Raw genomic sequence first — 55,362 nt, forward strand, 5'->3', positions numbered from 1 at the left:
CCCCTCCGGTCTGCTCCGGAGGGGCGCCGCCGTCTGTGCGCCACGTGTTCTCATCTCGCCCCGCCGTTGCTACGGTGCCCGACCTGACGATGTATCAGTTCCCGTTCCCCGCAACGGATTCGGGTGGCCCGTCGGCCGGGAGGCTCCGCTATGCGTGCCCTGATCGCCGCCGCGACCGGTCTGGCCGTCGCGCTCGCCCTGGTCCTCACGGTCACGGCCCTGGGCCCGCCGTCCGGTACGACCTCGCCGAAACCGCTCCTCACCACCGTCCCCGAGCACCCGTAGACGTCCCCGACGCACAGGGAGGGCCGCCGAGATGCGACGCAAGGCCAGCCTCGTCCTGCTCGCCCTCGCCGTGTTCTGCACGGCGCTGTCCCCGCTGGTGCGCTGGTACGCCTTCCCGCGGCTCGCGAAGATCCCCGCCGGCCAGTACCAGGACATGGTCCTGGAGGCCAAGGACGCGACCCTGCTCGACTACGGGACCATGAAAGCCGAGAAGGTCTCCCGGGTGACCGTCGTGCAGACCCTCAAGGGGAACGTGGAGGCGTCCGAGGCGATCGAGCGGACGGCGGGCCGCGACGTCGTCGTCTGGGACTCCCTGTCCTACGTGGAGGGCCCCGACGGCGCGATGGTCTCCAAGCTGCCCGAGCGGTACATCTTCGACGCGCACACCCAGGAACCCGTCCACGCCACCGGTGAGATGGTCGACGGCACCCCCGTGCGCAGGGAGGGCATCGAGTTCAAGTGGCCCTTCCGGACGGAGCGGCGGGACTACGAGTACTTCGACGCGCAGACCCGCACCTCGGCCCCCATCCACTACAAGGGCACCGAGGACTTCCGGGGCGTCGAGGTGTACCGCTTCGAGCAGACCGTCCCCTGGACAGAGGTCCCGTTCCCCCAGGTCATGCCGGTCGAGGGCATCACCGCCGAGTCCGTCGCGAAGAGCGGCACCACCCGCTGGTACACCACCGTGCGCAAGTTCTGGGTCGAGCCCGTCACCGGCGCCCCCGTCTACGGCGAGGAGATCCACCGCGAGGAACTGCGCGGCGGCGGCCTCCTCGGAGGCCGCGACAAGGTCACCGCCTTCGCCGGGCACGTCAAGATGCGCGAGGACTACATCGAGTCGACGGTGTCCCTGGTCGAGTCCCAACGCACGGTGATCCTGCTCATGACCACGTACCTGCCCTGGGGCCTCCTCGTCCTCGGCGTGGGCCTGCTGGCGCTGTCCCTGTACCTGGAGGCCCGCGGACGGCGGGGACCGGACGGGCCGGCCCCCGCCGACCGGCCGGAACCGGCTCCGGTCAGCGCCTGAGCCGCGCGTTCGTGTGGCGGGTCGGCTCGGCGGCGGCCGGATCCTCCGGCCACGGGTGCTTCGGGTACCGCCCGCGCAGCTCCGCCCGCACGGACCGGTACCCGTCCCGCCAGAACGACGCGAGGTCGGCCGTGACCGCGGCCGGACGCCCGGCGGGCGAGAGCAGGTGCACCAGCACCGGCACCCCCGCCACGGCCGGTGACTCCTGGAGCCCGAACATCTCCTGGAGCTTCACCGCCAGGACCGGCCGCTCCGGATCGCCGTAGTCGACGCGGACCCTGGACCCGCTGGGCACCTCGATCCGCTCGGGCGCCAGCTCGTCCAGGCGCGCCGCCTGCCCCGAGGCCCACGGCAGCAGGCGCGCCAGGGACTGCCCCGCGTCGATCCGCGCCAGATCGGCGCGGCGCCTCGCCCGGCCCAGCTCGGGCTCCAGCCACTCGTCCACGCGCGCGTGGAGCGCGTCGTCGGCGACATCGGGCCAGGGCTCGCCGAGATGCAGCCGCAGGAACGCCAGCCGCTGCCGCAGCGCCTCGGCGTCCCGCGTCCACCGCAGCAGCCCGAACCCCTCCTCGCGCAGCCCGGTCACCAGCGCCTCCCGTACGAGCCCGGGGCCGGCGTCCCGGATCGGCCGTACCGTCAGCTCCACCGCCCCGAGCCGCTCGACCCGCCGCGCGACCACGTCCCCGTCGGTCCAGCCGACCTCGTCGCCCTCGGCGTGCAGGGTGCCCGCCGCCCGCCGCGCCGTCCCCTCGTCGACGGACGCCGCGAGCCGTACGCGCGCGTGCCCGGCGCCCACCGGCCGGTCGGCCACGGCGACGGCCAGCCAGGGCGCGCCGCGCAGCCCCGAACCGTCCCCGACCTCGGCCCGCGTCCCGGACACCATGAGATACGAACCGCCCTGGGCCCGCGCGACCCGCTCGGGAAACGCGAGAGCGGCCACGAGACCGGCGACCCGGTCGTCCCCGAGCTTCTCGGGCTCCTCGGGTCCGCCGTGCCCGTCCCGGGCGGGTGTCCCCGCGTCGCCGCCCGCGGAACCCCGCCCCGGCGTGCCGGAACCCTCCGCCGCCCGGGGACCGGACGTGCCGGAGCCGCCGACCGCCGTCCGCAGCCGTCGGGCCTCCGTGCGCCAGCGCGCCGCGTACGCGTCACCCCCGCGCCGGGCCGTCCGCCAGGCCGCGGCGAGATCGTCGCCGTACTCCCGCGGCGGCTCCTCGCTCAGCAGGGCGACCACCTCGGCGGCCCGCTCCACGCCGACCTCGGGTGCCGCGTCCAGCAGGGCACGGGCCAGCCGCGGATGCAGGCCGAGCCGGGACATCCGCACCCCCCGCTGCGTCGCCCGCCCCGCCGGGTCCACCGCGCCGACGGCCGCCAGGACGGTCCGCGCCGCCGCCATCGCCCCGGTCGGCGGCGGGTCGAGCAGGGCCAGTCCCGACGCGTCCGGGTCGCCCCAGCAGGCCGCCTGGAGGGCGAACGCCGTCAGGTCGGCCACCTTGATCTCGGGGGCGGGGAAACGGGGCAGCCGCACGTCCTCGGCCTCCGTCCAGCACCGGTACACGACACCCGGCGCCTCACGCCCGGCACGCCCCGCCCGCTGTCGCCCCGCCGCCTGCGAGGCCCGTACGGTCGCCAGCGCGCTCAGCCCGCGCGCGTGGTCCACCCGCGGCTCCCGCGCGAGCCCCGAGTCGACGACCACGCGCACCCCGGGGACCGTCAGCGACGACTCGGCCACCGAGGTGGCGAGCACCACCCGGCGCCCCGCCCCCGGCGACAGCACCGCGTCCTGCACGGCCGCCGGAGCCCGCCCGTGCACCTGGAGCACCTCGGCGCCGGCCGCGTTCCCGAGCTGCCCGGCGACCCGCGCGATCTCGCCGACCCCGGGCAGGAAGCACAGGACGTCCCCCTCGTGCTCCGCCAGCGCCCGCCGCACCACCGACGCGACATGCGTCAGCTGGGCCGGGTCCACGCGCATCCCGTGCGGCGGCCGCACCGGCCGGGCGGGCGGCGCCCACACCACGTCCACCGGGTACGAGACACCCCGCGCCTCGACCACCGGCGCGTCGCCGAGCAGCCGGGCCCAGCCCGCCGCGTCGGTGGTGGCGGACGCGGCGACCAGCCGCAGCTCCGGGCGGAGCGCGGCCCGCACGTCCAGGAGGAAGGCGGCGACGGTGTCGGCGTCCAGATGCCGCTCGTGGCACTCGTCCAGCACCACCACGTCCACGCCGGCGAGTTCCTGGTCGCGCTGGAGCCGTTGCAGCAGCACGCCGGTCGTCACGACCTCCACGCGCGTGTGCCGCCCGACGACCCGCTCGCCGCGCACGGTGTGGCCGACGCTCTCGCCGGTCCTCTCCCCGAGCAGCCACGCCATCCGGCGTGCGGCGGCCCGGGCGGCGATCCGCCGGGGCTCGGCGACGACGACCCGGCGCGCGGGCCCGTCGCCGGTGAGACCGGCCAGGACCAGCGGCACGAGCGTGGTCTTGCCGGTCCCCGGCGGCGCGCACAGCACCGCGGTCCCGTGCTCGTCCAGGGCGGCGCGCAGCGCGGGCACGGCGGAACGGACGGGCAGCCGGTCGAGGGCGTCGGTACGGATCACGCCCCCAGTCTCGTACGGCCGCGGACTTCTCCTCACGCGGCCTTGCCTCTCACACGCGCGCGTGTGAGAGGCAGGGGGAGGATGGGGGACGTCAGCCGCGTTCGCACACGAAGATCGCGGTCCCCGGGATCAGGTTGCCGCGCAGCGGGGACCAGCCGCCCCACTCCTGGGTGTTCCAGGCGGGCCACTGCGGCTCCACGAGGTCGACCAGCCGGAAACCGCCCGCCACGACGTCGCGCACCCGGTCGCCGACCGTCCTGTGGTGCTCGACGTACACCGCGCGGCCCTCCTCGTCCTGCTCGACGTACGGAGTGCGGTCGAAGTAGGAGGCGGCGACGGTCAGGCCCTCGGGACCCGGCTCGTCGGGGAAGGCCCAGCGGATCGGGTGCGTCACCGAGAAGACGAAGCGGCCGCCGGGACGCAGCACCCGGTGCACCTCGCGCAGCACGCGGACCGGGTCGGCGACGAAGGGCAGCGCGCCGTACGCCGAGCACGCCAGGTCGAAGGAGCCGTCCGCGAACGGCAGGGCGCCCGCGTCGGCCTCGACGAGCGGCACGCCGCCCCCGATGCGCAGCGCGTGCTGGAGCTGGCGGTGGGAGAGGTCCAGGGCGACCGGACGGGCTCCCTGGGAGACCAGCCAGCGGGAGCACTGGGCGGCGCCGGCGCCGATCTCCAGGACGTCCTTGCCCTTCAGGTCCTCCGGCGGGCCGAGCAGCTCGGCCTCCACCTCGTCGAGCCCCTCGGGACCCCAGACGAAACGGTCGTCGCCCAGGAAGGTGCCGTGCTCGACCTGGTAGTCGTCCGCGTTCCGGTCCCACCAGCCCCGGTTGGCCCGGGTGCTCTCCGTGCCGTCCGCGTCACGCCGGGTCGCCTCCGGCTCCGCCGGTCCGTCGACCGCGTCGGTGGGCTGTTCGTGCTCTTGGATGATCGGCTCCCTCGTATTAGTCTGCGGGCTCGTCCGTCCAGGCGTCCCCGGTGTGTCACCGGAGAGGTCTTGGGGGCCGATACGGCCTCCAGGGACGGGACTTGTGCCGGGTATGCGGCGATCCGCCCCGGGTGTGCGCCTTCGCGCATTGACCCTGCCCGGCTGCCCCCGTATGCTACAAGTTGCGCTGCGGGCCTGCGCTCCTCAGACGTAGCAGGCTGCGCTCGCATCTGTTGTATGTCCCCTCGGTTTTCGAGGCGCCGACGGCAGTGCCCCTCACCGGGCACCACCGGATCTGGCGCTTCCTTGGCTGTCCGGCTTCTTCAGAGCGAAACGGGCTCCCGGCGTAAGCAGTACCTACGACTCACTGTCCGTACCGGAGCCCTTTCCCACATGACGAGCAGCACCGAGACCACCGCCACCACCCCGCAGGTTGCGGTCAACGACATCGGTAACGAGGAAGCCTTCCTCGCCGCGATCGACGAGACGATCAAGTACTTCAACGACGGCGACATCGTCGACGGCGTCATCGTGAAGGTCGACCGGGACGAGGTCCTGCTCGACATCGGTTACAAGACCGAAGGTGTCATCCCGAGCCGCGAGCTCTCGATCAAGCACGACGTCGACCCCAACGAGGTCGTCGCCGTCGGTGACGAGATCGAAGCCCTTGTTCTCCAGAAGGAGGACAAGGAAGGCCGCCTGATCCTCTCGAAGAAGCGCGCCCAGTACGAGCGTGCCTGGGGCACCATCGAGAAGATCAAGGAAGAGGACGGCATCGTCACCGGTACCGTCATCGAGGTCGTCAAGGGTGGTCTCATCCTCGACATCGGCCTCCGTGGCTTCCTGCCGGCCTCCCTCGTCGAGATGCGCCGTGTCCGCGACCTCCAGCCCTACGTGGGCAAGGAGCTCGAGGCGAAGATCATCGAGCTGGACAAGAACCGCAACAACGTGGTCCTGTCCCGCCGCGCCTGGCTCGAGCAGACCCAGTCCGAGGTGCGCCAGACGTTCCTCACGACCCTGCAGAAGGGTCAGGTCCGCTCCGGCGTCGTCTCCTCGATCGTCAACTTCGGTGCGTTCGTCGACCTCGGCGGCGTCGACGGTCTGGTTCACGTCTCCGAGCTGTCCTGGAAGCACATCGACCACCCCTCCGAGGTTGTCGAGGTCGGCCAGGAAGTCACCGTCGAGGTCCTCGACGTCGACATGGACCGCGAGCGTGTCTCCCTGTCGCTGAAGGCGACGCAGGAAGACCCGTGGCAGCAGTTCGCCCGCACGCACCAGATCGGGCAGGTCGTCCCCGGCAAGGTCACGAAGCTCGTTCCGTTCGGCGCGTTCGTGCGCGTCGACGAGGGCATCGAGGGCCTGGTCCACATCTCCGAGCTGGCCGAGCGCCACGTGGAGATCCCGGAGCAGGTCGTCCAGGTCAACGACGAGATCTTCGTCAAGGTCATCGACATCGACCTCGAGCGCCGTCGCATCAGCCTCTCGCTGAAGCAGGCCAACGAGTCCTTCGGTGCCGACCCGGCCTCGGTGGAGTTCGACCCGACGCTGTACGGCATGGCCGCGTCGTACGACGACCAGGGCAACTACATCTACCCCGAGGGCTTCGACCCCGAGACCAACGACTGGCTCGAGGGCTACGAGACCCAGCGCGAGGCGTGGGAGGGCCAGTACGCCGAGGCGCAGCAGCGCTTCGAGCAGCACCAGGCCCAGGTCATCAAGTCCCGCGAGGCGGACGCCCAGGCCGAGGCCGAGGGTGTCGCCACCCCGGGCGCGGCTCCGGCCGCCTCCGGTGGCGGCGGCGGTTCGTACTCCTCGGAGTCGGACGACAACTCCGGCGCCCTGGCGTCGGACGAGGCGCTGGCCGCGCTGCGCGAGAAGCTGGCCGGCGGCCAGAGCTGACCGCTCACCGCTAGCACGGGCTGACACTGCGGGCCCGCACCCTTCGGGGTGCGGGCCCGCGGTGCGTTCCCCCGGGCGCCGCCGGCCGGGGCGAAAACCGGCGCACCGTGCCCCGCTTCGGGAATGCGCGTCCTCCTGACCACGTTGTCGAGGAGGAACACGAGGAGGAGCGGTCACTGTGCTTGATCCGCAGGGTTTGTACGCATGGGAGCCGAAGGGCCTGGCCGTCGTCGACATGGCGCTCGCCCAGGAGTCGGCCGGCCTTGTCATGCTCTACCACTTCGACGGATACATCGACGCGGGCGAGACCGGCGACCAGATCGTCGACCGGCTGCTCGACTCGCTGCCCCACCAGGTCGTGGCCCGTTTCGACCACGACCGGCTCGTGGACTACCGGGCGCGCCGCCCGCTGCTCACGTTCAAGCGCGACCGCTGGAGCGACTACGAGGAGCCCACGCTGGAGGTGCGGCTCGTCCAGGACGCCACCGGAGCCCCCTTCCTGCTGCTGTCCGGCCCCGAGCCGGACGTCGAGTGGGAGCGCTTCGCCGCCGCCGTCCAGCAGATCGTGGAGCGGCTCGGGGTCCGGCTGTCCGTGAACTTCCACGGCATCCCCATGGGCGTCCCGCACACGCGCCCCGTCGGCCTCACCCCGCACGGCAACCGCACCGACCTGGTGCCCGGGCACCGCAGCCCCTTCGAGGAGGCGCAGGTCCCCGGCAGCGCGGAGTCCCTGATCGAGTACCGCCTCATGGAGGCCGGACACGACGTGCTCGGCGTCGCCGCGCACGTGCCCCACTACATCGCCCGCTCGCCCTACCCGGACGCCGCGCTGACGGTCCTGGAGGCCATCACCGCGGGCACCGGCCTGGTGCTCCCGGGCATCGCGCACGGCCTGCGCACCGAGGCGCACCGCACGCAGACGGAGATCGACCGGCAGATCCAGGAGGGCGACGAGGAGCTCGTCGCCCTCGTCCAGGGGCTGGAGCACCAGTACGACGCCGCCGCGGGCGCCGAGACCCGGGGCAACATGCTGGCGGAACCCGTCGAGATCCCGTCCGCCGACGAGATCGGCCAGGAGTTCGAGAAGTTCCTCGCCGAACGCGAGGGCGACGGCTGACCGGGGTCCCGCCCGGCGCCTCCCGGACCAGGCCCTAAGCTTCCGGTCATGCTGAAGGTGGGCCTGACCGGCGGTATCGGAGCCGGCAAGAGCGAGGTGTCGCGGCTGCTCGTGGAGCACGGCGCCGTCCTGATCGACGCGGACAGGATCGCGCGCGAGGTCGTCGCGCCCGGCACCCCCGGGCTCGCGGCGGTCGTCGAGGCCTTCGGCGAGGAGGTGCTCGCCCCCGACGGCGGCCTGGACCGCCCCCGGCTCGGCTCGATCGTCTTCGCCGACCCGGAAAGGCTCGCCGTCCTCAACTCGATCGTGCACCCCCTGGTCGGGGCCCGCTCCCGCGACCTGGAGGCCGCCGCGGCGCCGGACGCCGTCGTCGTCCACGACGTGCCGCTGCTCACGGAGAACGGACTGGCGCCGCTGTACGACCTCGTGGTCGTCGTGGACGCCGCTCCCGAGACCCAGCTCGACCGGCTCGTCCGGCTGCGCGGCATGACCGAGCAGGACGCCCGCGCCCGGATGGCAGCCCAGGCCCGGCGCGAGCAGCGCCTGGAGATCGCGGACGTGGTCATCGACAACGACGTGCCGCTCGACCGGCTGCGGGAACGGGTCGGGGAGGTGTGGGCCGATCTCGTCCGCAGGGCCCGCACGCCCCAGGAATAGCGGCCGCCGCCGGGGGCGTTGAACCGTTGCAGTGAGGGAAGGACTCAGCCGTGCCCGACACCAGCGGTTCCACCGGACGTACCCCGGAGACGCACGTCATCGACTTCCGTGCCGCCGAGCAACTGCTCGACGCCCGCGACCCGCGGGGCGCGGTCAAGCTGCTCGACTCGGTCATCGCCGCGCACCCGGAGAACACGGCCGCCCGGCTGCTGCGCGCCCGTGCCTTCTTCGCCGCCGCGCAACTGCGCCCCGCGGAGCTGGAGTTCACCATCGTCCTGGAGCGCGAGCCGGACAACGCGTTCGCGCACTTCGCGCTGGCCCGCACCTATGAGCGCCAACGGCGCCCGGACCAGGCCAAGCGGCACTTCAGGCTCGCCGCCGCGCTCGACCCGAAGCCGCAGTACCTGGAAGCCGCCCGCTTCGACTCCTGACCACTCCGGGGCCCGGGGCCCGTCCGGCGGTTCCGCCGCCGGACGGGAACGCGCGTACCCGGGTGCGTCCTACGGGTGCCGGTGCTCCGGTGGACTGTAGGGCGGGACGTCGGGGCCCGGCTGGTAGTGCGGCCCCTGCCGGATGTGCCTGAGGACCATGACCAGGTCCACGGTGATGATCAGCCACAGCACGCCGCAGGCCGCGGCCCACCCGGGCCGCCCGGCGAGCGCGAACACGGCTGTCCCGCCGGTCGCCCAGACCAGCCCCCAGACGCTCAGCCAGAGGCGCAGCCGCAGCGCACTGCGTGCTGTCGTCGGCTCACTGCCCGTACGCATCGCCATCACCGCTCTCTGAGGAAAAACGTACTCTCCGTCCCGCACGTCCACCAGGGACGGCGGCCGGGGCGACGGGGCCACGGGGCCCGCGGGTGGAGTGCGGTGCCCAGGGCGTCTCCGGGCAGGGTCTTCGGTCGGGAGCGCGGGGCCCCGAGAGCGTCTCCGGGCGCGGCCTCCGGGAGGGAGCGCGGAGCGCCGACGGAGTCTCCGCGCGCAGCCGGGGGCAGCCCCCGCGGGGAACCGGTCCGCACATCGGCGGACGTCGTGAGGCCGTGACGGAGCGGCTCCGGGCCGGCGACCGCTCCCGCGGGTCCAGCGCGGTCACCGCCACACATAGCGGGCCGCAGCGATGAGTTCCGGGCGGACCGGGTGTCTACCTCTCGACAGCAACCACCCGCTTCGCACAGGAGACCACGATGTCCGAGACCGCCGCCCCCGTCGCCAACGCCGCCTCCGTCGGCCCCGCCGCCGGCCGTACCGTCCGCAGCCGCCGCGCCCAGATCTCCCTGACCGTGCTGCAGACCGTGCTCGGTCTCTTCTTCGTCCTGGCGAGCGCCCTGCCCAAGCTGATCGCGCACCCGTCGGCCGCCGAGGGCTTCGACAAGCTGGGCTGGGGCAGCCCGGGGATGTACACCATCGGCGTCCTCGAACTCGCCGGAGGCGTCGCCCTGTTGGTCCCGCTGCTGTCCTCGGTGGCGGCGGTGTCCCTCAGCGCCCTGATGGTCGGCGCCTTCATCGTGAACGTCACCGCGATCCACGGGCCCTACCCGGCGACCCCGCTCATCCTGATGCTGCCGCTCGCGCTGATCGCCTGGGCGCGCAGGAGCCACAACGCCGAGCTGGTGAGGGTGGTGCGGCGGCGCGTGTGATCCCGCGGGCACCGAGGCCCTTCGGCCCGGCCGCACGACGTCGAGGGCTCCCCGGACCACCGGGGAGCCCTCGACGCCGTGCGGCGGTGAGGGGCGGGGCCGGGCCCGCCCCGGTGCGAGAGCGACGATCCGGCCGGTCGCGTACCGGCCGGATCGGTACGCGCGCGGCCGGGCCGTGTGCGCGTACCGGGCGGGTCGGGTGCCGGGTGCCGGTCGGGACGCGTGCCGGGTCGGGCCCTCGTACCGGGGTCGGGCGGGCCCCGTCGCTCAGGGCTTCTCCGGGTCGCCGTCCGGCCGGACGAGACCGCGCAGACGCTCCAGCTCGCGGCGGTCCCGCTTGGTCGGGCGGCCCGCACCGCGGTCCCGGATGCCCGCCGGGGCGACGGCCTCGCGCGGCGGGGGCGGCGGGCTGTTGTCCACGTAGCACTCGGCGGCGACGGGCGGTCCGACCCGCTTGCGGATCACGCGCTTCACCACGACGACGCGTTCCCGGCCCGCGTGGCGCAGGCGGACCTCGTCGCCGACCCGGACCGCGTAGGCGGGCTTGACGCGTTCACCGTTGACCCGGACATGGCCGCCACGGCAGGCGGTGGCGCCCATGGAGCGGGTCTTCACGAGCCGTACGGACCAGATCCAGCTGTCGACCCGCACGCTCTCGCCGGTCCGCGGGCCGGCCGCCCGGGCGGCAGCCGCCGGGTCGTCGGAGCCGTGTGCGCCCTCCGTACCCGCCTCGTCCTCGTCAGCACCCTCAGAAGCCATGCCTCGACCTTAGCCCCGGTGGCGGCCGGGCCTCACGCCTTTTCCGCCCGCCGGGCACCGCCCACGATCAGCCGGGCCCGGAGCGGTCGTACGGTGGTGGGATGGACAGCAGCCTGGCCGAACTCGACGCCCGCATCACCGGATGCCGGGCCTGTCCGCGCCTGGTCGACTGGCGGGAGGAGGTGGCCCGCACCAAACGCGCCGCCTTCGCCGACTGGACGTACTGGGGACGCCCCGTCCCCGGCTTCGGGCCCCCCGACGCCTCACTGCTGGTCGTCGGACTCGCCCCGGCCGCGCACGGCGGCAACCGGACGGGCCGGATGTTCACCGGCGACCGGTCGGGCGACGTCCTGTACGCGGCGCTGCACGACGTCGGCCTGGCGTCGCGGGGGACCGCGGAGAGCGCCGACGACGGGCTCACGCTGTACGGCGTACGGATCACGTCGCCGGTGCACTGCGCTCCGCCGGCCAACAAGCCGACGCCCGAGGAGCGGGACACCTGCCGGCCCTGGCTGCTGAGCGAGTTGCGGCTGCTGAGGCCCTCGCTGCGGGCGGTGGTGGTGCTCGGAGCGTTCGGCTGGCAGGCCGCGCTCCCCGCGTTCGCCGAGGCGGGGTGGCAGGTGCCCAGGCCCCGGCCCGCCTTCGGGCACGGCGCCCGGGTGACCCTGGAGGGCGAGGGAAGCTCCCTGGACCTGTTCGGCTGCTTCCACGTCAGCCAGCGGAACACCTTCACGGGACGGCTGACCCCGCTGATGCTGCGGGACGTGCTGCGCGCGGCGGCGGGGAGCGCGGGGCTGCCGACGCTCCCGGAGGCGGGCCGGGGACGGTCGTCCGGGTCCGGCCGGCCATGACCTGCGCTGGTCCCGGGCGGTCCGGCCCCGCACGGCAGGCCCTAGTCTCGGGCCATGGCGCTCTACCCGGAGATCGAACCCCACGACCGGGGCATGCTCGACGTCGGCGACGGCAACCACGTGTACTGGGAGGTCTGCGGAAACCCCGAGGGGAAGCCCGCGGTCGTCCTGCACGGCGGCCCCGGGTCCGGCTGCACCCCCGGCTTCCGCCGCTACTTCGACCCCGCCGCCTACCGGATCGTGCTGCTCGACCAGCGGGGCGCCGGCCGCTCGACCCCGCCCGCGAGCGCGTACGGCACGGACATGAGCGTCAACACCACCGCCCACCTGATCGCCGATCTGGAGCTGCTGCGACAGCTGCTGGGGATCGAACGGTGGCTGGTGTGGGGCGTGTCGTGGGGTTCGGCGCTGGGGCTGCGGTACGCGCAGACGCATCCGGACGTGGTGTCCGAGCTGGTCCTGACCGGAGTCGCCACCGGCTCCGATCCCGAAGTCGCCCTGCTGACCAGGGGACTCGGCACGATCTTCCCCGAGCCCTTCGCGCGGTTCCTCGCCGAACTGCCCGAGGACGCACGGGACGGCGATCTCGCCGCCGCCTTCCACCGGCTGCTCGAATCGCCCGACCCGCGGGTGCGGGCGCGCGCCGCACGGGCCTGGACCGACTGGGAGACGGCGATCGTGCCGGCGCCGCCGCGATCGGTGCCGCGCTACGAGGACCCGGACTTCCGCATGGGCTTCGCCCGCACGGTCACGCACTACTTCGGCAACAGCCACTTCCTCGGCGAGGGCAACGACGAGGGCGTCGTCCTGCGTGACGCCCCGCTGCTCAAGGGCATCCCGGGCACACTCGTCCAGGGCAGCCTCGACTTCGGCAACCTCCTCGGCACCGCCTGGCGCCTCCACCAGGCGTGGCCTGACAGCGAGTTGACCCTTGTCGACGAAGCCGGACACGACGCGGGCGCGCCGGGCGTGGTCGACCTGCTGGTCGCGGCGACCGACACGTACGCGCGACGCTGACCCATGACCCGCCGGTCACCGGCCAGCAGCCGCCGGCGGTGACGTCACAGGTGGGGCGTTCCGCGCGCCCGTTCCGGCACGGCTGCGGACGCGATCGTCCCGGGTGCGAGGCCGCCGCCGGTTCCGCCGCGAGGCACCCGCCGTCGGAGTGAAATCCCGGCGATCCGACGGCCCACGGCAGGGAGGGCGGGCGTGCTGTCAGCAGACTCCGGAGCCTGACCAGCCGCCGCCCTCGCCCGCACCGGCGGCGGAAACGGAGTCGGCCGTGCCCAGACCGCTGTTCAGCGCCCTTGCCTCCCTCGCCCTGGTGGGTCTCTGCTGCACCCGTGCCTCAGGGGCGGACGAGCCGTTCTGGGTGAACCCCGATTCCCGCGCCGCCAGGCAGTCCGCCGAGTACCGCGCCGCGGGCCGGGACGCCGACGCCGCGCTCATGGACCGCATCGCGACCCGCGCCCAAGCCGAGTGGATCAGCGGCTCCGACCCGGAGCCGCCGGTACGCGAGCGGACGGCCGCGGCCGCCTCGCGGGGGCGTACGGCCGTACTCGTGGCGTACTACGTCCCGAACCGCGACTGCGGCGCCTATTCCCACGGCGGCGCCCCGGGACCGGCCGAATACCGCGCCTGGGTCGACCAGTTCGCGGCCGGGATCGGCGACCGGGACGCCTACGTGATCGTGGAACCGGACGCCGTCGCCCAGGTCGTGGCCGGCTGCACCCGGGTCGTGCCGAGCGAGCGGTACGCGCTGCTCGCGTACGCCGTCGACCGCCTCCAGCGGCTGCCGCGCACCCATGTGTATCTCGACGCGGGCAACTCGGGGTGGATCCCCGAGGCATGGCGGCTGGTCGACGCGCTCAAGGCCGCCGGGGCCACGCGCGCCGACGGCATCGCCCTCAACGTCTCCAACTTCCAGACCACCGAGGCCAGTACGGCGTACGGGAAGGCCCTGTCGAAGGACCTCGGCGGCGCCCACTTCGTCATCGACACCAGCCGGAACGGCAACGGCCCGTACACCGGCGCGGACAACTGGTGCAATCCGCCCGGCCGGGCGCTGGGTACGCCCCCGACCGAGCGGACCGGCGACCCGCTGGCCGACGCGTACCTGTGGATCAAGCGGCCCGGCGAGTCGGACGGGCAGTGCCGGGGCGGCCCGGCGGCGGGCCAGTGGTGGCCGTCGTACGCGCTGGACCTCGCCCGCAACACCAAGGGCTGACCCGGCTGCGGGCGTCAGCCGGGCACGACGGCCGTCGCGGTGATCTCGACCAGCTGTCCGGCGTACCCGAGGCAGGCCACGCCGATCAGCGTCGACGAGTGCGGGCCGGCGCTGAGGCCGGACGCCTCGACGACCTGCCACACGGCGGACAGGACGGCGGGCTCACCGCTCACCACGTACACGTCCGTCGCCACGACGTGGGCCAAGTCGCTGCCCACCGCGTGCAGTTGCTCTTCCAGGTTGGCGAGCACCCGCTCGGCCTGCCGTACGGGGTCGCCCGCGCCGACGAGGTTCCCCTCGGCGTCGAGCGGCACGGAACCGGCGAGGAAGGCCAGCCTGGTGCCCGCCTCGACGACGGAGGCGTGCGCGTAGGAGGGCGGAGGGAAGAGGGCGGGGACGGTGACACGCTGGATCATGGAGGCCTCGGGGTGTGCGGGGGCGGGCGACGGGCGACCTGCCGATGATGCGGGCCGGGTGGCGGCGGACGCAGCCGGTTTTCCGGCAGTCCTCTCCCGGCGCCCGCCGACGGGCCTGCTCGCTGACCCGCGCCCGATCACCGGCGCCCGATCACCGGCGACCGGTACCCGCTGACGGGCGACTGCTGCCCGGTGGACGAAGATGGCCCGTGCCGCTTCCCGGCCGACGTGGATCCGGGGCTGTGTGGTGAAAGGGGTTCCGTTGCCAGGGGAGTTGGGGGCGTCGGCCGGTGCGTCTGCGCCCGTACGGGAAATGGCCCGGCGGAGCGGGGGTGCCTCGCGATGGACGACGTGACCTTTCTCGACCAGGTGGCCGACCGGCTCGCCGCCCTCTCCGGCGTCCGCGCAGTCGCCCTCGGCGGGTCCCGCGCCCAGGGCACCCACACGCCGGGCAGCGACTGGGACACGGCGGTCTACTACCGGGGGCATTTCGACCCGGCGGAGCTGCGGGCCGTCGGCTGGGAGGGCGAGGTCTCCGAGATCGGCGGCTGGGGCGGCGGCGTCTTCAACGGCGGTGCCTGGCTGACCGTCGAGGGCCGCCGCGTCGACGTCCACTACCGCGATCTGGACGTGGTCGAGCACGAGCTGGCCGAGGCCGAGGAGGGCCGCTTCCGCGTGGAACCCCTCCTCTTCCACCTCGCCGGCATCCCCAGTTACCTGGTCGTCGCCGAACTGGCCGTCAACCGTGTGCTGCGCGGACAGCTGCCCCGCCCCGCGGCCTACCCGGACAAACTCCGGACAGCCGCCCGCGAACGCTGGCACGGCACAGCCCGAGCCACCCTCGCCTACGCCGGAACCAACCACGCGCCCGCGCGCCGCCTCACCGAGGTCGCCGGTGCCCTCGCCACGGCCGCAGCGCAGGCCGGGCACGCCGTCCTCGCGGCCCGGGGGGAGTGGGTGACGAACGAGAAGCGGCTGCTGGAGCGGGCGGGACTGCGCGGCGTCGACGCGCTCGTGGGGCGGCTGACCCCCGAGCCGGAGACTCTCGCCGAGGCCGTCACCGCCGCCCGGCAGCTCATCGACGCCACCGTCGCCCACGCGCGAACGCCCGACGGCACCTGACCCGCGGCGCCCTCTGCGGCACCGGACCACCACGACGGGCGGGCACGGGGCCCGGTGCCGAGGCGGACCGGGCGGGACCGGGCGGGACCTAGGGGGCGAGGAGGGGCCGAGCGGGGCTGAGGGGCCAGCCGCGCGAGGCGCGGTCGCGATTGCCGCTGCCGCCGCACCGGCTCACCGGCCCCCGGTCGTTGCCCTTCGTCCCTCACCCCTCGCCCCGCCGGACAGCCGGCGCCCGGTCGATCTCCGCAGCCCTGCACCTCCCGGTCACTGTCGCCCGGTCGTTGCCGTCGCCTCTGCACCGCCGGATCACCGCCCTCAGTCGTTGCCCCTCGCCCCCGCACCGCCGGTCACCGTGCCCGGCCGTTGCCCCGAACGCCCCGCACCGCCGGATCACCGGCCCCGGCCGTCGCTCCGTACCGCCGTCGCGGGATTGCGTTCATGAAGAAACCGGCAGCCCGCCGAAGTGTCACACCGCGGAAACGATCTCGTCCTCTTCACGGCGGCAACACGAACTACCCTTGACTCACCGCCCGGCCGATGTCGCCCGAAGGCAGACCCCCGCCCTCGTCCACGACAGGAGTCCCGTGCCGCTCCTCACCTCCCGTCCCGCCCCGCCGCCCTGGCTCGCCCACGCGCTGCGCGCCCAGCGGGGGCCGGTCCCCTGGAACGCGGTCGTACGCGGGGCGCTCGCCGCCGGGCCGCTGCTCCTCGCGGCCGTGCTCGCCGGCCGGCCCTCCGCCGGTGTGGCCGCCGCGCTCGGCGCCATGCTCGCCGGCATCAACGACCGGCCCGGCAGCAGGCGGACCGCCGTCGTACGGCTCGGCGTGCCCGCGCTCGCCGGGGCCGGCGGACTGCTCGTCGGGTCCTACGCCGGGCTGCACACCGGAGCCGTCGCCCTGACCGCCGTACTGACCGGTCTCGGGCTGCTCGCCGGAGCCGTCAGCGCCGTCGGGCCCGTCGCGAGCGGAGCGGGTACGCAGCTCCTGGTCGCCGCCGCGATCGGCGCGGGCATGCCGCTGCCCGAGCCGGGATGGCAGCGCGCGCTGTTCTTCCTCGCCGGTGCCGGCTGGCTGCTGGGGCTGCGGCTCGCCCTGCCGACCCGCGGTGCCGCCACGGCCGGCGACTACCGCTTCGACGGGGAGCGGGACGCCGTCGCCGCCGTCTACGAGGCCGTCGCCGCGCTGCTCGACGCGGCCGGGGGAGCGGACGCCGTCGCCCGCCGCGCCGCCCTCACCGCCGCGCTCGACCACGCGCAGGACGCCCTGTCCGGACCCCGGCTGCGGCGGTGCGCCAGCTCCGCGGCCGAGCGGCGGCTGCACGCGCGGTACGCCGCGGCGCTGCCCCTCGCCGAGGCCGCGACCGCCCTCGCCTGGGCCGGGAACGAGGTGCCCGCCCGCGCCGCGGAAGGCCCCCGCAGGCTCGCCGCGGCGGTCCGCGCCGGCGGCCGCAGCGGGCCGCTCCCCGCACCCGCCCGCTCCGCACCCGAGCTGCGCGCCCTCGACGACGCCCTGCTGCACGCCGCCGACGCCTTCGACCGCGGCGCCGCCGTCCCGCAGCGGGGTACGCGCACCCGGCGCCGTACCGCCCGGTCCCTGCTGCGCACCGTGCTCGGCGCGGGCGGACGTGAGTACGGACTGCGGGTCGCCCTGTCCTTCGGAGCGGCCGTCGCCGTCGCCCAGGCGCTGCACCACACGCGGTGGTACGGGACGCACGCGCACTGGTACTGGCTGCCCGCGACCGCCGTCTTCCTGGTCAAGCCCGACCTGGGGCCGCTCGCCTCACGCGTCCTGTGCCGGGCCGCGGGGACGCTCCTCGGGGCGGTCCTGTTCGCCGGGTTCGCCGCGCTGCTGCCGAGGCCCGGCGGGCTGGTGGCGCTGGTCGCCCTGTGCGGGGCGCTGATCCCCGTGGCGACCAGGCACTTCGCCGCGCAGACCGCCGTCGTCACCGTCCTCGTGCTCGCCCTCGTGATGGTGGGCGGGGAACCGCAGGCGTCGTGGAGCCGGATCGGCGAGACGCTGCTGGCCTGCGGGATCGTGCTGCTCGTCGGGCACCTGCCCGCGCTCGGGCAGCGTGGAGGGACGGTACGGGCGCGGCTCACCCGGGCCGCGCACGCGGCGGACGCCTATCTCGCGCACGTCCTCGGCGACGGCACGGCGGACGACCGGTCCGGCCGGTGGGTCCTGCGCCGCGAGGCCTACCGCGCGCTGGCCGAGGCCCGCGCCGCGATCGACCTCGCCGCCGCCGAACTCCCCGCCCTGGCCCGGCACTCGGCGGGCACCGGCGAGGTGGCCGCGACCCTCGAACGGCTCGTGGACCTCACCACGGCCTGCGCCGTGCACCTGGACGACACCGGGCGGCTCGGCTCCCGCCACACGGCGCGCATCGCCGAACTGCTGGACGAGCTGGCCCGGCAGCGGGAACGGGCGGGACTGCGGACGTCGGACCTCCCGAACCGGGACGCCGCCCCGGCCACGGCCTGACCCCCGGACGCCCCGGGGTCCCGCCGCCCCGTCAGGAGCGCCCAGCGGTACGCCACCTGACCGCCCGTCACGGCGCGGGCGGGAGCCCGCGCCGAAAAACTTCCCACCGCGCCGATGAGTTCCGCGGCCGGGACCGGTCCACCTCGGGGAAGGCACCGTCGCAGGGCCTTCCGCAGGCAGGCGTTCCGTCGGCAGGAGGGGCACATGACGTATCCGCAGATCGTCTCGCGCGAGGAGTGGCGCGTCGCGCGCGAGGAGCTGCTCGCCAAGGAGGAGGCCGTCACCCGCGCGCGTGACGCGCTCAACGCCGAGCGGCGCGGACTGCCGATGGTGGAGATCGACAAGGAGTACGTGTTCGACGGGGGCGACGGCAAGGCGACGCTCCTCGACCTCTTCGAGGGCCGGCACCAACTGGTCGTCCACCACTTCATGTTCGCCCCGGAGTGGGACGCGGGCTGCCGCGGTTGCTCGGCGTTCCTCGACCAGATCGGCCACCTGGCGCATCTGCGGGCCCGCGGCACCGCGTTCGCCGCCGTCTCCCGGGCGCCGTACACCAGGATCCTCCCGTTCAAGGCCCGGATGGGCTGGACGGTGCCGTGGTACTCGGCCTACGACACGGACTTCAACCAGGACTTCGAGGTGTCCGTCGAGCGCGACGGCGAGACCGGCGAGCGGCCGGGCATGAGCTGCTTCCTGCGCGACCGCGACCGCGTCTTCCACACGTACTCGACGTACGAGGGCGGCCTCGACGGACTGGGCTCGACGACCACCCTGCTGGACCTCACCGCTCTGGGACGGCAGGAGGAGTGGGAGGAGCCCTGGGACCGGGCCTCGGCGCTGGGCACTCCGGCGGGCGGCGAGCGGATCCGGTACCACGACGAGTACGAGGACTGAGGCTCACGATTTGTGTGACTGGTGAGCCTGAAGCCACAGAAGTGATCGCAATGCGTGCTCAGACGAACACCAGGTGTACGGAGAGTGAGAGAACCCTCACCGCAAGGCGGTGAACTGGTGTCGACTACGTCTCAGTACCGTCACTACGCGAGCCGTTCACCCCATCGTTGGCGTTTAACTCTACGAGTACAGCGCGACATGGAGGTGCAGGGTGAACGGGCGAATGGTGCTGGAGCGCTTTCCCGCCGGTGGGCCGCGTGGTTCGTGGCCGGCGGAGGAGTTCGCACAGGCGTGCCGTCTGCAGGGTCAGGCGGCGGAAGTCGTCATGGACCTCTCCACGGACGCGTTCCTCGTGATCGTGCGCGGAGTGGACGGCGTCGAGTGAGCCGGGCCGATACGGAGCGTCACCGCGCCTTCGTGAGGGCATCCTCGGCGGCTCGGTGTCAGCCGCCTCTCCGGTGACAGCCACCTCCCGGGTGGCAGCCGCATCTCCTACGGACGCGCCGGCCTCCTGAGCCTGCTCGGCCTCAGCCGCGTCCCCGTCCCGGTACTCGCACGCCTTCCGAGCAGCCCCGGACGCGGCCGGCCCGCGAGGGTCCCGCCTTCCCCGGGGTCCCGCCTACGTCGGTCTCCCGAGCGGGCTCGTTCCGGGCCGGCCCTGGGCCCGCACCGTCTTCGCCGTGGTCCCGTTCCTGCTCCCGGCGCGCACCGGAGTGGTGAACTGACCGGCCTGGAGCGCGTACAGCTCCGCGTAGACACCGCCCGTGGCCAGCAGTTCCTCGGGGCTGCCGGACTCCACGAGACGGCCCTGCGCCAGCACGTGCACCAGATCGGCGTGGCGCACCGACGCCAGCCGGTGGGTGATGAGGACGACCGTCTGCCCGGTGCCCGCCAGCGCCCTGATCTTCTCGAAGACCTCCAGCTCGGCCCGGGCGTCGAGGGCCGCCGTGGGTTCGTCCACGATCAGGATCCGGCCGCGCCGGTACGCCGCCCGCGCGATCCCCAGCCGCTGCCACTGGCCACCGGACAGCTCGTGCCCCCCGCTGAAACCGCGCGCCAGCAGGGTGTCGAGCCCGCGCGGCAGGTCCGCCACGACGTGCTGGGCGCCGGCCTCGGCGACCGAGGAGGCGAGCCGTTCGTCGGTGAGCGGCGCCGAGGAGCGGCCGACCGCCACATTGACGCGGGCCGTGAACGGCCACCGCTTGAAGTCCTGCGCCACCATCGCGATGCGCTCCGCGAGTGCGCGCCGGTCCGCCGTCGCGGCGTCCACGCCGTCCCACAGGACCCGGCCGTGATCGGGCGTGTAGAGCCCGGCGAGCAGCTTGACCAGGGTCGTCTTGCCCGACCCGTTCTCGCCGACGAGCGCGATGATCCGGCCCAGCGGCAGCGTGAGGCTCACCTCGTCCAGGGCGGGCCGGGCCGCCTTGCCCGGATAGGTGAACGTGACGTTCTCGAAGCGGATCTCGCGCGGGTCCTCGGGCAGCGGCTCGCCGCCCTCCGGGATCGCGCGCCGCGCCGCCTCCACGTACAGGCGGTGGAGGTCGCCCACGAACAGGGCCTCCTCGTGGAGTGAGTTGACCTCCAGGACGAGGGTGTCCAGGCTCGCGGAGCCGGTGCGGATCGCGACCACCGCCGTACCGGCCACCGACAGTGCCATCGTGCCGGTCAGCAGCAGCCCGCCGAGGGTCGCGTACGTCGCCACCGTGGCGAGGCCCGTCCAGGCCGCCGCGATCAGTCCCGTCCGCGCCGCCAGCCCGGCCAGCCTCGCCTGCTCGGCCTCCGCGGTCTCCGACATCGACCGGAAGTGGCGCAGCAGGAACGGGCCGACCCCGTGCACGCGGATCTCCGGTGCCGCGGCCGGCTCGGTGAGCAGGCTGCCGATGAGCCGGCCGGCCCGGGCGTGCTGCACCCAGGCGTGGTAGGACGCGTACTGCCGCCGGGCGATCGTCAGGGCGCTCCACGCGCTCGGCAGCGTCATCACGACCAGCAGCGGCAGCAGCGCGGGATGCAGCACCGTGAGGACGCCGGCCGCCGCGACGAGCGAGATCATCGCGTTCACCACCTGCGTGGAGACCGAGATCATGCGCCGGGCGGACGCGGCGCCGTACTGCGCGGTGTCCAGCAGCTTGTGGAACGCGTCGTCCTCGATCGCGGACAGCTCCACGGCCGCCGCCCGCTCCAGGTACAGCTCCGTCGCGACGCGCTCGACCTTCGGCTCCAGCCGTCCCGTGGCGTACGTCGAGGCCGCCCGCAGCAGCGCGGCGAACAGCATGACGGCGGCGACCGTGACCAGCGCCGGGGCCGCCCCGCGCAGCCGGTCCTCGACCGGGCCGTCGGCCAACAGCCGGCCCAGCACGCTGTTGACCGCGAGCAGGCTCACCGCCTGCGCCGCGCCGCGGGTGAACTCGGCGGTCAGCACGGTGCGGGCCGCGCCGCGGTCCGCCTGCCAGGCCAGCCGGAAACTGGACGCGAGCAGCTGGGGGAGCCGCCTCACCATCGCGCGGAGTCCCAGCTCCAGGAAGGCGTCGGAGTGCTGCGACCAGCCCGTGTCGTAGCGGAGCGGACCGCCGAAGAGCAGGCGTTCCGAGTCCGACGGCGACGGATCGGCGTGCTCGCGCTTCTTTCCCACCGGTGACCTCCCCCGAGTGCGCACGCACGGTGCCCTCCCCAGGAATGGCGGCCTCCACCCGTGCCGGCGACGGGGATCGGGGCGGACCGAAGCACTCGGGCGCCGGGCGCTCACGCCGTCGCGCTCCCGTCGCGTGCCCCGCGGCGTCGCGCCCGGACGGGTTCCGTCAGGCGGTGACGGACCTGGACCAGGCCGGCGGTGTGCCCATGACCCGGCAGACGGCCAGGTACAGGGGGATCGGCGGAGTGTACGGAAGCGTACCCTCCGGTTTGTGGATGAGCCCGGGAACCGACGGCGCCTCCGGGACGAGCGCCCCCGTGGCGTACAGGGCGGGCGCGGGCCAGTCCAGGGAGACGTCCGAGTCGGAGGGGACGATCCACCACCACTGGGCCGCGTCGGCGTAGACGCAGCCGACACGCGGCAGCCGGGACAGGAGCACCGGGCCGAAGCGCGCGGGCACCGCCACCGCGTCGCAGCCCAGCGGCACGGTCATGCCGTCGGGTATGGGGAGTCGTCTGGGGGCCCCGGACGCGCGCTGCCCCCGCCGGAGGCGGACCAGCGTGTCCAAGGTCAGCAGGGGGGCCGTCCCGGTGGACGTCGCCCTCACACCCATTCGGCCCCCGTCCCGCGGAACGCCTGCGTCCCGGAACCCCGGCCGTCGGCCGGGGGCTTCTTCGCGCTCCAGCCGAGGTCCGCACGCGCCTCGGTGTCCGGCTCCCGGCCCCCCGAGCGGGCCGGGACCGCGGAGAACGGCAGCTCGGCGCCGCCCGCCGGCCCGGAGGTGTACGGGGCCGGCGCCGGGTGCGGCAGCCGCGGCAGGTCCTCCGCGGTGTGCGGCAGACCCGCGGCGTCGGCCTCGAAGACGTCGTCGGTGGCGTCCGCCAGGTCCGCGAAGCCCATCGCGTCCGCCAGAGCGGCGGGGCCGGCGGCGTCCGGCGTGCGGGACAGCTCCGCCCAGACCAGCAGGCCGGGCCCGTACTCCTGGGCACCCCAGGCTTGGCAGACGGCCGCCACGAGCATCAGGCCCCTTCCGTGTTCGTCCTCGGCGCCCTGCGGCGAGGGCCGCGGCTCACCGGGAGCGCACCCCTCGTCCCGTACGGCTATCCGCACCAGGTCGTCGGCGTCGTGCAGCTCGCACACGATGCGCCGGCTCGCGGTGTGCACGATGGCGTTCGTGACCAGCTCGGAGACGACCAGATCCGCCGTGTCACAGGTGTCCGCGCAGACCTGCCAGCCCGACAACCGGGCATGGGTCAGGTGCCGGGCCTGTCTCACAGAACCCGGATGTGCGGCCAGCTCGAAGCGAAACCGGCGCTCCGCGCTCGCGTCGGGGCGCACCCCTGCTGCGGCACGGAGACCGAACCGGTCTGCGGCGGCGTCTGTTCCTAACGGCGCGGACGGAGTCACGCTTGCCACTATCGCCCCGCCGTGAACACTTGGCAAGTGTCACTCTGAAAATTGCAGAGTGCCGTGTGACGTCGTGAGGGGCCGTGGCACACTGCTCGCAACAGCACGTCGAGCGGCGCCAGTCGGAGTCCGGGAAAAGGACCCCGAACGGCGCCGCCCGGGCTGTCCGGACACTGTGGAGGTGGGACGTGAGCGAACCGCGGTCCGCGCCGACGGTCGGTCAGGTCGTCCTCGGCCGACGACTGCTGGACCTGCGGGAGCGTGCGGGTCTCAAGCGTGAGGAGGCCGCACGCATCCTGCGGGTCGCGCCCGCCACCGTCCGCCGTATGGAGATGGCCGAGGTCAGCCTCAAGATTCCGTACCTCCAGCTCCTGCTGAAGTCGTACGGCGTCTCCGACGAGGAGGCCGAGGGCTTCGTCCAACTGGCCGAGGAGGCCAACAAACCGGGCTGGTGGCAGCGCTTCCACGACATCCTGCCGGGCTGGTTCTCGATGTACGTCAGCCTGGAGGGCGCCGCCTCCCTGATCCGGTCGTACGAGCCGCACTTCGTGCCCGGACTGCTGCAGACCGAGGACTACGCCCGCGGGGTCCTGAAGTCGGGCGCCATCGGCCAGACGCAGCCGGAGGAGATCGAGCGGCACGTCGCCCTGCGCATGCAACGGCAGAATCTGCTCACCCGGGAGGACGCGCCACGGCTGTGGGCCGTGATGGACGAGACGGCGCTGCGCCGGCCCGTCGTCGGCCCCGAGGTCATGCGCGCCCAGATCGACAGGCTCCTCCAGGCCACGAAGCTGCCCAACGTGACGCTGCAGATCGCCCCGTTCTCCTCGGGGCCGCACCCCGGCACGTACGGGCCCTTCGTGCTGTTCCGCTTCGCCATGCCGGAACTGCCGGACATGGTCTACAGCGAGTACCTGACCGGCGCCGTCTACCTGGACGCGCGTTCCGAGGTGGCGACCCACCTCGAGGTCATGGACCGCATGGCGGCCCAGGCCGCTACGGCACATCGCACGAAGGAGATCCTCCGGGATCTCCGCAAGGAGCTGTGAATGGAACGCATCAAGCCGCGGATACGCACCGTGCGGATCTACAACGGGATGCCCGCCCGCGAGCTGGGCAGCGAGGGCTGGCACAAACCGTGGAGCGGCGGCAACGGCGGCAACTGCCTGGAGGCGATGAAGCTCGACGACGGCCGGATCGCCGTCCGGCAGTCCGCCGATCCGGACGGCCCGGCGCTGATCTACACGCCCGGCGAGATGACCGCGTTCATCCAGGGCGCCAAGGCGGGGGAGGCGGACTTCCTGCTGTCCTGAGCGGGCCTGTCGCCCCGCCCTCAGGACGGCACATCCGACGTACGTGCGCTTCTCCTTTCTCTCCTTTCTCTCCTTCTCTCCTTTGCGTTCGACTGCCTTGATTCGATGATTCGCTGTTGAGTTGCCCCGGTAGTGACACGGCTCCACGGAGCCGGACGGCCATGACCGGGCGCGGGACGCGGCTCGCCCCTGCCGGTCCCCAAGAGTGCCCGGGCGGGCGTGCGTGGTGCTCCGGTGGAGGGGTGGTGCGCGTGGCCCGCAAGCCGTAGCCGGTGGCGGTGGCGTGGGCCCGGCCCGCAAGGAGGGGAGCGCCCCGGGGCGGCACGCGTGTTCAGGGGGCCCGCCGTCCCGCGACGCGATCACCCGAGTCACCCGGGCCACCGGAGCGAGGCGGGGCCCTCATCCCGGCGGCAGTACCTCGCACAAGGCGTCCAGCGCGGCGCCGTACGCGTGCTCCGCCGGCGTCGCGTAGCCCACGACGAGGCCGTCCGGTGCGGCCGCCGGCGCCTGCGGATGACGGAACGCGGCCAGCCCGTCGAGGGCGACCCCCTGCCAGGCGGCGGCCTTGACCACGGACGGCTCGGTGCCCGGCGGCAGCCGCAGGACCGCGTGCAGGCCGGCCGCGATCCCCGTCACCTCGACATGCGGCGCGCGGGCGGCGAGCGTGGCGACGAGCCGGTCGCGCCGCCCGCGGTAGCGCTGCCGCATGCGCCGCACATGACGGTCGTACGACCCCGACGCCAGGAAGTCCGCGAGCGCCAGCTGGTCCAGGACGCTCACCCACGCCTCCCGCTCGCCCTTGGCCGCGAGCACCCCGTCCACGTACCGCTCCGGCAGGACCATCCACCCCAGCCGCAGCGCCGGGGACAGGCTCTTGCTGACGGAACCGATGTGGACGACCCGCTCCGGGTCCAGCCCCTGCAGCGCGCCGACGGGCTTGCGGTCGTAACGGAACTCCCCGTCGTAGTCGTCCTCCAGGACCACCCCTCCACGCGCGCGAGCCCAGTCGACGACGGCGGCCCGCCGCGACGGATGCAGGGGCCCACCGGTCGGGAACTGGTGCGCGGGAGTGAGGAGTACGGCCCTCTCCCGGCCCAACTCGCCTACCCGCGCGCCGTCTTCGTCCAGGGACAGGGGCACGGTGCGTACGGAGGCGGCGGCCAGCAGCTCGCGATGGAAGCCGAGGCCGTACGACTCCACGGCCAGCGGGCCCCGCAGCATCGCGCCCGGCCCCGCGAACAGCAGCCGCAGCGCGTGCGCGAAGCCGGAGCAGATCACGATCCGCTCCGGCTCGGCGCGCACTCCGCGCGCGCGGGCGAGGTACTCGGCGAGGGCGGCGCGCAGTTCCCCGCGGCCCGCGGGGTCACCGGGCCCGAAGACCTCGTTCGGTGCCTGCTGGAGGGCCCGCCGGTACGACGCCAGCCAGGCGGCGCGCGGGAACGACGAGGCGTCCGGCGTGCCCTGCCGCAGATCGTGCCGCGGCCCACGCGCGTGGGGCGGCGTCCTCTTCGGCACGCGTGCGCGGGACCCCGACGGCTCGGCGCGCTCGGCGACGCGCGTGCCGGAACCCTGACGGGCGGTGAGCCAGCCCTCCGCGACCAGTTCCGCGTACGCGTCGGCGACCGTGTTCCGGGCCACGCCCAGGTCGGCGGCGAGGGAGCGGTACGGCGGCAGCAGGGTCCCCGGCGCGAGCCGGCCCGAACGCACGGCCTCACGCAGCGCGCGGATCAGTGCGGCCCGACGCCCGCCCGTTTCCGTCCCGGACAGCTCCAGATGTAGATCCGCACCGATCCGCTCCGCTGAATTGACCCATGATTCCGCCACGGAAATGCACCCTACAAGGGGTCTATCGCGCCCCTAGATTCGAAGCATGACGACGAACACGGCAGAGACGAACACGACGGACGCGACACAGGCGGCGGGAGCGGTCGGGGCGAGGCCCGCGACCACGACCGTCGGCGCGGGCCGGCCCGGACGCATCGACTTCGCGAAGGCCGCCCCGAAGGTCTTCCGCGCGCTGATCGGCTTCGACGCGGCGGCCCGGCAGGGACTGGACCCGGCCCTCATCGAACTGATCCAGATCCGCGCCTCGCACCTCAACCACTGCGCCTACTGCCTCCACATGCACACCAACGACGCACGCAAGGCCGGCGAGAGCGAGGACCGTCTCCACATGGTCGCGGTGTGGCGCGAGGCCCCCCACTTCTTCACGCCGAAGGAGCGCGCGGCGCTGGCGCTCACCGAAGCGGTCACCCTGGTGGCCGGGGGAGGGGTCCCCGACGACGTCTACGCGGAGGCCGCCGCCCACTTCGACGACGGGGAACTCGCCCACGTCCTGGCGCTCATCCTGACCATCAACACGTGGAACCGGGTCGCCCTCTCGACCGCGAAGAAGGCGGGCACCGACACCCGGGCCTGACCCCCGGGCGGGCGCCCCTGCGAGGCGCGGCCTCGCGCCCGACGCCCGGGCGCCGCCCGTCAGGCGGTGAGGCGGTCAGGCGGTCAGCGGGCGGTCGTACGGACCGATCGGCTGCGGCAGCCGCGAGTGGCCCGTCAGCCGGCGGTCGACCGCGGCCGCCACCGCCCGGCCCTCGGCGATGGCCCAGACGATCAGGGACTGCCCGCGCGCGGCGTCACCGGCGGCGTAGACGCCGGGCACGTCGGTCGCGAAGTCCGCGTCCCGGGCGATCGTGCCGCGGGGGCCGAGAGCGACCCCGAGCTGGTCGATCAGGCCGTCGTGCGGATCGGGACCCGAGAAGCCGAGGGCGAGCAGGACCAGATCGACGGGCAGGGCGCGCTCGGAACCGGGCACCGGCCGCCGCTGCTCGTCCACCTCGACCAGGTGCAGGGCGCGCACGTGTCCGTCCGCGTCCCCGGTGAAGCGGAGCGTGGACGCCGCGAAGAGACGCGCGTCCGCGTCCGCGGCCGGCGAGGTCTCCAGGTCGCGGGCCTCCTCGTGCGCGGCCGAGAGGCGGTAGACCTTCGGGTACGTCGGCCACGGCTCGACGTCCTCGTCACGTGCCGCCCCGGGCTGGGCGTAGATGTCCAGCTGCGTCACGGACGCGGCACCCTCGCGCACCGCCGTGCCCAGACAGTCGGCGCCCGTGTCCCCGCCGCCGACGATGACGACGTGCTTGCCGGCCGCCGACAGCGGCGAGACCTCCAAGTCCCCTTCGCACACCCGGTCGGCGAGCGGCAGGTACTCCATCGCCTGGTGGATGCCGGCCAACTCCCGCCCCGGCACCGGCAGATCACGCCAGGCGGTGGCACCCAGGGCGAGGATCACGGCGTCGTAGCGCGCCCGCAGCTCCGCCGCGTCGACATCCCGGCCCACCGACACCGACGTACGGAACTTCGTCCCCTCCGCCCGCATCTGGTCGAGCCGCCGGCCCAGGTGCCGCTTCTCCATCTTGAACGCGGGAATGCCGTACCGCAGCAGGCCTCCGATCCGGTCGGCCCGCTCGTACACGGCGACCGTGTGCCCCGCCCGGGTCAGCTGCTGCGCCGCGGCCAGGCCGGTGGGCCCCGAGCCGATCACGGCCACCGTGCGCCCGGAGAGCCGGTCCGGCGGGCGCGGTGGCGCGAAGCCGTCCTCCCAGGCCCGGTCGGCGATCGCGACCTCGACGTTCTTGATCGTGACCGCCGGCTGGTTGATCGCGAGCACACACCCCGCCTCGCACGGCGCGGGACACAGCCGGCCGGTGAACTCGGGGAAGTTGTTCGTCGCGTGCAGCCGGTCGCTCGCCGCCCGCCAGTCGTCCCGGGACACGAGGTCGTTCCACTCGGGGATCAGATTGCCCAGTGGACAGGCGTCGTGGCAGAAGGGGATCCCGCAGTCCATGCAGCGGTCGGCCTGCGCTCCGATGATCGGCAGGAGCGCTCCGGGGACGTAGACCTCGTCCCAGTCCCGCACCCGTTCCGCTACCGGTCTGCGGGGCCATTCCTCGCGTGGAGTGGTGAGAAAACCCTTGGGATCGGCCATGGCCGTCTCCCTTGCGTGCGCGTGACGTGGGGGCGTGTTCTTTCGGCCACGATACGGCGTCACCGCACCCCCCGCCGCTCGGCTCCACCCGGTTTCCCCTGCTCGTGGGCCTACGGGCCGGTCATGGCCCCCGAGGGGAGGGCTGGGCGTGAGGCCGGATTCGAGGCTGAGGCTGAGCCCGCGGTGGTGCGGGAGCGGGTGCGGATGGGGTGGGAGCGCGCATGGGGGTGGCGGTGCGATGGGGTGGGGGCCGCGGTGGTGTGCGAGTGCCGGTAGCGGTGGGGGCTGACCGTGGGGACGGGACCGGGTACCGGGTCGGATGCGGGTGCGCGTGGGGTTCGACCGCGGTGGTGTGCGAGTGCCGGTAGCCATGCGGGGTGCCCGTAGAACCGGGACCGGTACCGGGCCGGATGGGGGCCGCGTGGTTCAGGTGAGGGCGAGGACGTACGACAGTGCGGCGAAGGCCGAGGCGACCGTACGGACGTGGTTCCACATCGTCCACTCGCTCACGTACGTGGGCCAGTACGCGGCGGCCTCCGGGGTACCGGGGTCCAGCTTGCCCAGCTCCTCGTTGCGCGGGACGTTCGCCACACTCGTCACGCCGAAGGAGCCGACCAGGTACAAGGCGCTCCCGAGCAGCAACTCCACCGTGCCCTCGTCCGGCCACACCACGAACGTGACCACCGCCAGCACCGCGCACAGCACCGCCGTCCCCAGGAAGACCAGCATGAACACCGGGGTCAGCGCCGCACCGTTGATGGCGTTCATGGCGGCAGCACCCTGCGCCGCAGGCAACTTGCCCAGCCCCTTCATCACGAACGTGGAGAACCCGCAGAAGACGCCGGCCACCAGACCGGTGCCGAGCACCCCCAGCACCGTCAGCACGAAGTAAGGCCCGTCGATCATGTCTGTTCCCCCGTCCAGCCCGAATCAGAGATCCTGCACGCCACTCACCGTCACGACAAGTGAAATCCCTCCGCGCCCCCATGACCATGGCCAGGCTGCGCACCCCCATACGCGAGCGTCCACGACACACACTGCATTTCACGCGCTGCATTTCACGCGTTGCACGTCACGCGTTGCACGTCACGCGCTGCACGTCACGCGTTGCTGGAACCGTCGTGTCACCGCGCCCGCGTCCCCGTTCCGCGAGCGCGGCATCATGGCACCGTGCGACTCGAACCGATCACCTGGGAACGGCTCGGCGATCTGCTCGCCGACCGCCTCCTCGACCTGAAGCCGAACGATGGCAGCCCCTGGCCGCGCGTCGCCTTCGACGGGGCGCCCGCCGGCCGCCCCGGCGACCTCGCGCACCGAGTGTCGGAGGCACTGCGCCTGCGTGGCCGGTCCTCGCGGGTCGTCGCGGCGGAGGGCTTCCTGCGGCCGGCCTCCCTCCGCTTCGAGTACGGCCACCAGGACGTCGACGCGTACTACGACGGCTGGTTCGACACCGGCGCCCTCTGGCGCGAGGTCTTCGGCCCCCTCGAGCCCGGCGGCGACGGCCGGATCCTGCCCGACCTGTGGGACCCGGTGACCGATCGCGCCACCCGCACGCCCTACGTCCAACTCCCGCCCGGCGGACTACTGTTGCTGCACGGCCCCCTCCTCCTGCACCACTGGTTCCCCTTCGACCTGACCGTCCACGTGCGCCTCTCGCCGGCCGCGCTGCGACGCCGCACCCCCGAGGCCGAACACTGGACCCTCCCCGCCTTCGAGCGCTACGAGTCCGAGGCCGACCCCGGTGCCGCGGCTGACGTCCTGGTGCGTGCCGACGATCCGCGCCATCCGGCGTGGAACGGCTGATCGAGAGCGGTTCACCCAAAGGGCTTTTATATGCACGTGCATGTAGTTAGTCTGTGGTCATGACACAGCCTTCCGATCACCCCGTCACCTTCGACGACTCCGTCCGCACCCTCCTCGACGGCAAGAACTTCGCCGCAGTCGCCACCCTCGGACCGGACGGCGCTCCCCAGAACTCGGTGGTCTGGATCAAACGGGAGGGAGACACCGTGCTCTTCTCGTCCACCGCCCGACGCCAGAAGGTGCGCAACCTCCTCCGCGACGCCCGTATCAGCCTGTCGGTCTTCGACCTCGCCAACCCCTACACCTCGGTCGAGATACGCGGCACCGCCCAGATCCTTCCCGACGAGCACAAGCGGCTCCCGCGCGAGCTCTCGCACAAGTACCTCGGCATCGACCCGCCCGCCGAGAAGGACGACGAGACCCGCGTGATCATCCGTGTCCTCCCCGAGAAGGTCGTGGGCTTCTCCGCGTGAGCCCTGCTCGGGGGCGAGCGCCGACCGCCCCGCCAGGGCTTACAACCGACCCGACCGACCGACCGACCGACCCGGCCCGGCCCGACCGGCTGGCTGACCGGTCGGCCCGGCCGGCTCCACGGGTTTCTGTGACCGCGCGACCGTTCGACCGGCTGTCGTGACTCTTTGGGTGACGGTGGTGACCTCGCGGCTGCCGGTCGTCGCGGGGCTCCGGGTGCGTCACCTTCCTGACCCGGCGAGAATGAAGGGCGCCGGGACTAGCGGTACCCGTCCGTGCCGCGCCGGCCGTCCGGCACCGGGAGGTACTCCATGACCACTGCCGGAGACATCATGCACCGTGGTGCCCAGTGGATCCCCGCCCACGAGACCCTCGATCGCGCCGCCCAGCTGATGCGCGAGCTGAACGTCGGCGCGTTGCCCATCAGCGACGAGAACGAGCGACTCTGCGGCATCCTCACGGACCGCGACATCGTCGTCGGCTGCGTCGCCATGGGCCACGACCCGGCACGCGTCACCGCCGGCGAGATGGCACAGGGCACCCCGCGCTGGATCGATGCGAGCGCCGACGTCGGCGAGGTGCTGGAGGAGATGCAGGGACACCAGATCCGCCGGCTTCCCGTCATCGACAACAAGCGCCTGGTCGGCATGATCAGCGAGGCCGACCTCGCCGAACACCTGACGGACGACCAGCTCGCCGTCTGGGTCGAGAGCGTATACGCCAAGAGCCCGACGCACTGACACCGCACCGTTCCTGTTTCTGTTCCAACGATGCCCCCTTTGCTGACGGCCCCTGGTCCGGCCCGCCGAGTGACAGTCCGCGCTGGAGCGGGGGCCGGTCGGTCTGCCTCAACGTGCTTTCTAGTGTTTTCTGCCTGAGTGCCTGAGTGCCTGAGTGCCTGAGTGCCTGAGTGCCTGAGTGCCTGAGTGCCTGAGTGCCTGAGTGCCTGAATCCCGCGGCGAGAACGCCTCAAAGCCAGCCGTTGCGCCGGAAGCCCCGGTAGAGCGTCAGGCACGCCAGGCTGATCACGCCTATGACCAGCCCGTAGCCGTATCGCCAGTGCAGCTCCGGCATGTGGTCGAAATTCATGCCGTAGACACCGCAGACCATCGTCGGTACGGCGATCACGGCGGCCCAGGCCGTGATCTTCCGCATGTCCTCGTTCTGAGCGACCGTCACCTGGGCCAGATGCGCCTGGAGGATCGAGTTCAGCAGTTCGTCGAAGGCGGCTATCTGCTCGGTGACGCGCAACAGGTGGTCGGAGACGTCCCGGAAGTAGGCCTGTATCTCCGGGTCGATCACCCGCATGGGCCGGCTGGCGAGGTCCAGCAGCGGGCGGCCGAGGGGGGCCACCGCCCGCTTGAGCTCCAGGAGTTCACGCTTCAGCTGGTAGATGCGCCCCGGGTCGGCCCGCGCGCCGTTCTCCGCGAAGACGTCCGTCTCCACCTGGTCGATGTCCTCGTGCACGGCGTCCGCGACGGTGAGGTAGTCGTCGACCACGTGGTCCGCGATCGCGTGCAACACCGCGGCCGGCCCCTTGCTCAACTGCTCCGGGTCGGCCTCCAGTGCCTCCCGCAGCGGGCCCAGCGAACCGTGCCGTCCGTGGCGCACCGTGATCACGAAGTCCTGGCCGACGAACACCATGATCTCGCCGGTGTCGACCACCTCGCTGGTCGCGGTGAGCTCCGAGTGCTCGATGTAGCAGACCGTCTTGAACACCGCGAACAGCGTCTCGTCGTATCGCTCCACCTTGGGGCGTTGATGGGCGTGCACCGCGTCCTCGACCGCCAGCGGGTGCAGCTCGAAGAGGTCGGCTATGCCGGCGAACTCCCGCTCCGTCGGTTCGTGCAGCCCGAGCCAGACGAAGCCGTCGTCGTGCTTGCGCACCTCTTTCACCGCGTCGACCAGATCGCGCCCGCCCGGGACCCGCTTGCCGTCCTTGTACGTCACGCAGTTGACCACCGCGGAGCCCAGCGGTGACCGGGCCGGATGGCTCAGGTCCACACGCGGTCGCCGTCGGGTCAGCCGCGCCATCCTGCGGAGGCCGCCCACCTTGCCGAGGCTCGTGACCTTCCGCAGATTCCCTGCCATGGACATCTGCATCTCCTCGCGTGGATCGCCTTGCGCCCCCATTGCGCCTTTCCGCGGCCAGTTTGCCAGCAGGTCTCGCAGGCCGGTGAGAGCCTGTGGGAACGGAGCGTTCCGTTTCGTTTCGGTGAGGGTGTGCGCCGGTTCGGTGGGCTCCTGGCCTCTCGGTGAGGGTGTCAGGTGGCGCTGCCGGCGTGCGCTGCGGCCCGGTGTCGCGGTCCGGGTGCGTCAACCGCACCGGACGAGTCGGGTAAATGGGATGATCTACCCGTGATTCGAACCGACAGGTATCTTCTGGACAACCGTCAGGCCGAGGCGGGGCAGCGCTTCGACGCCGTCGCCACTCTCTTCGACCCCACGACGTTCCGGCACCTCGAGCGCTTCGGCATCGGCTCCGGCTGGCGCTGCTGGGAGGTCGGCGCGGGCGGCACCTCGGTGGTCTCGTGGCTGGCCAAGAAGGTCGGCCCGACCGGGCGGGTCCTCGCCACCGACATCGACACCTCGTGGGTCTCCCTCGCCGCACGCCCGCCGGTCGAGGTCCGCGTCCACGACGTGGGCGTCGACGAACCGCCGGGGGAGGGTTTCGACCTGGTGCACGCACGGCTCGTCCTCGTCCATGTGGCGGACCGGGAGCGCGCCTTGAGGTCGATGATCAGGGCCCTGCGGCCCGGCGGCCGGCTCCTCGTGGAGGAGGCCGACCCGGCACTGCAACCCCTGCTCTGCCCCGACGAGCACGGCCCCGAGCAGCAGTTGGCGAACCGTCTTCGGGGTGGCTTCCGTGACCTCCTCGCCGAACGCGGCGGGGATCTGTCCTACGGCCGCAAGCTCCCGCGTCTGCTGCGCGAGGCGGGGCTGCGTCCCGTCGAGGCCGACGCGTACTTCCCCGTCACCTCGCCCGCCTGCGCCGCCGTCGAACTCGCGACGATCCGGCAGATCCGCGACCAGCTCGTCGGCGCCGGTCTCGCCACGGACCAGGACATCGACCGCCATCTGGCCAACGTCGCCACGGGCACCATGGACCTCACCACGGCGCCGATGGTCTCGGCGTGGGGGCGCAAGGTGTGACGGAGCGGCCGACGCCTGTGGGGGCACCGGCCGTTCACCCGCCCTGTCGGCCGCTCACCGCTCATCCGTCCGTCCGTCCGGCCACTGGCGTCGCCGGTGGTCTCCCGCCGACGCGTGCCACCGCGGTCGCTCCCGCCGCGCACCCCGCTGCCGCCGCCTCCTCCGGCCTCGCGCCCGTGAGCAGTGCGGCCAGGAACGCGCCGGTGAAGGCGTCACCCGCGCCGGTCGTGTCCACGGGCCTGGCCGGCACGGCGGGCACGCGGGCACACACCGTGCCGTCACGGGCGACCAGGGCCCCGTCGCCTCCTCGCTTCACGACCACCAGAGGGACGTGCCGGCTCAGCTTGGCCGCCGCGTCCGCCGGGTCGGGAAGCCCCGTCAGCAGACATGCCTCGTCCCTGCTGGGCAGCAGCACGTCGACGCCCTCGACGAGCCGGAGGAACCGGTCCACCCCCAGGTGCGCCAGGAATCCCGTCGACGCGGGATCCACGCTCACCAGCACACTCCGCGCGCGTGCCGCGTCCAGCGCCCTCGCCACCAGGGCGCGGCACGACTCGGAGAAGAAGAGGTAGCCAGACAGGTGCAGCCGGGCGACTCCGTCGAGCAGCGACGGCGCCCAGTCGTCCGGTGCGAGCCGCAGGGCCGCCCCGCTGTCGGTGAGGAACGTGCGCTCGGCCGCGGCACCCGTGTCCACCAGGCAGATCACCGTCCCGGTGGGTGCCTCGGAATCGACCACCAGGTGGGTGCGTACTCCGGAGGCCGTCAGCTCCCGCTCGTGCCAGGCGGCCGCGTCCCTGCCCACCCGCCCGAGGAGCCGTACGTCCGGACAGCCCCGGTGGGACGCCCAGCACGCCACGTTGGCGCCCGCACCGCCCGGCACCGTCCGGACCGCCGCCACCGTGTCCGTACCCGGTGCGAGCGGACCACGGTGCCGGGCGACGACGTCGGTGACGATGTCGCCCACGACCAGCAGGGCACCGCCCCGGGCACCCGTCCAGGCGTCCTCCCGGGACCCCGCTTCCCGGGCACCCGTCCGGGCGCCCTTCCCGGGCTCCGCTTCTCGGGGACCCTCGGCTCCGGGACCGGCTCGGTCCGCTGCCGTCACGCCCCGGCCCAGGCCGACGCGATCCTGGCGGCGAGCCGCACGTTGCCGCGTACCGCCGCCAGGTTGGCGCTCAGTGACGCGCCGTCGGTGTGGCGCACCAGGTAGTCGAGGAGGAACGGTGTCACGGCCTGGCCGGTCACTCCTTCCGCCTCGCACGCGTGCAGCGCGTCGGCCAGCACACGCGCGTGCAGTTCGGGATCGAGCTGTTCCCCCTCGGGCACGGGGTTCGCGACGACGAGCGCCGACTCCGGTCCGTCGACCGCGTCCTGAGCGCGCATCACGTCGGCCACCTCCTCCGGAGACCGGAGTGTCCAGTCCACCGGATGCCCCGAGTCGGCCAGGTAGAAGCCGGGGAATCGCTCGGTGCCGTACCCCGCCACCGCGACACCCAGGGTCTCCAGGCGCTGCAGGGTGGCGGGCACGTCCAGGATGGACTTCACGCCCGCGCAGACGACGGTGATCCGGGTACGGGCCAGCAGGCCCAGGTCGGCGGACTCGTCCTGCGTCACCGTCCACTGGCGGTGCACTCCGCCGAGCCCGCCCGTGGCGAACACCCGTACTCCCGCGCGGGCGGCCGACAGTGCCGTGGCCGATACGGTCGTCGCTCCGCTCACGCCGGCCGCCACGGCGAGCGGCAGGTCGCGGTGGCCCAGTTTCCGGATGCCGTCCTCGTTGGCGATCCGCTCCAGCTGGTCCTTGGCGAGCCCGACGCACGGCCTGCCGTCGAGGACGGCGATCGTCGCGGGAACGGCGCCCTCCTGCCGTACGACGTCCTCCAGCTCCAGCGCCACCTGCAGATTGCGCGGGCGCGGCAGCCCGTGGGCGATGATCGTCGACTCCAGGGCCACCACCGGCCGGCGCGCGTCGAGCGCCTCCCGCACCTCTTCGGACACCACGAACACGCGCCTGCCTCCTGTCGGTCGGTCTTCCCTCATCCCTGGCGGGCGGCGCGCCCGGCCAAACCCTTGCGACGCCCGGGATACGGCACCAGCCTGGGCGCATGACGGACAACACGACACGTCTCGACCACATCGTCCTCTGGGTCGGGGACCCGGTCGCCGCCGCCCGCTTCTACGAGGATGCGGTCGGCCTCGAACCACTGCGGGTCGCCGAGTTCGCCGAGGGCAAGGCGTCGTTCCCCTCGGTACGCCTCAGCGAGGAGACCATCTTCGATCTCGCGCCCTTGTCGCTGGCCGAGCGCATGACCATGGTCCCCGGTGCCGCGGACAGCGCGGGCCACCCCGTGAACCACGTCTGCCTCTCCCTGGAGGAGGACGATTTCGACGCGCTGCGGACCCGCCTGGAGGAGCGGTCCGTGCCGGTATCGGACTACTCGTACGGATCGTTCGGCGCCAGGGGAGAGGCGGTACGCAGCTTCTACTTCCGTGACCCGGACGGGAACGTCTTCGAGGCCCGGCACTACGCCTAGCAAGCTCCCCGTGCCGAGAAAAGGGGGCTCCACGCGCGCGTGGTGCCCCCTTCTGCGGTGTCCGGCCGGGCCGGGCCGCCGGCGGGCCCTCCGAGGCGCTGGTGCCGGAGGGAACCGCCTGCCGTCACCGGCCGGGCGCCCCGCTAGGGTGACCGCTCATGACCACGAAGAACCAGACCGTTCCGTCCTTCGCCGTGCACATCCCCGACGCCGAACTGGAGCCGGAGCCGCTCGACCCGGCTCAGATCGTCTCCGGTATGCCGGTCGTGACCGGCAAGGTGCTGTGGGAGTCGGCCGACGGCAAGCAGGTGCGCGGCATCTGGCAGATGACACCCGGCGTCGTGACCGACACCGAGGCCGACGAGATGTTCGTGGTCGTCAGTGGGAGTGCCACGGTCGAGTTCGACAACGGCGATGTGCTGAAGGTGGGCCCCGGCGACGCGGCGATCCTGCGCGAGGGCGACCGCACGACCTGGACGGTCCACGAGACGCTCCGCAAGGCGTACCACATCAGCCTCTGACCAGGCCGAGCACCGCGGACGAACGCCGCCTTGAGGGCGCCGTTTCGGGGGCGCCGGTCGCGGTCAGGTTCCTGCCACGGCCGTCCGGCGTCCGCGACCGGTGAAGACCATCAGTGCGGCGAGCGGCAGCAGCAGGCAGGCGGCGAGCAGGTTGAGCCATCCGTAGCTCGCCCGTGCCATGACGAGACCCGCGGCCGCGCCGCCGATGCCGGCCGCCGCGTTCATCAACAGGTCCGAGAGACCCTGGGCCGCGGCGCGGGCGGGCTGGGGCACGGAGTCCGTGAGCAGCGCCGAGCCGGACACCATCCCGGCCGACCAGCCAAGACCCAGCAGGAACAGTCCGGCGGTCGTCTGCGCGTGATCGCCGTCGGCCGTCCCGGCGAGCAGAGCCGCGCAGGCCAGCAGCCCCACCGCGAGACCGATCCCGGAGAGCCTGCCGAGCCGGTCGGACAGCCGCCCCATGAGCGGCGAGAAGGCGTACATGCCGGCGATGTGACAGCTGATCACGAAGCCGATCAGGTCGATGCCGGCGCCATGGTGATCGAGGTCGATCGGTGTCATCGACATGATCGACACCATCGCGGTGTGGCACACGGCCACCGTCCCCAGCGCCAGCCGCGCCCGCGGTGAGGCGGCGACGGCACGGACACCGGCCCGCAGCGAACGTGCCTGCGGCGTCCGCTCCTCGACGGGAGCCAGGGCGCGCGCCGTCAGCAGCGGGTCGGGCCGCAGCAGTACGGCCACGAGCACCGCCGAGGCGACGAAGACACCGGCGGCCCAGAGGAAGGGTCCCGCGGCCGCGGGTATCCCCAGGCCGGTGACACTGCGTCCCGCGGGTGCGGCGATGTTGGGACCCAGTACCGCTCCGATGGTGGTCGCCCAGACCACGTTCGAGATGGCTCTGGCCCGCCGGTCCGGCTCGGCCAGGTCCGCGGCCGCGAACCGCGCCTGCAGATTGGCCGACGAGGCGGCGCCGAACATGGCCATCCCGGCCAGCAGCAGCGGGAAGCTGCCGACGGCCGCGGCGACCACCACCACCCCGGCTCCCAGCGCCCCGATCAGGTACGCGAGCACCAGCCCCGGTCGCCGGCCGCGCGCGGTCATCAGTGCGGCAAGCGGCATGGACAGAACCGCCGTCCCCACGACGGTGGCCGTGGGAGCGAGCCCCGACAGGGACTCGGCACCGCTGATCTCCTCCGCCAGCACCACCGCGAGGGCGATGCCGGTGGCGACTCCGAGACCGCCGAGGATCTGACTCGCGATCAGCACCGCGGAGGTGCGGCGCCGCAGCGCGGGTATCGCGTCGACGTCCACCGGCACGGCGGACCGCTCCACGGCCGTCATCGCGGGCCTCCGGAAGCGACGGCGGACATCCCGGGTATCTCGGTGCGGCGAAGGAAGAGATTCACCGGCGCAGCCTCCCAGCTCGCGGCTTCCCGCGCACCGCGATTGTCGGGCGCACGCTCAGGCACACCTCGGCACCACGGTCCCGGCACGCGTGGCCCGGCTCGGCGGCGACGAGTGCACCGGCGCTCCTCGTTCCCCTCGCCCGCCTCCCCGGGTATCGGCACCCGGCACGCGTACTCCGCGGGCCCACGGCTCAGAACAGCGGCTCCGGGAGCACTCCCTCCAGGGCCAGCAGCTTCCGCTTGGTCTCCAGGCCGCCGCCGAACCCTCCGATGCCGCCGTCGCTCTCGACGACCCGGTGGCAGGGGACGACGACCGGCAGCGGGTTGGAGCCCATGGCGACCCCCACCGCCTGTGCCGCGCCCGGCTGACCGACCCGGCCGGCCAGATCGCCGTAGCCGACGACCGCTCCGAACGGGACACCCGAGGCCAGCTCCCGCAGCACCTGCCGGTTGAACCCGGATATCAGCGACCAGTCGAGCGGCAGCTCGAAGTCACGGCGCTCACCCGCGAAGTAGGCCCTCAGCTGGTCCGCCGCCTCGGACAGCAGGGGAGATCCGGGCGCCTCGACGGGCTCGGCTCCGAGACGGGACGCGAGCTTCCCGAGTGCCTTCTCCCGCACCGCGTCCGTGGCGTGGAACACGACGTTCACCAGGCCGTCGGGGGTGGCGGCCAGCAGCAGCGGCCCGATGTCCGTGCCCACGACGGTCCACACGACCTGCTGCTCGTACTGCCCGTGGCTGTCCATGCGACCACCGTACGGCGCGGCACTGACAACGCCCGGGGCGTGAACGCCGTCGGGCGTTCCCACCCCGGGCGGCACGGCCCGGGCACCGCGCTCGGCGGCTCCGGTCAGTACTCGCTCAGGGCCCGGCGGACCACGTCGGGCCGGTTGGTGATGACGCCGTCCACGTCGTAGCCGGCCACCCGGCGGGCGGTCTGCGCGTCGTCGACGGTCCAGGTGAGCATCTCCAGCGGCTTGCCGTGCGGCCCCTCGAAGGCGTGGACCGCGGCGACGTAGCCGGTGGAGATGGTGGAGTACGAGGAGTTGATCTGGTCGGCGAAGCGCGCGTACGCGGGCAGGTTGGCGACCGACGGCGTCCCCAGGATGGCGGTCTTGACGCCGGGACGCAGGTCGTGGACGGTGCGGACGGTGTCCACGCTGAAGCTCTGGACGATCAGCCTGCTCCTGAGATGACCGGAGTTGAGCCAGCCCTCGTTGCTCAGGACTTTCAGGGTCTGCCGCTCGATGCCCGGGTACAGCTCGGGGTTCTTGATCTCCAGGACGAGCTTCTGGTGGTTGCGCGAGACGCGGTTCACGTACTGCTTGAGCGTCGGCACGCGTGCGCCCGCGAAGCGCCGGCTGAACCAGCTGCCCGCGTCCAGCCGTGAGATCTCCCTCGCCGTGAAGTCCGACACCCTCCACGGTGCCCGGTCGGGATAGACCCTCTCGACATCGGTCGTGCGCGCCAGGGTGGCGTCGTGGACGACGACGAGTACGCCGTCCTTGGTGCGCTGTACGTCGTTCTCGACCCAGCTGAAGCCCAGGTCGTCCGCCTTGTCGACGGCGGCCAGGGTGTTCTCGGGCGCGTACGCGGAGGCCCCGCGGTGCGCCACGACGACCGGGCCGTCGTCGTGGGCGGCGTGGGCGGAGGTGGTGGGGAGTATCAGAACGGTGCCACCGAGAAGCGCGGCGGTCGTGGCGGCGGCAACGCGCGCGTGCATACGTACTCCTCGCGTCGAGTGATCACAGTCAGCACCAGAGTGACAGCAGAGTGTCAACACGAGGGGTGTGCGGAATGGCCGCGAATTGAATGGAGTTGCCCAAGTCCGTGCGCAGGGGCCTTCACAACTGGGGCAGGGCCGTGATTCTTTGCCGGAAAATCGTTCGACCATTCCGGTGGGGGTCATACTCTTCGCCACGACCCCGGCCGCTCCGGCGACGCCGAGGGCGGGGGCTTTTCAGGGCAAATCAGGATAGATCAGGGCGGGAAGGGCAACCGCGCATGCAGGGCACGGTCGACGGCTTCAGTTACGGATTCGTCACCCCGCTGGTGGCCTACCTCATGGCCTGCCTCGGAGGTGCGCTGGGGCTGCGCTGCACCACCAGATCGATGCTCGTCGCCCGTTCCTGGCGGCCGGGCTGGCTCGCGCTCGGCTCGGCGGCCATCGGCTCCGGGATCTGGACCATGCACTTCATCGCGATGATGGGCTTCTCCGTGGAGGAGAGCCCGGTGCGCTACGACAGGGCGCTCACCTTCGCGAGCCTCGGTGTGGCGATCGTCATGGTCGGCATCGGGATCTTCATCGTCGGATACCGGGGCGCGACCGGTACGGCTCTCTTCACCGGCGGCACCATCACCGGCCTCGGCGTCGCCACCATGCACTACCTCGGAATGGCGGGCATGCGCCTGAACGGGAAGCTCGAGTACAACACCCTCACCGTCTCCGCCTCGGTGGTCATCGCGGTCGTCGCCGCCACTGCCGCCCTGTGGGCCGCCGGACAGGTCCGCGGCTTCCTGTGGAGCGTCGGCGCCAGCCTCATCATGGGACTCGCCGTGACCGGCATGCACTACGCGGGCATGGCCGCCCTGAGCGTCCACCTGCACGGAACGGCCAGCACCCCGGCGGGCGACTCGCCGGCCGCCCTCCTCGCGCCGATGATGATCGGCCCCCTGGTCTTCCTCGGCCTGGCGGGCGTCGTCGTGATGTTCGACCCGCTGATGGTGATGGGCAGGCCCCACTGGGCGCCCACCGAGAACAGGCCCGGCGTCCCCGCCCGCGCCACGGTGCCGCACCCCGGCCACCGCCCGCCGTCCCACCTCGACCGGCGGCCCGGACACCGCGGCTCACGCACCCCGCAGAACTGGTGATCCGACCCCGTTGTCAGTGCGGGGTCGTACGGTTGAATGCATGCGGCCCGTTTCCAAGATCGAACGTTCGGTGGCGCCCTTCGAGGTCGTCAGCCCCTACCAGCCGAGCGGTGACCAGCCGACGGCCATCGCTGAGCTCGAGAAGCGCATCCGCGCAGGTGAGAAGGATGTCGTCCTGCTCGGTGCCACCGGCACCGGCAAGTCCGCCACCACCGCGTGGATGATCGAGCGGCTCCAGCGCCCCACCCTCGTCATGGCCCCGAACAAGACCCTGGCCGCCCAGCTGGCCAACGAGTTCCGCGAGCTGCTGCCGAACAACGCCGTCGAGTACTTCGTCTCGTACTACGACTACTACCAGCCCGAGGCCTACGTCCCGCAGTCGGACACCTACATCGAGAAGGACTCCTCGATCAACGAGGAGGTGGAGCGCCTGCGGCACTCCGCGACCAACTCGCTGCTCACCCGCCGCGACGTCGTCGTGGTCGCCTCGGTCTCCTGCATCTACGGCCTCGGCACGCCGCAGGAGTACGTGGACCGGATGGTCACCCTCAAGGTCGGCGACGAGATCGACCGCGACGACCTGCTGCGCCGCTTCGTCGACATCCAGTACACGCGCAACGACATGGCCTTCGCCCGCGGCACCTTCCGGGTCCGCGGCGACACCATCGAGATCTTCCCGGTCTACGAAGAGCTCGCCGTCCGCATCGAGATGTTCGGCGACGAGATCGAGGCCCTGTCCACGCTGCACCCGCTCACCGGCGAGGTCATCAGCGACGACAACCAGCTCTACGTGTTCCCCGCCTCTCACTACGTGGCCGGTCCCGAGCGCCTGGAGCGGGCCGTCAACGACATCGAGAAGGAGCTCGGCGAGCGCCTCGCCACCCTGGAGACGCAGGGCAAGCTCCTGGAGGCCCAGCGTCTGCGCATGCGCACGACGTACGACATCGAGATGCTCCGTCAGATCGGCTCCTGCTCCGGCGTGGAGAACTACTCGATGCACTTCGACGGCCGCGAGCCCGGCTCCCCGCCGAACACGCTGCTCGACTACTTCCCGGACGACTTCCTGCTGGTCATCGACGAGTCGCACGTCACGGTGCCGCAGATCGGCGCCATGTACGAGGGCGACGCCTCCCGCAAGCGCACTCTCGTGGACCACGGCTTCCGGCTGCCCTCCGCCCTGGACAACCGCCCGCTCAAGTGGGAGGAGTTCCAGGAGCGCATCGGCCAGGCCGTCTACCTGTCGGCGACGCCCGGCAAGTACGAGCTCTCGCGCGGGGACGGCTTCGTCGAGCAGATCATCCGCCCGACCGGCCTCGTCGACCCCGAGGTCGTGATCAAGCCCACCGAGGGCCAGATCGACGACCTGGTGCACGAGATCCGCAAGCGCACCGAGAAGGACGAGCGCGTCCTGGTCACCACGCTCACCAAGAAGATGGCCGAGGACCTCACCGACTACTTCCTGGAGATGGGCATCCAGGTCCGCTACCTGCACAGCGACGTCGACACCCTGCGCCGGGTCGAGCTGCTGCGCGAGCTGCGCGCCGGTGAGTACGACGTGCTCGTCGGCATCAACCTGCTCAGGGAGGGCCTCGACCTGCCCGAGGTCTCCCTGGTGGCGATCCTCGACGCCGACAAGGAGGGCTTCCTGCGCTCCGGCACCTCGCTCATCCAGACCATCGGCCGCGCCGCCCGAAACGTCTCCGGCCAGGTCCACATGTACGCCGACAAGATCACCCCGGCGATGGAGAAGGCCATCGACGAGACCAACCGCCGCCGGGAGAAGCAGGTCGCGTACAACAAGGAGCGGGGCATCGACCCGCAGCCCCTGCGCAAGAAGATCAACGACATCGTGGCGCAGATCGCCCGCGAGGACGTCGACACCGAGCAGCTGCTCGGCTCGGGCTACCGCAGCACCAAGGACGGCAAGCCGGCCAAGGCCCCGGTGCCCGCACTCGGCAAGGCCGCCAAGACCCGGGGGAAGAGCAAGGAGACGGTGCCCACCGACCGTCCCGCGGCGCAACTCGCCGAGCAGATCGAGTCGATGACGGAGCGGATGCGCGCCGCCGCGGCCGACCTCCAGTTCGAAATCGCGGCGCGGCTGCGCGACGAGGTGTCCGAGATGAAGAAGGAGTTGCGCCAGATGAAGGAGGGGGGCCTGGCCTGACGGCCCGGCACCCCGGCCGACGGCCGGTGCACCGCGCGCCGACCCTGCGGATGGACGCGCTGTGTTGCAAGACCGACACAAAGTCCGCCCCAGGGTTCGGCACTGTCAGTGCCGCTGCGTAGGGTTCTGGTCATCCGCGGACTCCGCGGAAACAGGGGACGGTTCGAGAGGGGAACAGCGCGTGACGGTCAACATGACCAAGGGTCAGGCCATCAGTCTGCAGAAGAACGACGGGGGCACCCTGACCGCGGTCCGTATGGGGCTGGGCTGGCAGGCGGCACCCCGGCGCGGCCTCTTCGGCTCGCGCACCCGGGAGATCGACCTCGACGCCTCGGCCGTGCTGTTCGCGGACAAGCAGCCCGTCGACGTCGTCTTCTTCCGGCACCTCGTCAGCGACGACGGCTCTGTTCGCCACACGGGTGACAACCTCGTGGGCGGCGTGGGCCAGGGCGGCGACGACGAGGCCATCCTCGTCGACCTCCAGCGGGTCCCGGTCCACATCGACCAGATCGTCTTCACCGTGAACTCGTTCACGGGTCAGACGTTCCAGGAGGTGCAGGACGCGTTCTGCCGCCTGGTCGACGAGACCAACGGCCAGGAGCTCGCCCGCTACACGCTCGCCGGCGGCGGCCAGTACACCGCGCAGATCATGGCGAAGGTGCACCGGGCCGGCACGGGCTGGCAGATGACGGCCCTCGGCACGCCCGCCAACGGCCGGACGTTCCAGGACCTGATGCCCGCGATCCTGCCGCACCTGTAGGCAGTACGGCGCGCAGCACCCGTAGCGAAGCGACATAGGGGGACAAGGCGATGACGGCCGAGCTGGTCCGGGGGCAGAACCATGCGCTCTCCGAGGTCCGTCTTGAGGTCCGCGTTTCGGCAGGCAAGCCGATCGTGGCGGGGGCCACGCTCAGCGACGAGAAGGGCAGGGTCCACGGCGTCGAGTGGGTGGCCCACCCGGGTGCGCCCACCCTGCCCGGACTCGAGGTCTCCAAGCAGGCGGCGGCCGACCATCGCCTCGCCTTCGACCTGGACGCCCTGCCGGAAGCCGTGCACCGGGTCAGCGTGCTGCTCGCGCTGCCGTCCGGTGTCGGCGGCCCGGTCCGGTTCGGCGTCGTGGCCGCCCCCTTCGTCGCGGTCACCGGCCTCGACGGTTCCGAGGTCGCCAGCTACACCATCACCGGCCTCGACGCCGAGTCGGCGGTCGTCGCCCTGGAGCTCTACCGCCGGCAGGGCGCCTGGAAGGTGCGGGCGGTCGGCCAGGGATACGCGGGCGGTCTCGCCGAGCTGCTCGCCGACCAGGGTCTGGCCGAGGCGCGGCAACTCGCGTCCCGGATCAACGAGGCCGTGGCCCAGGGCCTGGCGCGCTCGGTGGCCGCGCCCCCGCCGCGTCCGTCCGACGCCGACCGCTCACGGCAGGCGGCCACCTCGGCCACCGGACCGGACCAGCCCTACCCCGGCACTCCGGGCGGCACCGGCGACATACCGCCCACGCCCACGTCGCCGTACGACGCGCCCGGTCTGCACGGCGCGCCGGCCGGGCCGGGCGGCCACCCCGGCGGGCTCGGCCAGCCGGACCCCGCGCCCGTCACCCAGCCGACGGTTCCGGCCGCCGGCGGGCCCGTCGACTACAGCCACCCGCGCCGCCAACCCGCGGCGCCCCCTCCGCCCCCGCCGACCGCACCCCCCGCTCCGCCCGGCCGGCCGGCGCAGCCCGTGGCGGGCGACGCGACCGGCTGGTCCATGGAGGAGCGGCTCTACAACCAGGTCTGGGGCATGTTCGAGGACCTGGCGCGTTCCACGGCCGCGTATCGCAGCGCCGTGGACTTCGCCGACTCGCGCATGGAGCAGGAGCTCGACAAGGTCCTCTCCGACCCGCGCAGCCGCATCGGCGGGCAGGGCGACGCGGCCCGTGAGGCGGCGCAGGCCAAGCACGCGCATCTGGTCGACCAGGCGAGGGCGGTGCTCGACCGGGATCTCGCTCAGCTCACCGCGGAGGCCGACGTCGTCGAGCCGGCGCTGCCCCCTGCGTTCGCGCGCTGGGACAACCCCGTCTGGCACGGTTACCGGGTGCCGATGGAGGTCCCGATGGCCCTGCGCCTAGGTGATCTGCACCTGCCCGAGAGCGAGGGACTGAGCATCCCGATGCTGGTCCGGCTGCCGCTGGAGCGCGGTCTGTGGATCGACAGCGGCCGGTCCGGGCTCGACGAGTCCTTCGCCGACTCCGGCGATCTGCGCCGGTTGGCGATGGAGTCGGCGGTGGCCCACGCCGCCCGGCTGCTCGCGGTCTACCCCGCGGGCGACTTCACGGTGCACGCCGTCGACCCGGCCGGTTCCGGTGCCGCCGCGCTCGCCCCATTGGTGCGGTCCGGTGTCCTCGCCGGTCCGCCCGCCGCGGGTGCCGCGGGTGTCTCCGAGACGCTGGCCCGGCTCACCCAGCGCGTCGACCTGGTGCAGATGGCGCTGCGCGGAGGCGCGGCCGACTCCCTGCCGCCCGGCTTCGACACCGCGGAGCAGCTGGTCATCGTGAACGACTTCCCGCACGGCTTCGACGACCGTGCCGTGACGCAGCTGCGCTACCTCGCCGACGAGGGACCGGCCGTCGGCGTCCACCTGATGATGGTCGCCGACCGGGAGGACGCGTCCGCGTACGGGCCGCTGCTCGATCCCCTCTGGCGCTCGCTCATGCGGCTCACGCCGGTGCCCGACGACCACCTCGCCGACCCGTGGGTCGGTCATGCCTGGACGTACGAGCCCTCGCTCGTCCCGCCGGGCAGTCAGGTCCTCCAGCAGGTGCTCACGCAGGTCGCCGAAGCCCGGCGTTCCTGGAAGCGCTGAGGCCTCCGTCCACCCTTCACCAAGCAATCGTAAAGCGTCCTGACCAGCCCACTTGGCTTTTCTTTTACCAAGCCCTTTACCTTTCCTTGGTGATTCGCGTACTCTTTTCCGTACGGAGGGGAGTACTCCCTACCAACTGCGACGTACCCGTCAATACGGATCAGGCCAGATCCCGGGGCGTCGGCCCGCAGGCACCGGTCGCATCACGCGCCCCGGCCGCCACGGGTGGAAGAGACCTCCGGTAGCGACGACGCTGGAAATCTGCCGTTACGTACTGCCGGAGGCGCAGTGGATGTTTCCGTGACCCTTTGGGTCCTCACCATCGTGGGTCTAGCCGCTCTGATCGCGGTGGACTTCTTCATCGGGCGAAAGCCCCACGACGTATCGATCAAGGAAGCCGGGATCTGGACGGTCGTCTGGATCGTCCTGGCCGGGCTGTTCGGTCTCGGACTGCTGCTGTTCTCCGGAGGGCAGCCCGCCGGGGAGTTCTTCGCGGGCTTCATCACCGAGAAATCGCTGAGCGTCGACAACCTCTTCGTCTTCGTGCTGATCATGGCGAAGTTCGCGGTGCCGACGAAGTACCAGCAGCGCGTGCTGCTCGTGGGTGTGCTCATCGCGCTCGTCCTGCGCGCGATATTCATCGCCGCCGGCGCCGCGATCATCTCGAACTTTGCCTGGGTGTTCTACATCTTCGGCGCGTTCCTGATCTACACCGCCTGGAAGCTGATCCAGGAGGCCCGAGCCGACGAGGACGACGAGGAGTTCGAGGAGAACCGGCTGCTGAAGGCCGCCGAGCGCCGCTTCGGAGTGGCCGACCGCTATCACGGCACCAAGCTCTGGATCCGGCAGAACGGCAAGCGCGTCATGACGCCGATGCTGGTCGTGATGCTCGCGATCGGCACCACCGACGTGCTGTTCGCGCTCGACTCGATTCCCGCCATCTTCGGCCTGACCCAGGACCCGTACATCGTCTTCACGGCCAACGCGTTCGCGCTGATGGGCCTGCGGCAGCTGTACTTCCTCATCGGCGGTCTGCTGAAGAAGCTGGTCCACCTCAGCTACGGCCTGTCCGTGATCCTCGGCTTCATCGGCGTGAAGCTGGTGCTGCACGCACTGCACGAGTCCGGCGTGCACGTTCCCGAGATCTCCATACCGGTGTCCCTGGGCGTCATCTGCGCGGTCCTGATCGTCACCACGATCACCAGCCTGATCGCCTCCAGGAAACAGGCACGGGAGGAGACCGAGACGGCCCGCAGCCCGGAGAAGGACAGCATCGACGTCTGACCCGGCCCACGACGATGATCGTCCTGGTCCATGAAGGTGGTCGCCCCGTCCGCGCATGACGACGGTGGTCGCCCTCGTCCGCACCGGACGGGGGCGACCGAGGACGGCGGGCGGCACGCGCCGCCGCCGTCCCTGCGCCGGTTCGAGGGCGTCGGCGCCCCGCCGCCAGCCCCGTACCGGCACAGTTCCCGCCGCCGGTTCCGTACCGGATAGCAGCCGCCGCCGGTCCCGTGCCGGCACGGCTCCAGCCGCAGGCCCCGCTCCTGAGCGTTCACCCGCAACGAGGAAGTGGGGGGCCGGGTTCCGCCGCCGAGCGGAGCCCGGTGGGCACCCCGGCGGGCACCCTGTCATCGAAAGTGCAGGGCCCGGGTGCGTCTGGGACGATCGCTGCATGATCGTTCGGCTCCGGTCGCTCGCGACACAGTGGACGGCCGTCGTCCCGGCGGTAGCTGTCGTCCTGCTGGTGTTCACCTGGGGACGTGATCTGCCCGGCGCCGTCGTGGCGGTCGTGACCCTGGTCCTCGCGGGCGCGGTCCTGGCGGCGGTCCACCACGCCGAGGTGGTCGCGCACCGCGTCGGTGAACCGTTCGGTTCACTGGTGCTCGCCGTCGCGGTCACCGTCATCGAGGTCGCGCTGATCGTCACCCTGATGGTGGACGGCGGCGACAAGAGTTCCACGCTGGCCAGGGACACGGTGTTCGCGGCGGTGATGATCACCTGCAACGGCATCGTCGGCCTGAGCCTTCTCGTCGCCTCGCTGCGGCACGGTCTCGCCGTCTTCAACGCTGAGGGAACCGGCGCCGCCCTGGCGACGGTGGCGACGCTGGCCACGCTCAGCCTGGTGCTGCCGACGTTCACCACGAGCAAGCCGGGACCGGAGTTCTCCTCGGCTCAGCTGACCTTCGCCGCCCTCGCCTCGCTGGTCCTGTACGGGCTGTTCGTCTCGACGCAGACCGTGCGCCACCGGGACTACTTCCTCCCGATCACCCGGCAGGGTGTGGTCATCACCACGGACGACCACACCGACAGACCGACCGCGCAGACGGCCGGCGTCAGCCTGGCGCTGCTCGGCCTCGCCCTCGTCGGGGTGGTCGGGCTCGCCAAGGGAGTCTCGCCCACCATCGAGTCCGGGGTGGACGCCGCCGGGATGCCACAGGCCGTGGTCGGCGTGATCATCGCGCTCCTCGTGCTGCTCCCCGAGACCATCGCCGCGCTGCGGTCGGCCCGCCGCGACCGTGTGCAGACGAGCCTGAACCTGGCACTCGGATCCGCGATGGCCAGCATCGGGCTGACCATCCCCGCGGTCGCTCTCGCGTCCATCTGGCTGTCGGGGCCCTTGGTGCTCGGCCTGGACCCCCTCCACATGGTGCTGCTCGCGCTGACCGTCGTCGTGAGTTCCCTGACGGTCGTACCCGGCCGCGCGACCCCGCTGCAGGGAGGCGTCCACCTGGTCCTCTTCGCGGCCTACCTGGAGCTCGCGGTCAACCCGTAGGCCCTTTCGCGGGGAACCCCGCCGATCTCCGCGACGATCAGTCCGCGACCTTCACGACGGCCAGGCGGGCGACCGGCCGCGTCTCGGGCAGCAGGGCGAAGCACCCGAGACTCAGCAGCGCGATCGCCGTCAGATACGCCGCGACACCCCAGGGGACCCCGTCACCCCGCGCCACCGCGGTCGCGACGACGGGCGTCAGGGCACCCCCGAGGACGCCGCCCAGGTTGTAGCCCACGGCGGCGCCGGTGCAGCGGACCCGGGGCTCGTACAGCTCCGGCAGGTACGCGGCGATCACCGCGAACATGGTGATGAAGGCGAGCAGCGCCACCAGGAACCCGAGGAACATCAGCAGCGGTTCGCCGGTGGACAGCAGCCCGACCATCGGGAACATCCACAGCGCGGCGGCGCCGCTGCCCGCGAGGCACAGCGGCCGTCGCCCGTAGCGGTCGCCGAGCATCGCCGCCAGGGGTGTCAGCGCGCCCTTCACCACGACGGCGGCCATGATGCAGGCGAGCATGACGGTACGGCTCACCCCGAGCCGTTCGACGCCGTAGGCGAGAGCCCACGTCGTCACCGCGTAGAAGACGGCATAGCCCACCGCGAGGCCCCCCGCCGTCAGCAGGACGAGCCGCCAGTGGCCGCGCACCACTTCGGCGAGCGGCATGCGCGCGTGCTCGCGCAGTTCGAGGAACTGCGGGCTCTCCCGGAGCGAGCTGCGCAGCCACAGACCGGCCACCGCCAGGACACCGGCCGCCCAGAACGGCACCCGCCAGCCCCAGGCCGCGAACTGCGCGTCGGACAAGGTCGCGGACAGTACCAGCATCACGCCGTTGGCCAGGACGAACCCCAGGGAGGGGCCCATCTGCGGGAAGCTCGACCACAGCCCGCGCCGGTCGGCGGGCGCGTGCTCGGCGGTCAGCAGCACCGCCCCGCCCCACTCCCCGCCGAGCCCGAGTCCCTGGAGGAAGCGCAGCACGAGGAGGAGCACCGGGGCGGCGACACCGATCGACTCGTACGCCGGGACGCACCCCACGGCGACCGTCGCGGCGCCGGTGAGCAGCAGCGAGGCGACCAGCACGGGCCGTCGGCCCCGGCGGTCCCCGAGGTGGCCGAAGAGCACGGACCCCAGAGGGCGGGCGACGAAGCCGACCGCGAACGTCCCGAAGGCCGCCAGTGTCCCCGCGAGCGGAGAGAACGTCGGGAAGAACAGCGGACCGAGGACCAGGGCGGCGGCGGTGCCGTAGACGAAGAAGTCGTAGAACTCGATGGCCGTCCCGGCGAGGGAGGCGGCCGCGAGCCTGAGCATGGAGGGCGCCCTCACGGAGCGTACGTCGCGCATGGAGCGTCAACTACCCAGAGTGACCGACGGTTACGGGGGCGCGTGGAGGTGCGGAAGAACTCAGTAGGTGACGGTGATGCGCCGGGCCGGGCCGTCGACACGGATCGTGCCGCCGTAGGGGAGGACCACCTGCGGATCGGTGTGACCGAAGTCCACATCGAGGACGACCATCATGTCCGGCGCATACATGTCGACCGCCTTCAGCACCGCCTCGTGCTGCTCCCTGACGTAACGGGCCCGCGCTGCACCGTCGTTGGGCTGCTCGAAGGACCACGCCTTGGGGCGGCCCATCAGCAGGGCGGGGAAGCGCCGGAGGAGACCGCGCTCACCCATGCAGCGCAGGATCGCGAACACGGCGCGAGCCCTCGGCAGGTCCTCGGAGGTCTCCAGCAGCAGCACATGACCGTCGTACACGGCGGGATCGGCGGCGATCTCGCGGTCGGCCATCAGCAGCCAGGACAGGATCTCGAGGTTGCCTCCCCAGGAACGCCCCTCGACGACCCGGACCGGGCGGTGCCAGTGCCAGCCGTCGCCCGGCCGCGTCTCGGGCTCGCTCTCGAAGGTGGACGGGTCGTCCCAGGGGCGGTCGATGTCGGTGAAGCGGTCGGCGGGCCGCAACTCGTAGGGCCCGCTGGTGAAGAGCGCGGCCCTCAGCGACTCGGCGGTCAGCTCGGCCATGGCGCCGGGACGGCCCAGCTCGCACATGACGCTCGCCCCGTGGAAGGAGACGATCCCCGTGTTCCAGAGGTACACGAGCAGGTTCGTGTTGTCGCTCATGCCGAAGAACGGTTTGGGGTTCGCCCGGATCAACTCGCGGTCCAGGTGCGGCAGCACGGTGATCTGGTCGTCGCCGCCGATCGAGGCGATCACCGCCTTGACGGCCGGGTCGGCGAACGCGGCGTGGAGGTCGGCGGCGCGTTCCTGGGGCGTCGCGCCCATCCTCCGGGTGGTCGGGTACTCGACCGGCTCCAGGCCGAAGTCCTCGCGCAGGCGCAGCAATCCGAGTTCGTAGGGGAGCGGCAGGAGCCCCGGCAGACCGGAGGACGGCGAGAGCACGGCCACCCGGTCGCCGGGCACGGGCTTCGGAGGGTGGACGGGCGTCGTCATGGCGAGAGGGTACGGGCGGCCGGCCTCGCGGCGCATCGTGATAAACCGGGTCCGAGCAGCGGTCCTGAACGGGCCGGCAGACCCGCAAGGACCGGAGGAACCGTGCCCCGCACCCTCGCCCACGCCCCGATCATGATCCTCAACGGGCCCAATCTGAACCTCCTCGGGCAGCGCCAGCCGGAGATCTACGGCTCCGACACCCTCGCCGACGTCGAGGCCCTGTGCGCCAAGACCGCGGCCGCGCACGGCGGCACGGTGGACTTCCGGCAGTCCAATCACGAGGGCGAGCTGGTCGACTGGATTCACGAGGCCCGCCTGAACCACAGCGGCATCGTGATCAACCCGGCCGCCTACTCGCACACCTCCGTCGCCATCCTGGACGCGCTCAACACCTGTGACGGACTGCCGGTGGTGGAGGTCCACATCTCCAACATCCACCAGCGTGAGGAGTTCCGGCACCACTCGTACGTCTCGCAGCGCGCCGACGGTGTGATCGCGGGATGCGGCGTGCAGGGGTACGCGTTCGGGGTGGAGCGGATCGCGGCCCTCGCGGGAACGGGCCGCGCGGAGGCCTGACCCCAGGCGGTCCCACAGTCGGCGGCCGGCCGCGCGACCACGGCGGCACCGTGGCGCTCAGAGCCGGCCGGCCTCCACGATGCGTCGCAGGAACTGCCGGGTCCGTTCCTGGCGCGGGCTGCCGAACACCTCGTCGGACGTGCCGCGTTCGAGGATCACGCCGCCGTCGAGGAAGCACACCTGGTCGGCGACCTCGCGGGCGAAGCCCATCTCGTGCGTGGCCAGCACCATGGTCATGCCCTCGTCCTTCAAGTCCCGCACGACGGCGAGGACTTCCCCCACCAGCTCCGGGTCGAGGGCGGCGGTGATCTCGTCGAGGAGCAGCAGCCGGGGGCGTACGGCCAGCGCGCGGACGATCGCGGCCCGCTGCTGCTGACCGCCGCTCAGCCGGTCCGGGTACTCGTCCGCCTTCGCGCCGAGCCCCAGCCGGTCGAGCAGCTCACGGGCGTGCTCCTCGGCCCGCGACCGGCTCACGCGGTGCACGCGCCGCGGGGCGAGGGTGATGTTCTCCAGCACGGTCATGTGCGGGAACAGGTTGTACGCCTGGAAGACCACGCCGATCCGCCGGCGTACCGCGTCCTGGTCGGCGCGCGGGTCGGTGATCTCCTCCTCGTCCAGCCAGATGGCGCCGTCGTCGATCTCCTCCAGCAGGTTCGCGCAGCGCAGCAGGGTCGACTTGCCGGAACCCGAGGCGCCGATCAGCGCGGTCACCGTGTGCGGGGCGACCTCCAGGTCGACGTCGCGCAGGACCACGGACTCGCCGAAGGTCTTGCGGACGGACTCCATGCGCAGGACGGGGGAGTTGCTCACAGGGATCCTCCCTGCGCCCGCCGGCGGTCCATCCGTGCCGTCACCCAGTCCGTGAGGCGGGTCATGGGGATGGTCAGCGCGACGAACACCAGGCCGGCGACGATGTACGGCGTGTAGTTGAGGCTGCGGCCCACGATGATGTCGGCGGCGCGCACCGCGTCCACCGCACCGCCGATCGACACGAGACCGGTGTCCTTCTGGAGCGACACCAGGTCGTTCAGCAGGGGCGGCACCTGGCGGCGTACGGCCTGGGGCAGCACCACGTGCCGCAGCGCCTGCCGGTTGGTGAGACCGAGCGAGCGGGCGGCGGCGCGCTGCGAGGGGTGGACGGACTCGATCCCGGCGCGGAACACCTCGGCCACGTACGCCGAGTACGTCAGCGTGAGCGCCGTGCCGCCCAGCACCACCGGGTCCACCGTCACGCCCTGGAGGCGCAGCGCCGGGACGCCGAGGACCACGATCATCAGGTTGATGATCAGCGGCAGGCCGCGGAAGAAGTCCGTGTAGGCGGCGGCCAGCGCGCGCAACGGGAAGAACACCGGGCCGCGCAGCGTGCGGGCGATCGCGATCAGCATGCCGAGGACGAGGACCGCCGCGCCGCAGACCAGCAGCAGCCGGACGTTGAGCCACAGCCCGTCGAGAACCTTGGGGAGCGCCTCGCGCGCGTACCGCGCGTCGAAGAAGGTCTCCTTGGTGCGCGGCCAGCCCGGGGCGCTGACGACCACGACGTACAGGGCGACACCGGTGACGAGGGTGGACAGGGCGGCGATCGCCGTGGCGCGGCGGGCGCGGGCGCGCTTGTGGCGCTCCCGCTCGACGCGCCGCGGGGAGGGCACATAAGGGTCCCGCGTGCCCTCCTCGCCCGGGCTGTCGCCGGAGTCCTCGCCGGACTCCTCCTTGGTGAGCGTCACCTGAGGACCGGGGCGTCGACGGCGTCGGACAGCCACTGCTTCTCTATCCGCGCCAGCGTGCCGTCCTTGCGAAGGGCGTCGACGGCGCCGGTCACGCACGAGGTCAGCGCGCTGCCCTTGTCAAGGACGAGCCCGAACTGCTCGGGTGTGCCGCCCTGGTTCTCGAACTGGCCGACGATCCTCGCGTCCGTCACCTCGGCCGCCGTGATGTAGAAGGCGGTCGGCAGGTCGGTGACGATGGCGTCGACCTGGCCGTTCTTGAGCGCGGACTTGGCCTGGTCGTTCTTGGCGTACGCGGCGGGCTGCCGGGCCGGCTTCACCACGTCGTCGATGTAGTCCAGGCTGGTGGTGCCGACCTGTGCGCCCAGCTTCACGCCCTTGAGGTCCGCGAGGCTCTTCGCCTTCGCCGCCTTCGACCCCTTGAGCGCGATGACGGCCTGGCGGACGTCGTAGTAGCCGGACGAGAAGCCCACGGCCTTCCTGCGCTCGGCACTGATCGACACCTGGTTGATGTCGAAGTCGAAGGTTTTCTCGCCGGGCGCGAAAGCCTTGTTGTAGGGGACCGTCTGCCAGACGACGTCGCCCTTGGCGAAGCCGAGCTGCCGCGCGACGGCGTACGCGACCGCCGACTCGAAGCCCTCGCCGTTCGCCGGCTTGCCGTCCTTGAACCAGGGCTCGTAGGCCGGCTCGTCGGTCGCGACTGTCAGCTTCCCCGCGGTCTCGGTGCTCAACTCGGCCTTCTCGCAGGCCTTCGAGGCACTTCCGCTGGCCTTGTCGTTCGCCTTCTCCTCCGGCTGCGGCGCACAGGCCACGGCGACGGAGAGCAGGGCGACGGTGGCGGCGGACGCGGAGCGGCGCAGGGCGCGTTGGGCGAGAGACATGGCGGGAGAGTGACAGCGCGGCGACCTGTCTGTCCAGGTCACGACAGGAACTGTCCGCATAGTGGGAACGGGTGTTGCAGCCCTGTGAACGCCGCCAGGGCGCACGGTGTTGGTGATCGGCGAGGGGCGGCCAGCGGTCGGGCGAGCGGCGGTCAGCGGCCGGGCGAGAGGTGGTAAGTGGCCGGCAAGCGATCCTGGGCTGAGGCCGGCGTCGGGGCCGCCGGCCGAGGGCGGGGAACCGAGGGGCCGGCGGCCTGTCCGAGCAGAAGCCGTCTTCCTGCGCGGGCAGTCTCCAGTGGACTGCACCACTGCGCGCGCCGGGAGCGCGTGAGTCCCACCGGCGCGTGCGTTCGCTTCACACGGGGCGCGCGGGCGCGTACGAGGTCTGCGGACGCCCGGAGTCACTCGACACCCGGTCGTGGACGCCCGAGGCCACCTGTATACCCGGTGTCGTCGGACGCCAGAGATCACCGGCGTTTCGAAGTCGCCGGACGCACGAGGTCATCCGGCGTCCGAGGCCACCTGCCGATGCACCAGGTGACCGCGAAGCCCGCCGCCCCGGCCGCCGCAATCGCAGAGGTACGACTCACCGCCCGGCCCCGCTCATCCGGCAGCCCGGCCTGGAGCGTCTCACCGGCACCGGGGGCGGCTCACCAGCCCCGGGCGCGCCACTCCGGCAGGTGGGGACGCTCGGCGCCCAGCGTCGTGTCGTTGCCGTGCCCCGGGTAGACCCAGGTCTCGTCCGACAGCGGGGCGAAGATCTTGGTCTCCACGTCGTCGATGAGGCTGGCGAACGCCTTCGGGTCCTTACGTGTGTTGCCCACACCCCCCGGGAAGAGGCAGTCCCCGGTGAACACATGTGCGTGCCCGTGCGGATCGTCGTACACGAGGGCGATCGAACCGGGAGTGTGGCCCACCAGGTGGCGTGCCGTGAGTTCCACGCGCCCCACCCGGACGGTGTCGCCGTCGTCCACGAGGACGT

The 55,362-nt window shown here is 72.5% G+C and carries 53 protein-coding genes (1 of these 53 only partly in view); 30 read left to right on the plus strand and 23 right to left on the minus strand.

The genetic code is table 11. From position 1 onward, the window contains the following. Nucleotides 1-150: 150 nt before the first annotated feature. Both ACWGIS_RS24270 and ACWGIS_RS24275 read left to right on the plus strand, forming a co-directional pair. Nucleotides 151-285, plus strand: coding sequence for an SPW_0924 family protein (locus tag ACWGIS_RS24270; protein WP_453364564.1), 135 nt, complete (start codon nucleotides 151-153; stop codon nucleotides 283-285). A 31-nt stretch (nucleotides 286-316) separates the two neighbouring features. Continuing rightward, nucleotides 317-1,312 (plus strand): DUF3068 domain-containing protein, encoded by a 996-nt coding sequence (locus ACWGIS_RS24275; RefSeq protein WP_453364565.1) that lies wholly within the window; start codon nucleotides 317-319, stop codon nucleotides 1,310-1,312. On the opposite strand, the gene ACWGIS_RS24280 is transcribed toward ACWGIS_RS24275, so the two are convergent. Then, nucleotides 1,302-3,902 (minus strand): ATP-dependent RNA helicase, encoded by a 2,601-nt coding sequence (locus ACWGIS_RS24280; RefSeq protein ID WP_453364566.1) that lies wholly within the window; start codon nucleotides 3,900-3,902, stop codon nucleotides 1,302-1,304. The genes ACWGIS_RS24275 and ACWGIS_RS24280 overlap by 11 nt on opposite strands. Nucleotides 3,903-3,993: 91 nt before the next feature. Further along, on the minus strand, nucleotides 3,994-4,830 hold the full coding sequence (locus tag ACWGIS_RS24285; protein ID WP_453364632.1) for a class I SAM-dependent methyltransferase: 837 nt from the start codon (nucleotides 4,828-4,830) through the stop codon (nucleotides 3,994-3,996). 390 nt (nucleotides 4,831-5,220) lie between these two features. On the opposite strand from ACWGIS_RS24285, the gene rpsA reads away from it, so the two are divergent. The 4 genes from rpsA (at nucleotide 5,221) to ACWGIS_RS24305 (ending at nucleotide 8,931) form a co-directional block, all read left to right on the plus strand. After that, the gene (gene rpsA / locus ACWGIS_RS24290) at nucleotides 5,221-6,726 is read left to right on the plus strand and encodes a 30S ribosomal protein S1 (RefSeq protein WP_453364567.1); all 1,506 of its coding nucleotides are present in this window, start codon (nucleotides 5,221-5,223) and stop codon (nucleotides 6,724-6,726) included. A 178-nt stretch (nucleotides 6,727-6,904) separates the two neighbouring features. Next, nucleotides 6,905-7,843 carry a PAC2 family protein gene (locus ACWGIS_RS24295; RefSeq protein ID WP_453364568.1) on the plus strand — a complete coding sequence of 313 codons (939 nt, stop codon included), beginning with the start codon at nucleotides 6,905-6,907 and terminating at the stop codon, nucleotides 7,841-7,843. Nucleotides 7,844-7,891: 48 nt separating this feature from the next. Beyond that, nucleotides 7,892-8,500 (plus strand): dephospho-CoA kinase, encoded by a 609-nt coding sequence (gene coaE / locus ACWGIS_RS24300; RefSeq protein WP_453364569.1) that lies wholly within the window; start codon nucleotides 7,892-7,894, stop codon nucleotides 8,498-8,500. Nucleotides 8,501-8,550: 50 nt separating this feature from the next. Continuing rightward, nucleotides 8,551-8,931 carry a tetratricopeptide repeat protein gene (locus ACWGIS_RS24305; protein ID WP_453364570.1) on the plus strand — a complete coding sequence of 127 codons (381 nt, stop codon included), beginning with the start codon at nucleotides 8,551-8,553 and terminating at the stop codon, nucleotides 8,929-8,931. Nucleotides 8,932-9,000: 69 nt separating this feature from the next. Here ACWGIS_RS24305 and ACWGIS_RS24310 read toward each other — a convergent pair whose 3' ends face one another. After that, complete coding sequence (locus ACWGIS_RS24310; RefSeq protein ID WP_453364571.1) at nucleotides 9,001-9,273, minus strand: DUF6343 family protein; 273 nt, start codon at nucleotides 9,271-9,273, stop codon at nucleotides 9,001-9,003. A 410-nt stretch (nucleotides 9,274-9,683) separates the two neighbouring features. On the opposite strand from ACWGIS_RS24310, the gene ACWGIS_RS24315 reads away from it, so the two are divergent. Continuing rightward, nucleotides 9,684-10,136 carry a DoxX family protein gene (locus ACWGIS_RS24315; protein ID WP_453364572.1) on the plus strand — a complete coding sequence of 151 codons (453 nt, stop codon included), beginning with the start codon at nucleotides 9,684-9,686 and terminating at the stop codon, nucleotides 10,134-10,136. Nucleotides 10,137-10,403: 267 nt separating this feature from the next. Here the strand turns inward: ACWGIS_RS24315 and ACWGIS_RS24320 are convergent, their stop codons facing one another. Next, complete coding sequence (locus tag ACWGIS_RS24320; protein WP_453364573.1) at nucleotides 10,404-10,895, minus strand: RNA-binding S4 domain-containing protein; 492 nt, start codon at nucleotides 10,893-10,895, stop codon at nucleotides 10,404-10,406. A gap of 101 nt (nucleotides 10,896-10,996) precedes the next feature. Between ACWGIS_RS24320 and ACWGIS_RS24325 the strand changes: the two genes are divergently transcribed. The 3 genes from ACWGIS_RS24325 (at nucleotide 10,997) to ACWGIS_RS24335 (ending at nucleotide 13,973) form a co-directional block, all read left to right on the plus strand. After that, the gene (locus ACWGIS_RS24325; RefSeq protein ID WP_453364574.1) at nucleotides 10,997-11,746 is read left to right on the plus strand and encodes a uracil-DNA glycosylase; all 750 of its coding nucleotides are present in this window, start codon (nucleotides 10,997-10,999) and stop codon (nucleotides 11,744-11,746) included. Nucleotides 11,747-11,800: 54 nt separating this feature from the next. Next, nucleotides 11,801-12,763 (plus strand): prolyl aminopeptidase, encoded by a 963-nt coding sequence (pip, locus tag ACWGIS_RS24330; protein WP_453364575.1) that lies wholly within the window; start codon nucleotides 11,801-11,803, stop codon nucleotides 12,761-12,763. A 265-nt stretch (nucleotides 12,764-13,028) separates the two neighbouring features. After that, nucleotides 13,029-13,973: a glycoside hydrolase family 6 protein gene (locus tag ACWGIS_RS24335; protein ID WP_453364576.1), complete on the plus strand. Its 945-nt coding sequence runs from the start codon at nucleotides 13,029-13,031 to the stop codon at nucleotides 13,971-13,973. 14 nt (nucleotides 13,974-13,987) lie between these two features. On the opposite strand, the gene ACWGIS_RS24340 is transcribed toward ACWGIS_RS24335, so the two are convergent. Further along, nucleotides 13,988-14,389 (minus strand): RidA family protein, encoded by a 402-nt coding sequence (locus tag ACWGIS_RS24340; RefSeq protein ID WP_453364577.1) that lies wholly within the window; start codon nucleotides 14,387-14,389, stop codon nucleotides 13,988-13,990. Between the two features lie 342 nt (nucleotides 14,390-14,731). On the opposite strand from ACWGIS_RS24340, the gene ACWGIS_RS24345 reads away from it, so the two are divergent. From ACWGIS_RS24345 to ACWGIS_RS24360, 4 genes are all read left to right on the plus strand, one after another. Further along, complete coding sequence (locus ACWGIS_RS24345) at nucleotides 14,732-15,511, plus strand: nucleotidyltransferase domain-containing protein (RefSeq protein WP_453364578.1); 780 nt, start codon at nucleotides 14,732-14,734, stop codon at nucleotides 15,509-15,511. A gap of 584 nt (nucleotides 15,512-16,095) precedes the next feature. After that, nucleotides 16,096-17,991, plus strand: coding sequence for an FUSC family protein (locus ACWGIS_RS24350; protein ID WP_453364579.1), 1,896 nt, complete (start codon nucleotides 16,096-16,098; stop codon nucleotides 17,989-17,991). 204 nt (nucleotides 17,992-18,195) lie between these two features. After that, entirely contained in the window at nucleotides 18,196-18,885 is a 690-nt protein-coding gene (locus ACWGIS_RS24355) for a DUF899 domain-containing protein (protein WP_453364580.1), read from the plus strand. Nucleotides 18,886-19,096: 211 nt separating this feature from the next. Then, nucleotides 19,097-19,270: a hypothetical protein gene (locus tag ACWGIS_RS24360; RefSeq protein ID WP_453364581.1), complete on the plus strand. Its 174-nt coding sequence runs from the start codon at nucleotides 19,097-19,099 to the stop codon at nucleotides 19,268-19,270. A gap of 234 nt (nucleotides 19,271-19,504) precedes the next feature. On the opposite strand, the gene ACWGIS_RS24365 is transcribed toward ACWGIS_RS24360, so the two are convergent. From ACWGIS_RS24365 to ACWGIS_RS24375, 3 genes are all read right to left on the minus strand, one after another. Further along, nucleotides 19,505-21,514: an ABC transporter ATP-binding protein gene (locus tag ACWGIS_RS24365; protein WP_453364582.1), complete on the minus strand. Its 2,010-nt coding sequence runs from the start codon at nucleotides 21,512-21,514 to the stop codon at nucleotides 19,505-19,507. Between the two features lie 166 nt (nucleotides 21,515-21,680). Further along, nucleotides 21,681-22,127, minus strand: a complete 447-nt coding sequence (locus tag ACWGIS_RS24370) for a hypothetical protein (protein WP_453364583.1) — start codon at nucleotides 22,125-22,127, stop codon at nucleotides 21,681-21,683. Beyond that, nucleotides 22,118-22,921 (minus strand): ATP-binding protein, encoded by an 804-nt coding sequence (locus tag ACWGIS_RS24375; RefSeq protein ID WP_453364584.1) that lies wholly within the window; start codon nucleotides 22,919-22,921, stop codon nucleotides 22,118-22,120. The genes ACWGIS_RS24370 and ACWGIS_RS24375 overlap by 10 nt, the downstream gene beginning before the upstream one ends. Before the next feature lie 188 nt (nucleotides 22,922-23,109). On the opposite strand from ACWGIS_RS24375, the gene ACWGIS_RS24380 reads away from it, so the two are divergent. After that, a complete protein-coding gene (locus ACWGIS_RS24380; protein ID WP_453364585.1) occupies nucleotides 23,110-23,970 on the plus strand; it encodes a helix-turn-helix domain-containing protein in 861 nt (286 codons plus the stop codon). After that, nucleotides 23,971-24,234 (plus strand): DUF397 domain-containing protein, encoded by a 264-nt coding sequence (locus ACWGIS_RS24385; protein WP_355785629.1) that lies wholly within the window; start codon nucleotides 23,971-23,973, stop codon nucleotides 24,232-24,234. A 399-nt stretch (nucleotides 24,235-24,633) separates the two neighbouring features. On the opposite strand, the gene pdxR is transcribed toward ACWGIS_RS24385, so the two are convergent. Next, complete coding sequence (pdxR, locus tag ACWGIS_RS24390; protein WP_453364586.1) at nucleotides 24,634-26,058, minus strand: MocR-like pyridoxine biosynthesis transcription factor PdxR; 1,425 nt, start codon at nucleotides 26,056-26,058, stop codon at nucleotides 24,634-24,636. Nucleotides 26,059-26,104: 46 nt separating this feature from the next. Between pdxR and ACWGIS_RS24395 the strand changes: the two genes are divergently transcribed. Continuing rightward, complete coding sequence (locus ACWGIS_RS24395) at nucleotides 26,105-26,653, plus strand: carboxymuconolactone decarboxylase family protein (protein ID WP_453364587.1); 549 nt, start codon at nucleotides 26,105-26,107, stop codon at nucleotides 26,651-26,653. Nucleotides 26,654-26,728: 75 nt separating this feature from the next. On the opposite strand, the gene ACWGIS_RS24400 is transcribed toward ACWGIS_RS24395, so the two are convergent. Next, nucleotides 26,729-28,216 (minus strand): glutamate synthase subunit beta, encoded by a 1,488-nt coding sequence (locus tag ACWGIS_RS24400; protein WP_453364588.1) that lies wholly within the window; start codon nucleotides 28,214-28,216, stop codon nucleotides 26,729-26,731. A gap of 426 nt (nucleotides 28,217-28,642) precedes the next feature. Beyond that, nucleotides 28,643-29,122, minus strand: coding sequence for an anthrone oxygenase family protein (locus ACWGIS_RS24405; RefSeq protein ID WP_453364589.1), 480 nt, complete (start codon nucleotides 29,120-29,122; stop codon nucleotides 28,643-28,645). Between the two features lie 264 nt (nucleotides 29,123-29,386). Here ACWGIS_RS24405 and ACWGIS_RS24410 point away from each other — a divergent pair, with 264 nt between their 5' ends. From ACWGIS_RS24410 to ACWGIS_RS24420, 3 genes are all read left to right on the plus strand, one after another. Beyond that, entirely contained in the window at nucleotides 29,387-30,019 is a 633-nt protein-coding gene (locus ACWGIS_RS24410) for a uridine kinase (protein ID WP_453364590.1), read from the plus strand. Nucleotides 30,020-30,078: 59 nt separating this feature from the next. Next, nucleotides 30,079-30,492, plus strand: a complete 414-nt coding sequence (locus ACWGIS_RS24415; protein WP_453364591.1) for a PPOX class F420-dependent oxidoreductase — start codon at nucleotides 30,079-30,081, stop codon at nucleotides 30,490-30,492. A 309-nt stretch (nucleotides 30,493-30,801) separates the two neighbouring features. Continuing rightward, nucleotides 30,802-31,230, plus strand: a complete 429-nt coding sequence (locus tag ACWGIS_RS24420) for a CBS domain-containing protein (protein ID WP_453364592.1) — start codon at nucleotides 30,802-30,804, stop codon at nucleotides 31,228-31,230. Nucleotides 31,231-31,459: 229 nt separating this feature from the next. On the opposite strand, the gene ACWGIS_RS24425 is transcribed toward ACWGIS_RS24420, so the two are convergent. Then, nucleotides 31,460-32,587: a magnesium and cobalt transport protein CorA gene (locus ACWGIS_RS24425; RefSeq protein ID WP_453364593.1), complete on the minus strand. Its 1,128-nt coding sequence runs from the start codon at nucleotides 32,585-32,587 to the stop codon at nucleotides 31,460-31,462. Nucleotides 32,588-32,848: 261 nt separating this feature from the next. Between ACWGIS_RS24425 and ACWGIS_RS24430 the strand changes: the two genes are divergently transcribed. Then, nucleotides 32,849-33,643, plus strand: coding sequence for a class I SAM-dependent methyltransferase (locus ACWGIS_RS24430; RefSeq protein WP_453364594.1), 795 nt, complete (start codon nucleotides 32,849-32,851; stop codon nucleotides 33,641-33,643). Nucleotides 33,644-33,704: 61 nt separating this feature from the next. On the opposite strand, the gene ACWGIS_RS24435 is transcribed toward ACWGIS_RS24430, so the two are convergent. Further along, nucleotides 33,705-34,607 (minus strand): carbohydrate kinase family protein, encoded by a 903-nt coding sequence (locus ACWGIS_RS24435; protein WP_453364595.1) that lies wholly within the window; start codon nucleotides 34,605-34,607, stop codon nucleotides 33,705-33,707. A gap of 137 nt (nucleotides 34,608-34,744) precedes the next feature. Next, nucleotides 34,745-35,650 (minus strand): pseudouridine-5'-phosphate glycosidase, encoded by a 906-nt coding sequence (locus ACWGIS_RS24440; RefSeq protein ID WP_453364596.1) that lies wholly within the window; start codon nucleotides 35,648-35,650, stop codon nucleotides 34,745-34,747. 98 nt (nucleotides 35,651-35,748) lie between these two features. Between ACWGIS_RS24440 and ACWGIS_RS24445 the strand changes: the two genes are divergently transcribed. Both ACWGIS_RS24445 and ACWGIS_RS24450 read left to right on the plus strand, forming a co-directional pair. Next, the gene (locus tag ACWGIS_RS24445; protein ID WP_453364597.1) at nucleotides 35,749-36,177 is read left to right on the plus strand and encodes a VOC family protein; all 429 of its coding nucleotides are present in this window, start codon (nucleotides 35,749-35,751) and stop codon (nucleotides 36,175-36,177) included. Nucleotides 36,178-36,335: 158 nt separating this feature from the next. After that, complete coding sequence (locus tag ACWGIS_RS24450) at nucleotides 36,336-36,698, plus strand: cupin domain-containing protein (RefSeq protein ID WP_453364598.1); 363 nt, start codon at nucleotides 36,336-36,338, stop codon at nucleotides 36,696-36,698. A gap of 63 nt (nucleotides 36,699-36,761) precedes the next feature. On the opposite strand, the gene ACWGIS_RS24455 is transcribed toward ACWGIS_RS24450, so the two are convergent. From ACWGIS_RS24455 to ACWGIS_RS24465, 3 genes are all read right to left on the minus strand, one after another. Then, nucleotides 36,762-38,042, minus strand: a complete 1,281-nt coding sequence (locus ACWGIS_RS24455; protein WP_453364599.1) for an MFS transporter — start codon at nucleotides 38,040-38,042, stop codon at nucleotides 36,762-36,764. 256 nt (nucleotides 38,043-38,298) lie between these two features. Continuing rightward, nucleotides 38,299-38,853 carry a methylated-DNA--[protein]-cysteine S-methyltransferase gene (locus tag ACWGIS_RS24460; RefSeq protein ID WP_453364600.1) on the minus strand — a complete coding sequence of 185 codons (555 nt, stop codon included), beginning with the start codon at nucleotides 38,851-38,853 and terminating at the stop codon, nucleotides 38,299-38,301. Nucleotides 38,854-38,957: 104 nt separating this feature from the next. Beyond that, entirely contained in the window at nucleotides 38,958-39,830 is an 873-nt protein-coding gene (locus ACWGIS_RS24465) for a glycerophosphodiester phosphodiesterase (RefSeq protein ID WP_453364601.1), read from the minus strand. A gap of 281 nt (nucleotides 39,831-40,111) precedes the next feature. On the opposite strand from ACWGIS_RS24465, the gene ACWGIS_RS24470 reads away from it, so the two are divergent. The 6 genes from ACWGIS_RS24470 (at nucleotide 40,112) to ACWGIS_RS24495 (ending at nucleotide 48,756) form a co-directional block, all read left to right on the plus strand. Continuing rightward, on the plus strand, nucleotides 40,112-40,978 hold the full coding sequence (locus ACWGIS_RS24470) for an MHYT domain-containing protein (RefSeq protein WP_453364602.1): 867 nt from the start codon (nucleotides 40,112-40,114) through the stop codon (nucleotides 40,976-40,978). Nucleotides 40,979-41,018: 40 nt separating this feature from the next. Beyond that, nucleotides 41,019-43,142 (plus strand): excinuclease ABC subunit UvrB, encoded by a 2,124-nt coding sequence (gene uvrB / locus ACWGIS_RS24475; RefSeq protein WP_453364603.1) that lies wholly within the window; start codon nucleotides 41,019-41,021, stop codon nucleotides 43,140-43,142. 181 nt (nucleotides 43,143-43,323) lie between these two features. Then, entirely contained in the window at nucleotides 43,324-43,902 is a 579-nt protein-coding gene (locus tag ACWGIS_RS24480; RefSeq protein ID WP_402383691.1) for a TerD family protein, read from the plus strand. A 50-nt stretch (nucleotides 43,903-43,952) separates the two neighbouring features. Beyond that, a complete protein-coding gene (locus tag ACWGIS_RS24485) occupies nucleotides 43,953-45,980 on the plus strand; it encodes a TerD family protein (protein WP_453364604.1) in 2,028 nt (675 codons plus the stop codon). Between the two features lie 288 nt (nucleotides 45,981-46,268). Continuing rightward, complete coding sequence (locus tag ACWGIS_RS24490) at nucleotides 46,269-47,264, plus strand: TerC family protein (RefSeq protein WP_453364605.1); 996 nt, start codon at nucleotides 46,269-46,271, stop codon at nucleotides 47,262-47,264. Nucleotides 47,265-47,655: 391 nt separating this feature from the next. After that, nucleotides 47,656-48,756 (plus strand): calcium:proton antiporter, encoded by a 1,101-nt coding sequence (locus tag ACWGIS_RS24495; protein WP_453364606.1) that lies wholly within the window; start codon nucleotides 47,656-47,658, stop codon nucleotides 48,754-48,756. Between the two features lie 37 nt (nucleotides 48,757-48,793). Here the strand turns inward: ACWGIS_RS24495 and ACWGIS_RS24500 are convergent, their stop codons facing one another. Both ACWGIS_RS24500 and ACWGIS_RS24505 read right to left on the minus strand, forming a co-directional pair. After that, on the minus strand, nucleotides 48,794-50,062 hold the full coding sequence (locus ACWGIS_RS24500) for an MFS transporter (protein WP_453364607.1): 1,269 nt from the start codon (nucleotides 50,060-50,062) through the stop codon (nucleotides 48,794-48,796). Between the two features lie 93 nt (nucleotides 50,063-50,155). Beyond that, nucleotides 50,156-51,202, minus strand: coding sequence for a S66 family peptidase (locus tag ACWGIS_RS24505; RefSeq protein ID WP_453364608.1), 1,047 nt, complete (start codon nucleotides 51,200-51,202; stop codon nucleotides 50,156-50,158). 102 nt (nucleotides 51,203-51,304) lie between these two features. On the opposite strand from ACWGIS_RS24505, the gene aroQ reads away from it, so the two are divergent. Further along, complete coding sequence (gene aroQ / locus ACWGIS_RS24510) at nucleotides 51,305-51,778, plus strand: type II 3-dehydroquinate dehydratase (RefSeq protein WP_453364609.1); 474 nt, start codon at nucleotides 51,305-51,307, stop codon at nucleotides 51,776-51,778. Between the two features lie 57 nt (nucleotides 51,779-51,835). Here aroQ and ACWGIS_RS24515 read toward each other — a convergent pair whose 3' ends face one another. The 4 genes from ACWGIS_RS24515 to ACWGIS_RS24530 all read right to left on the minus strand — a co-directional run. Next, complete coding sequence (locus ACWGIS_RS24515; RefSeq protein WP_453364633.1) at nucleotides 51,836-52,564, minus strand: amino acid ABC transporter ATP-binding protein; 729 nt, start codon at nucleotides 52,562-52,564, stop codon at nucleotides 51,836-51,838. Between the two features lie 20 nt (nucleotides 52,565-52,584). Further along, nucleotides 52,585-53,499: an amino acid ABC transporter permease gene (locus tag ACWGIS_RS24520; protein WP_453364610.1), complete on the minus strand. Its 915-nt coding sequence runs from the start codon at nucleotides 53,497-53,499 to the stop codon at nucleotides 52,585-52,587. Continuing rightward, nucleotides 53,496-54,380, minus strand: coding sequence for an ABC transporter substrate-binding protein (locus ACWGIS_RS24525; protein WP_453364611.1), 885 nt, complete (start codon nucleotides 54,378-54,380; stop codon nucleotides 53,496-53,498). The genes ACWGIS_RS24520 and ACWGIS_RS24525 overlap by 4 nt, the downstream gene beginning before the upstream one ends. A 650-nt stretch (nucleotides 54,381-55,030) precedes the next feature. Next, a protein-coding gene (locus tag ACWGIS_RS24530) for an MBL fold metallo-hydrolase (RefSeq protein WP_453364612.1) crosses the window boundary here: on the minus strand, nucleotides 55,031-55,362 show its 3' portion. 325 nt of this gene lie beyond the right edge of the window; only the last 332 of its 657 coding nucleotides appear in the window; its start codon lies off the right edge, out of view; it ends in the stop codon at nucleotides 55,031-55,033.

It is taken from the genome of Streptomyces sp. NPDC054842 (assembly GCF_053611025.1).

What these genes read in the sequence shown, in the direction of transcription:
- ACWGIS_RS24270 (WP_453364564.1), top strand. Translation starts at nt 151, where the DNA reads ATGCGTGCCCTGATCGCCGCCGCGACCGGTCTGGCCGTCGCGCTCGCC.
- ACWGIS_RS24275 (WP_453364565.1), top strand. Translation starts at nt 317, where the DNA reads ATGCGACGCAAGGCCAGCCTCGTCCTGCTCGCCCTCGCCGTGTTCTGC.
- rpsA (WP_453364567.1), top strand. Translation starts at nt 5,221, where the DNA reads ATGACGAGCAGCACCGAGACCACCGCCACCACCCCGCAGGTTGCGGTC.
- coaE (WP_453364569.1), top strand. Translation starts at nt 7,892, where the DNA reads ATGCTGAAGGTGGGCCTGACCGGCGGTATCGGAGCCGGCAAGAGCGAG.
- ACWGIS_RS24310 (WP_453364571.1), bottom strand. Translation starts at nt 9,273, where the DNA reads ATGGCGATGCGTACGGGCAGTGAGCCGACGACAGCACGCAGTGCGCTG.
- ACWGIS_RS24315 (WP_453364572.1), top strand. Translation starts at nt 9,684, where the DNA reads ATGTCCGAGACCGCCGCCCCCGTCGCCAACGCCGCCTCCGTCGGCCCC.
- ACWGIS_RS24320 (WP_453364573.1), bottom strand. Translation starts at nt 10,895, where the DNA reads ATGGCTTCTGAGGGTGCTGACGAGGACGAGGCGGGTACGGAGGGCGCA.
- ACWGIS_RS24325 (WP_453364574.1), top strand. Translation starts at nt 10,997, where the DNA reads ATGGACAGCAGCCTGGCCGAACTCGACGCCCGCATCACCGGATGCCGG.
- pip (WP_453364575.1), top strand. Translation starts at nt 11,801, where the DNA reads ATGGCGCTCTACCCGGAGATCGAACCCCACGACCGGGGCATGCTCGAC.
- ACWGIS_RS24340 (WP_453364577.1), bottom strand. Translation starts at nt 14,389, where the DNA reads ATGATCCAGCGTGTCACCGTCCCCGCCCTCTTCCCTCCGCCCTCCTAC.
- ACWGIS_RS24345 (WP_453364578.1), top strand. Translation starts at nt 14,732, where the DNA reads ATGGACGACGTGACCTTTCTCGACCAGGTGGCCGACCGGCTCGCCGCC.
- ACWGIS_RS24355 (WP_453364580.1), top strand. Translation starts at nt 18,196, where the DNA reads ATGACGTATCCGCAGATCGTCTCGCGCGAGGAGTGGCGCGTCGCGCGC.
- ACWGIS_RS24370 (WP_453364583.1), bottom strand. Translation starts at nt 22,127, where the DNA reads ATGGGTGTGAGGGCGACGTCCACCGGGACGGCCCCCCTGCTGACCTTG.
- ACWGIS_RS24385 (WP_355785629.1), top strand. Translation starts at nt 23,971, where the DNA reads ATGGAACGCATCAAGCCGCGGATACGCACCGTGCGGATCTACAACGGG.
- ACWGIS_RS24395 (WP_453364587.1), top strand. Translation starts at nt 26,105, where the DNA reads ATGACGACGAACACGGCAGAGACGAACACGACGGACGCGACACAGGCG.
- ACWGIS_RS24400 (WP_453364588.1), bottom strand. Translation starts at nt 28,216, where the DNA reads ATGGCCGATCCCAAGGGTTTTCTCACCACTCCACGCGAGGAATGGCCC.
- ACWGIS_RS24405 (WP_453364589.1), bottom strand. Translation starts at nt 29,122, where the DNA reads ATGATCGACGGGCCTTACTTCGTGCTGACGGTGCTGGGGGTGCTCGGC.
- ACWGIS_RS24415 (WP_453364591.1), top strand. Translation starts at nt 30,079, where the DNA reads ATGACACAGCCTTCCGATCACCCCGTCACCTTCGACGACTCCGTCCGC.
- ACWGIS_RS24420 (WP_453364592.1), top strand. Translation starts at nt 30,802, where the DNA reads ATGACCACTGCCGGAGACATCATGCACCGTGGTGCCCAGTGGATCCCC.
- ACWGIS_RS24425 (WP_453364593.1), bottom strand. Translation starts at nt 32,587, where the DNA reads ATGTCCATGGCAGGGAATCTGCGGAAGGTCACGAGCCTCGGCAAGGTG.
- ACWGIS_RS24445 (WP_453364597.1), top strand. Translation starts at nt 35,749, where the DNA reads ATGACGGACAACACGACACGTCTCGACCACATCGTCCTCTGGGTCGGG.
- ACWGIS_RS24450 (WP_453364598.1), top strand. Translation starts at nt 36,336, where the DNA reads ATGACCACGAAGAACCAGACCGTTCCGTCCTTCGCCGTGCACATCCCC.
- ACWGIS_RS24455 (WP_453364599.1), bottom strand. Translation starts at nt 38,042, where the DNA reads ATGACGGCCGTGGAGCGGTCCGCCGTGCCGGTGGACGTCGACGCGATA.
- ACWGIS_RS24460 (WP_453364600.1), bottom strand. Translation starts at nt 38,853, where the DNA reads ATGGACAGCCACGGGCAGTACGAGCAGCAGGTCGTGTGGACCGTCGTG.
- ACWGIS_RS24465 (WP_453364601.1), bottom strand. Translation starts at nt 39,830, where the DNA reads ATGCACGCGCGCGTTGCCGCCGCCACGACCGCCGCGCTTCTCGGTGGC.
- ACWGIS_RS24470 (WP_453364602.1), top strand. Translation starts at nt 40,112, where the DNA reads ATGCAGGGCACGGTCGACGGCTTCAGTTACGGATTCGTCACCCCGCTG.
- uvrB (WP_453364603.1), top strand. Translation starts at nt 41,019, where the DNA reads ATGCGGCCCGTTTCCAAGATCGAACGTTCGGTGGCGCCCTTCGAGGTC.
- ACWGIS_RS24485 (WP_453364604.1), top strand. Translation starts at nt 43,953, where the DNA reads ATGACGGCCGAGCTGGTCCGGGGGCAGAACCATGCGCTCTCCGAGGTC.
- ACWGIS_RS24495 (WP_453364606.1), top strand. Translation starts at nt 47,656, where the DNA reads ATGATCGTTCGGCTCCGGTCGCTCGCGACACAGTGGACGGCCGTCGTC.
- ACWGIS_RS24500 (WP_453364607.1), bottom strand. Translation starts at nt 50,062, where the DNA reads ATGCTCAGGCTCGCGGCCGCCTCCCTCGCCGGGACGGCCATCGAGTTC.
- ACWGIS_RS24505 (WP_453364608.1), bottom strand. Translation starts at nt 51,202, where the DNA reads ATGACGACGCCCGTCCACCCTCCGAAGCCCGTGCCCGGCGACCGGGTG.
- ACWGIS_RS24515 (WP_453364633.1), bottom strand. Translation starts at nt 52,564, where the DNA reads ATGGAGTCCGTCCGCAAGACCTTCGGCGAGTCCGTGGTCCTGCGCGAC.
- ACWGIS_RS24525 (WP_453364611.1), bottom strand. Translation starts at nt 54,380, where the DNA reads ATGTCTCTCGCCCAACGCGCCCTGCGCCGCTCCGCGTCCGCCGCCACC.